Origin of the sequence: Phyllobacterium myrsinacearum (assembly GCF_014138285.1) — a bacterium.
GTDB lineage: Bacteria > Pseudomonadota > Alphaproteobacteria > Rhizobiales > Rhizobiaceae > Phyllobacterium > Phyllobacterium myrsinacearum_A.
The window spans coordinates 456,590-513,325 of the sequence record NZ_JACGXN010000002.1 but is presented as its reverse complement, the minus strand read 5'-3'; the positions used below and the strand labels follow the sequence as shown (position 1 = coordinate 513,325).

Annotated in this window: 54 protein-coding genes, 1 other RNA gene and 1 riboswitch (2 of these 56 only partly in view); of the genes, 34 read left to right on the top strand and 21 right to left on the bottom strand. The window is 57.3% G+C overall.

Annotation, left to right across the window (positions count from 1 at the left end):
* Positions 1–756: the 5' portion of a GntR family transcriptional regulator gene (locus FHW16_RS12050; protein ID WP_182549420.1), read on the bottom strand. It extends 33 nt beyond the left edge of the window; only the first 756 of its 789 coding nucleotides appear in the window; it begins with the start codon at positions 754–756; its stop codon lies off the left edge, out of view.
* Positions 749–1,642, bottom strand: coding sequence for an N-acetylglucosamine kinase (locus FHW16_RS12045; RefSeq protein ID WP_210278098.1), 894 nt, complete (start codon positions 1,640–1,642; stop codon positions 749–751). The genes FHW16_RS12050 and FHW16_RS12045 overlap by 8 nt, the downstream gene beginning before the upstream one ends.
* Before the next feature lie 192 nt (positions 1,643–1,834).
* On the opposite strand from FHW16_RS12045, the gene FHW16_RS12040 reads away from it, so the two are divergent.
* From FHW16_RS12040 to FHW16_RS12015, 6 genes are all read left to right on the top strand, one after another.
* Positions 1,835–2,746 carry an N-acetylmuramic acid 6-phosphate etherase gene (locus tag FHW16_RS12040; RefSeq protein ID WP_182549418.1) on the top strand — a complete coding sequence of 304 codons (912 nt, stop codon included), beginning with the start codon at positions 1,835–1,837 and terminating at the stop codon, positions 2,744–2,746.
* A gap of 34 nt (positions 2,747–2,780) precedes the next feature.
* Positions 2,781–4,040 (top strand): ABC transporter substrate-binding protein, encoded by a 1,260-nt coding sequence (locus FHW16_RS12035; RefSeq protein ID WP_182549417.1) that lies wholly within the window; start codon positions 2,781–2,783, stop codon positions 4,038–4,040.
* A 146-nt stretch (positions 4,041–4,186) separates the two neighbouring features.
* Positions 4,187–5,137: a carbohydrate ABC transporter permease gene (locus tag FHW16_RS12030; protein ID WP_182549416.1), complete on the top strand. Its 951-nt coding sequence runs from the start codon at positions 4,187–4,189 to the stop codon at positions 5,135–5,137.
* Between the two features lie 17 nt (positions 5,138–5,154).
* Positions 5,155–5,994 carry a carbohydrate ABC transporter permease gene (locus FHW16_RS12025; protein ID WP_182549415.1) on the top strand — a complete coding sequence of 280 codons (840 nt, stop codon included), beginning with the start codon at positions 5,155–5,157 and terminating at the stop codon, positions 5,992–5,994.
* Positions 5,991–7,058: a Gfo/Idh/MocA family protein gene (locus tag FHW16_RS12020; RefSeq protein WP_182549414.1), complete on the top strand. Its 1,068-nt coding sequence runs from the start codon at positions 5,991–5,993 to the stop codon at positions 7,056–7,058. Before FHW16_RS12025 ends, FHW16_RS12020 begins: the two co-directional genes overlap by 4 nt.
* A 28-nt stretch (positions 7,059–7,086) precedes the next feature.
* Positions 7,087–8,088 (top strand): ABC transporter ATP-binding protein, encoded by a 1,002-nt coding sequence (locus FHW16_RS12015; protein WP_182549413.1) that lies wholly within the window; start codon positions 7,087–7,089, stop codon positions 8,086–8,088.
* 2 nt (positions 8,089–8,090) lie between these two features.
* Here FHW16_RS12015 and FHW16_RS12010 read toward each other — a convergent pair whose 3' ends face one another.
* Together FHW16_RS12010 and FHW16_RS12005 are read right to left on the bottom strand one after the other, a co-directional pair.
* Positions 8,091–8,486: a hypothetical protein gene (locus FHW16_RS12010; protein ID WP_246711724.1), complete on the bottom strand. Its 396-nt coding sequence runs from the start codon at positions 8,484–8,486 to the stop codon at positions 8,091–8,093.
* Positions 8,479–8,727, bottom strand: coding sequence for a type II toxin-antitoxin system prevent-host-death family antitoxin (locus FHW16_RS12005; RefSeq protein WP_182549412.1), 249 nt, complete (start codon positions 8,725–8,727; stop codon positions 8,479–8,481). Before FHW16_RS12005 ends, FHW16_RS12010 begins: the two co-directional genes overlap by 8 nt.
* Before the next feature lie 170 nt (positions 8,728–8,897).
* Here FHW16_RS12005 and mgrA point away from each other — a divergent pair, with 170 nt between their 5' ends.
* Entirely contained in the window at positions 8,898–9,959 is a 1,062-nt protein-coding gene (gene mgrA / locus FHW16_RS12000; RefSeq protein ID WP_182549411.1) for an L-glyceraldehyde 3-phosphate reductase, read from the top strand.
* 154 nt (positions 9,960–10,113) lie between these two features.
* Positions 10,114–11,433, top strand: coding sequence for a UDP-glucose dehydrogenase family protein (locus FHW16_RS11995; protein ID WP_182549410.1), 1,320 nt, complete (start codon positions 10,114–10,116; stop codon positions 11,431–11,433).
* 45 nt (positions 11,434–11,478) lie between these two features.
* Here FHW16_RS11995 and FHW16_RS11990 read toward each other — a convergent pair whose 3' ends face one another.
* From FHW16_RS11990 to FHW16_RS11965, 6 genes are all read right to left on the bottom strand, one after another.
* The gene (locus tag FHW16_RS11990; protein ID WP_182549409.1) at positions 11,479–13,164 is read right to left on the bottom strand and encodes an ArnT family glycosyltransferase; all 1,686 of its coding nucleotides are present in this window, start codon (positions 13,162–13,164) and stop codon (positions 11,479–11,481) included.
* A 25-nt stretch (positions 13,165–13,189) separates the two neighbouring features.
* Positions 13,190–13,510: a lipid-A-disaccharide synthase N-terminal domain-containing protein gene (locus FHW16_RS11985; RefSeq protein ID WP_105732161.1), complete on the bottom strand. Its 321-nt coding sequence runs from the start codon at positions 13,508–13,510 to the stop codon at positions 13,190–13,192.
* Entirely contained in the window at positions 13,503–14,249 is a 747-nt protein-coding gene (locus tag FHW16_RS11980) for a glycosyltransferase family 2 protein (protein WP_432652021.1), read from the bottom strand. The genes FHW16_RS11985 and FHW16_RS11980 overlap by 8 nt, the downstream gene beginning before the upstream one ends.
* Before the next feature lie 125 nt (positions 14,250–14,374).
* Positions 14,375–16,024 (bottom strand): thiamine pyrophosphate-binding protein, encoded by a 1,650-nt coding sequence (locus tag FHW16_RS11975; RefSeq protein WP_182549407.1) that lies wholly within the window; start codon positions 16,022–16,024, stop codon positions 14,375–14,377.
* Positions 16,008–17,195, bottom strand: coding sequence for a CaiB/BaiF CoA transferase family protein (locus FHW16_RS11970; protein ID WP_182549406.1), 1,188 nt, complete (start codon positions 17,193–17,195; stop codon positions 16,008–16,010). Before FHW16_RS11970 ends, FHW16_RS11975 begins: the two co-directional genes overlap by 17 nt.
* 5 nt (positions 17,196–17,200) lie before the next feature.
* Complete coding sequence (locus tag FHW16_RS11965) at positions 17,201–18,169, bottom strand: alpha/beta fold hydrolase (protein ID WP_182549405.1); 969 nt, start codon at positions 18,167–18,169, stop codon at positions 17,201–17,203.
* A 724-nt stretch (positions 18,170–18,893) separates the two neighbouring features.
* On the opposite strand from FHW16_RS11965, the gene ettA reads away from it, so the two are divergent.
* The 3 genes from ettA (at position 18,894) to bluB (ending at position 22,292) form a co-directional block, all read left to right on the top strand.
* Positions 18,894–20,543: an energy-dependent translational throttle protein EttA gene (gene ettA / locus FHW16_RS11960; RefSeq protein WP_182549404.1), complete on the top strand. Its 1,650-nt coding sequence runs from the start codon at positions 18,894–18,896 to the stop codon at positions 20,541–20,543.
* 118 nt (positions 20,544–20,661) lie between these two features.
* Entirely contained in the window at positions 20,662–21,270 is a 609-nt protein-coding gene (locus FHW16_RS11955) for an MOSC domain-containing protein (protein WP_182549403.1), read from the top strand.
* Between the two features lie 26 nt (positions 21,271–21,296).
* Positions 21,297–21,472, top strand: a riboswitch (cobalamin riboswitch).
* Positions 21,473–21,539: 67 nt separating this feature from the next.
* A complete protein-coding gene (gene bluB / locus FHW16_RS11950; RefSeq protein ID WP_182549402.1) occupies positions 21,540–22,292 on the top strand; it encodes a 5,6-dimethylbenzimidazole synthase in 753 nt (250 codons plus the stop codon).
* On the opposite strand, the gene FHW16_RS11945 is transcribed toward bluB, so the two are convergent.
* Positions 22,225–22,542: a DUF2293 domain-containing protein gene (locus tag FHW16_RS11945; protein WP_182549401.1), complete on the bottom strand. Its 318-nt coding sequence runs from the start codon at positions 22,540–22,542 to the stop codon at positions 22,225–22,227. The two genes, bluB and FHW16_RS11945, sit on opposite strands and share 68 nt — an antisense overlap.
* Before the next feature lie 142 nt (positions 22,543–22,684).
* On the opposite strand from FHW16_RS11945, the gene FHW16_RS11940 reads away from it, so the two are divergent.
* On the top strand, positions 22,685–23,692 hold the full coding sequence (locus FHW16_RS11940) for an ArsR/SmtB family transcription factor (protein WP_182549400.1): 1,008 nt from the start codon (positions 22,685–22,687) through the stop codon (positions 23,690–23,692).
* Positions 23,692–24,615: a methylenetetrahydrofolate reductase [NAD(P)H] gene (gene metF, locus FHW16_RS11935; RefSeq protein ID WP_182549399.1), complete on the top strand. Its 924-nt coding sequence runs from the start codon at positions 23,692–23,694 to the stop codon at positions 24,613–24,615. Before FHW16_RS11940 ends, metF begins: the two co-directional genes overlap by 1 nt.
* A gap of 483 nt (positions 24,616–25,098) precedes the next feature.
* On the opposite strand, the gene FHW16_RS11930 is transcribed toward metF, so the two are convergent.
* A complete protein-coding gene (locus FHW16_RS11930) occupies positions 25,099–26,016 on the bottom strand; it encodes a DMT family transporter (protein WP_182549514.1) in 918 nt (305 codons plus the stop codon).
* A gap of 179 nt (positions 26,017–26,195) precedes the next feature.
* On the opposite strand from FHW16_RS11930, the gene FHW16_RS11925 reads away from it, so the two are divergent.
* The 3 genes from FHW16_RS11925 (at position 26,196) to FHW16_RS29080 (ending at position 28,974) form a co-directional block, all read left to right on the top strand.
* The gene (locus tag FHW16_RS11925; RefSeq protein WP_182549398.1) at positions 26,196–27,422 is read left to right on the top strand and encodes an alanine racemase; all 1,227 of its coding nucleotides are present in this window, start codon (positions 26,196–26,198) and stop codon (positions 27,420–27,422) included.
* A 114-nt stretch (positions 27,423–27,536) separates the two neighbouring features.
* Positions 27,537–28,277 (top strand): sulfatase family protein, encoded by a 741-nt coding sequence (locus FHW16_RS29085; protein WP_281410111.1) that lies wholly within the window; start codon positions 27,537–27,539, stop codon positions 28,275–28,277.
* Positions 28,278–28,332: 55 nt separating this feature from the next.
* Positions 28,333–28,974, top strand: a complete 642-nt coding sequence (locus FHW16_RS29080) for a sulfatase family protein (protein WP_281410110.1) — start codon at positions 28,333–28,335, stop codon at positions 28,972–28,974.
* Positions 28,975–29,023: 49 nt separating this feature from the next.
* On the opposite strand, the gene FHW16_RS11915 is transcribed toward FHW16_RS29080, so the two are convergent.
* Together FHW16_RS11915 and FHW16_RS11910 are read right to left on the bottom strand one after the other, a co-directional pair.
* Positions 29,024–30,238 carry a lytic murein transglycosylase gene (locus FHW16_RS11915; protein ID WP_182549397.1) on the bottom strand — a complete coding sequence of 405 codons (1,215 nt, stop codon included), beginning with the start codon at positions 30,236–30,238 and terminating at the stop codon, positions 29,024–29,026.
* 127 nt (positions 30,239–30,365) lie between these two features.
* Positions 30,366–31,184 (bottom strand): glycoside hydrolase family 25 protein, encoded by an 819-nt coding sequence (locus tag FHW16_RS11910; RefSeq protein ID WP_182549396.1) that lies wholly within the window; start codon positions 31,182–31,184, stop codon positions 30,366–30,368.
* A gap of 245 nt (positions 31,185–31,429) precedes the next feature.
* Here FHW16_RS11910 and FHW16_RS11905 point away from each other — a divergent pair, with 245 nt between their 5' ends.
* Positions 31,430–32,452, top strand: coding sequence for a hypothetical protein (locus FHW16_RS11905; protein WP_182549395.1), 1,023 nt, complete (start codon positions 31,430–31,432; stop codon positions 32,450–32,452).
* A gap of 17 nt (positions 32,453–32,469) precedes the next feature.
* Here the strand turns inward: FHW16_RS11905 and FHW16_RS11900 are convergent, their stop codons facing one another.
* Positions 32,470–33,366 carry a LysR family transcriptional regulator gene (locus FHW16_RS11900; RefSeq protein WP_182549394.1) on the bottom strand — a complete coding sequence of 299 codons (897 nt, stop codon included), beginning with the start codon at positions 33,364–33,366 and terminating at the stop codon, positions 32,470–32,472.
* Positions 33,367–33,518: 152 nt separating this feature from the next.
* On the opposite strand from FHW16_RS11900, the gene FHW16_RS11895 reads away from it, so the two are divergent.
* Positions 33,519–34,397, top strand: coding sequence for an arginase family protein (locus FHW16_RS11895; protein WP_182549393.1), 879 nt, complete (start codon positions 33,519–33,521; stop codon positions 34,395–34,397).
* Between the two features lie 45 nt (positions 34,398–34,442).
* Here the strand turns inward: FHW16_RS11895 and FHW16_RS11890 are convergent, their stop codons facing one another.
* The 6 genes from FHW16_RS11890 to FHW16_RS11865 all read right to left on the bottom strand — a co-directional run bounded on the left by FHW16_RS11890 (position 34,443) and on the right by FHW16_RS11865 (position 40,296).
* The gene (locus FHW16_RS11890) at positions 34,443–35,099 is read right to left on the bottom strand and encodes a class I SAM-dependent methyltransferase (protein ID WP_182549392.1); all 657 of its coding nucleotides are present in this window, start codon (positions 35,097–35,099) and stop codon (positions 34,443–34,445) included.
* A 5-nt stretch (positions 35,100–35,104) separates the two neighbouring features.
* On the bottom strand, positions 35,105–36,358 hold the full coding sequence (locus FHW16_RS11885) for a DUF3419 family protein (protein ID WP_182549391.1): 1,254 nt from the start codon (positions 36,356–36,358) through the stop codon (positions 35,105–35,107).
* Positions 36,359–36,505: 147 nt separating this feature from the next.
* Complete coding sequence (locus FHW16_RS11880; RefSeq protein ID WP_182549390.1) at positions 36,506–37,543, bottom strand: HlyD family secretion protein; 1,038 nt, start codon at positions 37,541–37,543, stop codon at positions 36,506–36,508.
* A gap of 4 nt (positions 37,544–37,547) precedes the next feature.
* A complete protein-coding gene (locus FHW16_RS11875) occupies positions 37,548–39,131 on the bottom strand; it encodes an MFS transporter (RefSeq protein ID WP_246711738.1) in 1,584 nt (527 codons plus the stop codon).
* A gap of 107 nt (positions 39,132–39,238) precedes the next feature.
* The gene (locus FHW16_RS11870; protein ID WP_246711723.1) at positions 39,239–39,679 is read right to left on the bottom strand and encodes a MarR family winged helix-turn-helix transcriptional regulator; all 441 of its coding nucleotides are present in this window, start codon (positions 39,677–39,679) and stop codon (positions 39,239–39,241) included.
* 110 nt (positions 39,680–39,789) lie between these two features.
* Complete coding sequence (locus FHW16_RS11865) at positions 39,790–40,296, bottom strand: GNAT family N-acetyltransferase (RefSeq protein ID WP_182549387.1); 507 nt, start codon at positions 40,294–40,296, stop codon at positions 39,790–39,792.
* A 214-nt stretch (positions 40,297–40,510) separates the two neighbouring features.
* On the opposite strand from FHW16_RS11865, the gene FHW16_RS11860 reads away from it, so the two are divergent.
* From FHW16_RS11860 to murC, 16 genes are all read left to right on the top strand, one after another.
* The gene (locus FHW16_RS11860) at positions 40,511–40,885 is read left to right on the top strand and encodes a hypothetical protein (RefSeq protein ID WP_182549386.1); all 375 of its coding nucleotides are present in this window, start codon (positions 40,511–40,513) and stop codon (positions 40,883–40,885) included.
* Positions 40,886–41,041: 156 nt separating this feature from the next.
* On the top strand, positions 41,042–41,761 hold the full coding sequence (locus tag FHW16_RS11855) for a J domain-containing protein (protein WP_182549385.1): 720 nt from the start codon (positions 41,042–41,044) through the stop codon (positions 41,759–41,761).
* Positions 41,748–42,512 (top strand): N-acetylmuramoyl-L-alanine amidase, encoded by a 765-nt coding sequence (locus tag FHW16_RS11850; protein WP_182549384.1) that lies wholly within the window; start codon positions 41,748–41,750, stop codon positions 42,510–42,512. Before FHW16_RS11855 ends, FHW16_RS11850 begins: the two co-directional genes overlap by 14 nt.
* A gap of 211 nt (positions 42,513–42,723) precedes the next feature.
* Positions 42,724–43,446, top strand: a complete 723-nt coding sequence (locus FHW16_RS11845) for a lytic transglycosylase domain-containing protein (RefSeq protein ID WP_182549383.1) — start codon at positions 42,724–42,726, stop codon at positions 43,444–43,446.
* A 93-nt stretch (positions 43,447–43,539) separates the two neighbouring features.
* An RNA gene (gene rnpB / locus FHW16_RS11840) (RNase P RNA component class A) lies at positions 43,540–43,971 on the top strand.
* 428 nt (positions 43,972–44,399) lie between these two features.
* The gene (gene mraZ, locus FHW16_RS11835; RefSeq protein ID WP_182549382.1) at positions 44,400–44,864 is read left to right on the top strand and encodes a division/cell wall cluster transcriptional repressor MraZ; all 465 of its coding nucleotides are present in this window, start codon (positions 44,400–44,402) and stop codon (positions 44,862–44,864) included.
* Complete coding sequence (gene rsmH / locus FHW16_RS11830; protein ID WP_182549381.1) at positions 44,864–45,871, top strand: 16S rRNA (cytosine(1402)-N(4))-methyltransferase RsmH; 1,008 nt, start codon at positions 44,864–44,866, stop codon at positions 45,869–45,871. The genes mraZ and rsmH overlap by 1 nt, the downstream gene beginning before the upstream one ends.
* 3 nt (positions 45,872–45,874) lie before the next feature.
* The gene (ftsL, locus tag FHW16_RS11825; protein ID WP_182549380.1) at positions 45,875–46,315 is read left to right on the top strand and encodes a cell division protein FtsL; all 441 of its coding nucleotides are present in this window, start codon (positions 45,875–45,877) and stop codon (positions 46,313–46,315) included.
* Between the two features lies 1 nt (position 46,316).
* Entirely contained in the window at positions 46,317–48,041 is a 1,725-nt protein-coding gene (locus FHW16_RS11820; RefSeq protein WP_182549379.1) for a peptidoglycan D,D-transpeptidase FtsI family protein, read from the top strand.
* A 13-nt stretch (positions 48,042–48,054) separates the two neighbouring features.
* Entirely contained in the window at positions 48,055–49,524 is a 1,470-nt protein-coding gene (locus FHW16_RS11815) for a UDP-N-acetylmuramoyl-L-alanyl-D-glutamate--2,6-diaminopimelate ligase (RefSeq protein WP_182549378.1), read from the top strand.
* Complete coding sequence (locus FHW16_RS11810; RefSeq protein ID WP_182549377.1) at positions 49,521–50,954, top strand: UDP-N-acetylmuramoylalanyl-D-glutamyl-2,6-diaminopimelate--D-alanyl-D-alanine ligase; 1,434 nt, start codon at positions 49,521–49,523, stop codon at positions 50,952–50,954. Before FHW16_RS11815 ends, FHW16_RS11810 begins: the two co-directional genes overlap by 4 nt.
* 25 nt (positions 50,955–50,979) lie before the next feature.
* Entirely contained in the window at positions 50,980–52,062 is a 1,083-nt protein-coding gene (gene mraY / locus FHW16_RS11805; RefSeq protein WP_182549376.1) for a phospho-N-acetylmuramoyl-pentapeptide-transferase, read from the top strand.
* A gap of 10 nt (positions 52,063–52,072) precedes the next feature.
* The gene (gene murD / locus FHW16_RS11800; RefSeq protein WP_182549375.1) at positions 52,073–53,473 is read left to right on the top strand and encodes a UDP-N-acetylmuramoyl-L-alanine--D-glutamate ligase; all 1,401 of its coding nucleotides are present in this window, start codon (positions 52,073–52,075) and stop codon (positions 53,471–53,473) included.
* Positions 53,473–54,630 (top strand): putative lipid II flippase FtsW, encoded by a 1,158-nt coding sequence (gene ftsW, locus FHW16_RS11795; RefSeq protein WP_182549374.1) that lies wholly within the window; start codon positions 53,473–53,475, stop codon positions 54,628–54,630. Before murD ends, ftsW begins: the two co-directional genes overlap by 1 nt.
* A gap of 6 nt (positions 54,631–54,636) precedes the next feature.
* Entirely contained in the window at positions 54,637–55,746 is a 1,110-nt protein-coding gene (murG, locus tag FHW16_RS11790) for an undecaprenyldiphospho-muramoylpentapeptide beta-N-acetylglucosaminyltransferase (protein WP_182549373.1), read from the top strand.
* A 51-nt stretch (positions 55,747–55,797) separates the two neighbouring features.
* Positions 55,798–56,736: the 5' portion of a UDP-N-acetylmuramate--L-alanine ligase gene (murC, locus tag FHW16_RS11785; RefSeq protein WP_182549372.1), read on the top strand. The gene runs 462 nt beyond the window's last position; the window shows 939 of its 1,401 coding nt (coding positions 1–939); its start codon is at positions 55,798–55,800; the stop codon falls past the right edge of the window.

The following is a 56,736-nucleotide window of genomic DNA, read 5'->3' as shown; positions in this document are numbered from 1 at the left end:
GCCGAGCTTCAACTCCGCGACAAATTCATAGGCGTCCGCCCGGTAGATCGACCGGGTGAACTCGATCACTTTTCCTGATTCAAGGTATGATATGCGCTCGATGTTGAGGCTGGCAGAACCGGCTGGTACCTCAAGCAACTTGGCGTCAGCTTCTTTCAGGATCGCCGCTGAGATGCGCTGGATGGCACGCGCCGGGCGGTTGCCGCCCTCCGCAAGCACGGCGTAGAGGGATAATGTCACCAGTTCCGGATTGGGCAGGACATGGATGGACAGTGCCGCACGCTCGATTGCCATGGGCGTGTCATTGGCAACACGCAGACGGCTGATGCGGGCAACCTTTTCGCCGGAAGACAGGCCGAGTGTCACCATTTCTTCGGGCGAGGGCGGATAGATGCCGCGATCGAGCCATGTGGAGCGGACAATCATGCCGCGCCGGGCCATGTCTTCGGTGAATGATGTCAGGTGCGACAAGGACTGTTCGACCCGTTCGGAGCGGGGCGCGACGAACGTGCCTGATCCATGCCGCTGAACGAGCAGGCCGGTGGTCACCAGTCCCTGAACCGCCTTGCGCACGGTAACGCGCGAAATATCGGCAATGGTGGCAAGTTCCCGCTCCGGCGGCAGGGCGTCTCCCGGTTGCAACATGCCGTCGCGGACGGCCGTCTCGATCAGCCTTTGCAGCTTCACATAGAGTGGACCTCCGCTGGCAGAGCCATCGTTCAGGGAAGGCAGGATGCCGATCAAACCGTCAGCCATGCACGGCCTCCTTGCCGGCCGCGGCGAAATTCTTCACGGCCAGTTGTACAGCACCTGTCAGCGCATCATTCAACGGTTTCTGCAATTTTGCCTTGTAGGGGGCGGAAAGCCGCTCTCCGAACAATGCACCAAGCCCGCCGATAAGCGAAAGGCGCTCCGGTCCGGCAGGCATCATCGCATCCAGCCCCTCTTCTATCTGCATCACCGCTTTCCGCAGGATCGCCAGCGCCACGGCGTCATTGCGGGCAGCGTATTCAAAGACGAGCGGTGCGAGCGCGCCAAAATCGCTGGGACGTGCCGAATGGGCAAACTCGACGATCTTATAAGGGTTGCTCTCAAAGCGTGCCATGACGGCGTCCGTCAGCGGAGATGAGGCATGAAAACGGTCATGGGCCAGCAATGTCTCTTCCAGAAGATCGCGGCCAATTCTGGCGCCGCCAGCGAGATCGCCCACCTTGAAGCCCCAGCCGCCGGCAAAGCGGATCTCATCGCCTGCGCGTGAAACAAAGAGGGAGCCTGTTCCGATGATGACCACGGTTCCGTCATTGTCGCCGAGCGCACCCTGAAGCGCGATCACACCGTCGGATGCAACCAGAGAATGCTGAAAGGGCAGGGTCATCTGCAGCTTCTGGCCATTGCCACCAACGATTGCACCAGCGAGTCCAAGAACGGCCGAAGCCGAGGGAATCGCCGCTATATCGATCTTGGCTTCGGCAAAAGCAGCATGTGTCGCATCAAGAATGTTCAGACGAGCGGTCTCCATGTCGGTCATGATATTGGCCGAACCGCTCTTGCCGGTGCCCAGAACGCGGCCGCTCATATCAGCCACGGCCGCTCTGCAGCCTGTCCCACCACCATCAATTCCCAGGAGATATGTCACACTCATTGTCCTCCGAAAATTAGAATACCAATAAAATACCAATAGCCAAGCGTTAATTCCATGTTTTTTCCACTTTTGATTAACATATTGATTTCAAATGGATATTAGTATTGCATGAAAATCAGTTCTGGATTTTTTTAAGAACTGCTGGACAAGTGGTATTTTTTTGGCATTAATTATCGCAACGAGGAGAGGCGAGTGGTGGTAACCCGTACCGAGCAACGCAACGATAAAGCATCTGGACTGGACGAGCGATCGCCAGAGGATGTTTTGCGTTTGCTGCACGAGGCGCAGATCGAGGCTGCGGCTTCGGTGGCGCGGGCGACGGATTCCATTGCCAAGGCAGCACTGCTTGCCGCCAAAACGCTGTCCGCTGGCGGGCGCATTGCGTATGCTGCCGCAGGGAGTTCCGGGCTGATGGCACTTGCCGATGCCCTTGAACTGCCAGGTACCTATGGCATTGCGCCGGACCGGGTCGTCATTCTGCTGGCGGGCGGTATCGAGAGCCTCAATCGTCTGGCAGGCAGTTATGAAGACGATGTAGAACAGGCCGCACGCGATATCGCCGCAGCCGGCCTTGGCCGCGGCGACTGCCTGATCTCGATCTCGGCCAGTGGCACCACACCCTATGCGCTTGCGGCCATTGATGAAGCCAAACGGCGTGGGCTGAAGATCATCGCTATTGCCAACAATCCGGATGTGCCGCTTTTCACCCAGGCTGATGTGGCCATTGTGCTGGAAACGCCGCCGGAGATCGTTGCGGGGTCAACACGCATGGGGGCAGGGACCGCGCAGAAGATTGCGCTCAATCTCCTGTCGACGCTCATGGCCGTGCATCTCGGTCACGTGCATGATGGTTACATGGTCAACCTCGTTGCGGACAATGAAAAGCTGCGCGAGCGCGCCGCACTCATCGTTTCGGCTATCGGCGCCTGCGACATCGCAGACGCGAAGCAGCATCTGGCATCATCTGGCGGTTCGGTGAAATCGGCGATCCTGCTGGCAGCCGGTGCAGCCAATGCAAAACAGGCATCACACATTCTCGAAGGCAATCAACAGAGGCTACGCCCGTCGCTTTCGAAACTGAAAGAGGACCTCGGTTCTCGTTAACGGCACTGCTCAAAGGGTGCAACAGGAGACTAAAATGGGAAGCACGACTTTAAAAACACTGCTTATGGCAACGAGCGTCCTGGCTTCGGCCGGTTTCGCGCACGCCGCCGACACCACGCTGACAGTTGAAAGCTGGCGTACCGATGATCTTGCCATCTGGCAGGAAAAGCTCATTCCGGCCTTCGAAGCGAAGAACCCCGGAATCAAGGTCAAGTTCGCACCGACGCCGCCAACCGAGTATGATGCCGCTCTCGGCGCCCGCTTCGATGCAGGCAGCGCCGGCGATATCATCACTTGCCGTCCTTTCGACAAGTCGCTGGAGCAGTTCAAGCGCGGCAACCTGTCGAGCCTGAAGAGCCTTCCGGGCATCGAGAACTTCTCTCCTGTTGCCAAGGCAGCATGGAGCACCGATGACGGTTCCGACACGTTCTGCGTGCCGATGGCCTCGGTTATCCATGGCTTCATCTACAACAAGGATGCCTTCGACAAGCTGGGCATCGCTGTCCCAACGACCGAAGCTGAATTCTTTGCCGCGCTCGACAAGATCAAGAAGGACGGCACCTACATTCCGCTCGCCATGGGCACGAAGGATCTCTGGGAAGCCGCAACCATGGGCTACCAGAACATCGGTCCGAACTATTGGAAGGGTGAAGAGGGTCGTACCGCGCTGATCAAGGGTACGCAGAAGCTTACCGATGCTGACTGGGTTGCGCCTTACAAGACGCTTGCCAAGTGGAAGGATTATCTTGGCGACGGTTTCGAAGCCCAGACTTATCCTGATAGCCAGAACTTGTTCACGCTTGGCCGTGCCGCGATCTATCCTGCCGGTTCGTGGGAAATCTCGCTGTTCAACACGCAGGCCCAGTTCAAGATGGGCGCGTTCCTGCCACCGGTCCAGAAGGCTGGCGATACCTGCTACATCTCCGATCATGCCGATCTTGGCGCAGCGATGAATGCAAAGAGCAAGAATCCGGAAGCTGCCAAGAAGTTCCTGAGCTGGGTTGCTTCGCCTGAATTCGCCGACATCTACGCCAATGCGCTGCCAGGCTTCTTCAGCCTGTCGTCGACACCGGTAAAGATGAAGGATCCGCTGGCGCAGGAATTCGTATCATGGCGCGAAAAGTGCAAGCCGACGATCCGCTCGACCTACCAGATCCTGTCGCGTGGCACGCCAAACCTGGAAAACGAAACCTGGGTTGAATCGGCCAACGTGATCAACGGGACCGATACGCCTGAAGTTGCAGCCAAGAAGCTGCAGGATGGTCTCGACAGCTGGTACAAGCCTGCGAAATAAGCAATCGGATGCCGGGGCGGTTCGCGCCGCCCCGGCATTTCGCTTTTCAGAAGTGGCAGTCATTGCCCCTCCATTCGTTTGACGAACGGCAGTCACGGACCGGTTTTCCATGACCAACAAATCAATAAGCAGGGGTTTGCGATTTAATGAGCACGGCCGACTATACCCAGTCTGACACGGGTCAGGACAAACGCACACGGCGCTGGCACATTCTTGTGTTCCTGCTGCCGGCGGTGATCGTCTATACGGCAGTCATGATCCTGCCGCTGATCGAGACACTGCGCCTCTCCCTGTTCAACGTGGTGGATGGCCAGAGCACGTTTGTCGGCTTCGGCAATTTCCAGACCCTGTTTGGTGAACCGCGCTGGTCGGCCAGCTTCTGGAACGCGCTGCGCAACAATTTCGTCTTCTTCCTGATCCATATGTTGGTGCAGAACCCGATCGGCGTAGCGCTGGCAGCGCTCCTGTCCATACCGAAGCTGCGGTTTGCCGCATTCTACCGCACCGCGCTGTTCCTGCCGACATTGTTGTCCTTCGTGATTGTCGGTTTCATCTGGAAGCTGATCCTGTCGCCGATCTGGGGCGTATCGCCCTATCTCCTTGATCTGGTTGGCCTGAAATCGCTGTTTGCACCCTGGCTGGGCAAACCGGATACGGCGCTCATCACCGTTTCGCTTATCTCGGTCTGGCAGAATGTCGGCATTCCGACCATGCTGATCTATGCATCGATGCTGAGCATTCCCGAAGAGGTTCTGGAAGCGGCCGAATGCGATGGCATTACCGGATGGAGCCAGTTCTGGAAAATCAAGCTGCCGCTGATCCTGCCATCCATCGGTATCATTTCCATTCTGACATTTGTCGGCAATTTCAACGCTTTCGACCTTGTCTACACGGTGCAGGGGGCGCTCGCCGGTCCTGACGGGTCTACCGATATTCTTGGAACGTTGCTCTACCGCACCTTCTTCGGCTTCCAGCTGCAGATCGGCGACAAATCCATGGGCGCGACGATTGCCACGGTGATGTTCCTCATCATCCTGACGGGTGTCTGCATCTATCTCTTTGCCATCCAGCGGCGCATGCGCCGGTACCAGTTCTAGGATCGGAAAGTTCAATCATGGCAAAAGCCCGCACATCACTTCTCCGCTCCGGTTTCGTTCACGTCGCACTGATCATCTATACGGTGATCGCACTGTTCCCGGTGTTCCTGACTGTGATCAACTCATTCAAGGATCGCGCCTCGATTTTCCGCAATCCGCTCGGTCTGCCTGATGCAAAGAGTTTCAGCCTTGTCGGCTACGAATCGGTGCTCAAGCAGGGTGATTTCACCCTGTATTTCCAGAACAGCCTCATCGTCACATCCGTGTCGATCTTCTTCGTGCTGCTGTTCGGCGCCATGGCAGCCTTTGCGTTGTCGGAATACCGCTTCCGCGGCAATTCCCTGATGGGTCTTTATCTTGCCCTTGGTATCATGATCCCGATCCGTCTGGGCACCGTGGCCATCCTGCAGGGTATGGTTGCGACGGGCCTCGTCAACACCCTGACCGCGCTGATCCTCGTCTATACGGCGCAGGGCCTGCCGCTTGCCGTCTTCATCCTGACCGAGTTCATGCGCACCGTGTCCGACGATCTGAAAAACGCGGGCCGTATTGACGGGTTGACGGAATATTCGATCTTTTTCCGGCTGGTGCTGCCGCTGGTAAAGCCCGCCATGGCAACGGTTGCCGTGTTCACCATGATCCCGATCTGGAATGATCTGTGGTTCCCGCTGATCCTTGCGCCAAGCGATGCCACCAAGACCGTGACGCTCGGTTCGCAGGTGTTCATCGGCCAGTTCGTCACCAACTGGAATGCGGTTCTTGCGGCGCTGACCCTCGCCATCCTGCCGGTGCTCGTCCTTTACTTCCTGTTCTCGCGGCAATTGATCCGCGGCATTACCTCGGGAGCCGTTAAATGAGCGCGCATACACAAAAGCCCGTGCGGGTTCTGGTTGCCGGGCTTGGCAATATGGGTCGGAGCCACGCGCTTGCCTATCACAACAATCCCGGCTTCGAGATTGTCGGGCTGGTCAACCGCTCGGTCGTCCCACTGGCAGAAGAGCTGCAGGGCTATACGATCCATCCGTCGTTCGAAAAGGCGCTCGCTGAACTCAAGCCGGAACTGGTGTCGATCAACACCTATTCCGACAGCCATGCGGATTATGCGGTTGCCGCCATGGCGGCCGGAGCCGATGTCTTTGTCGAAAAGCCATTGGCGACAACCGTCGCCGATGCAGAGAGGGTGGTAGCTGCAGCCAAGCAGTATGGCCGCAAGCTGGTGATCGGTTACATCCTGCGGCACCACCCCTCATGGGTGCGGCTGATCGAGGAAGCCCGTAAGCTTGGCGGCCCCTATGTCTTCCGGATGAACCTCAACCAGCAATCGAGCGGTCCGACCTGGGAAACCCACAAGGCACTGATGCAGACGACATCGCCCATTGTCGATTGCGGCGTGCATTATCTCGACGTCATGCTGCAGATCACCGATGCCAAGCCGGTTCAGGTACGCGGCATGGGCGTGCGGCTCTCCGATGAGATCGATGCGAAGATGTATAATTATGGCCATTTGCAGGTTCTGTTCGATGACAATTCGGTTGGCTGGTACGAGGCTGGCTGGGGTCCGATGATCTCGGAAACGGCTTTCTTCGTGAAGGACGTCATGTCGCCCAATGGCTGCGTGTCCATCGTGATGGACCAGAATGCCAAGTCGGATGATATCGACTCCCATACCAAGACATCCACCATTCGCTTGCATTCGGCCAAGACAGGCGCAGACGGGCGCTTTGCCAAGCAGGACGAACTCCTCAACATGGCGGGCGAACCCGGTCATCAGGAGCTTTGCGATCTGGAGCAGGCCTTTGTGCTCAAAGCCATCCGCGAGGATCTCGACCTTGGCCGACATATGCAGGATGCGGTGCGATCGCTCAGCGTCTGCCTCGCGGCGGATGAAAGCGTGCGCTCGGGCAAGCCTGTAGACCTTTAATTAAAGATTTGAAGACGGGAACAAGACATTGGGTTCTTTGAAGATACAGAATATTCGCAAGTCTTTCGGCCATGTGGACGTGCTGAAAGGCATTGATCTTGAGGTCAAGGACGGCGAATTTGTGATTTTTGTCGGTCCGTCCGGTTGCGGCAAGTCGACCTTGCTGCGTATCATTGCCGGGCTTGAGGAGGCAACATCAGGCGAAATCCTGATCGACGGCAAGAAGGTCAACAATACTCCGCCGGCAAAACGCGGCATCGCCATGGTGTTCCAGACCTATGCACTCTATCCGCATCTGTCGGTGCGCGATAATATGGGCCTTGGCCTGAAGCAGGCCGGAAAACCCGCCGAGGAAATCAAGGAGCGCACGAAGATCGCCTCGGCGATGCTCTCGCTCGATGATTATCTGGAGCGCCGCCCGGCGGAACTTTCCGGCGGCCAGCGCCAGCGCGTGGCCATCGGCCGTGCGATCGTGCGCGAGCCGCAGCTCTTCCTGTTTGATGAACCTCTGTCGAACCTCGATGCTGCCCTGCGCGTCAACACACGGCTGGAGATCGCCCGCCTGCACCGGCAGTTGAAGGCCACGATGATCTACGTGACCCATGATCAGGTGGAAGCGATGACGCTTGCCGACAAGATCGTTGTCATGAACAAGGGCCGGATCGAGCAAGTCGGCTCGCCGATGGAGCTCTATAATTCACCGCAGACGCTGTTTGTTGCCGGTTTCATCGGCTCGCCGCAGATGAACCTGATCGACGGTGCCAAGCTTGGTGATCCCGCGGCAAAGGCGGTGGGTATCCGTCCCGAGCATATTCAGGTCAGCAACACATCCGGCAGCTGGAAGGGATCGGTCATCCACGTCGAACACCTTGGCGCCGACACCATCATCTACCTGCAAACGGACTTCAGTCCGCTGACGGTCCGGCTCTTTGGCGAACATCAGTACGAGGTCGATCAGGTTCTCTACGCGACACCGGATGCCGGGCGTACCTACCGATTTGACGACAAGGATCAGATCATCAAGGCTTGATGCTATGTCCGCAGAACGGCCCGAACGCGTCGTTCTGCGGATACCTGTTTTATGAGAATGGCGATCTTTCGAAGAAAGGCTTCGCTGAAGGCACCCAATGGAGTTGTCGAGACAAAGTCACAGGCTTTGTCGGAATCGACATAATTGTATTCGTCCAGAATAAGCCATGATGGAAAATCGGGCCCGGCCCGACGCATTCGATTTCGCTGACGGCGGCAGAGACACGCGACCTCATAGGCTTTTGCGATGTGAGTGGAAACAGAAACAAGCTGGCTGGACTTGCGGTTGTTCCTGACGAGAAGACAGACAGGCCGTGCTTTTCTTCCGGATTCTTCGCCGATGTCGGCCTGACGCGCCCAAAGATAATGGTATTCGAGCACGTCACCTGGCTTAAGCATCATCTTCACCGGATATTATAGTGTTGAGACCCTCCAATAGTGCATTGTGAACATCGTCCGGCGCGTCTTCCAACTTATACGCGGTTGTGCTCGACTGCCCCATCAGCTGATGGTATTTTTCGGCAGTTATAATAACGAGCTTTTCCTTGCCGCGCTTGGTGAGCGCTACAGGTTCTAGCAGGGCTGTATCGAGAATTTCGCCGGACTGGCGATTAACCTCCGAAAACGTATATTGTTTCATGATGGCTCCAACGTCTAAACTACCTATATTACGTATTGTACGTAATATAGCAATCTGACTTCACCATTTCATGTCATGACATCAATATGACTTTCGTTCATAGTCCGCCGCGCTGAGACGGGAATCGTCTGGCTCAGTGCCGAGACAAGATGACAGGGAAGAGATTGATCATGAAATGGACTGCAGACTCCAAACGCTATGACACGATGAAGTACAACCGCTGTGGCAAAAGCGGCCTCAAACTGCCGGCGATTTCTTTGGGGTTATGGCATAATTTCGGACACGATACGCCGCATCAGACCAAGCAGGCGATTTGCCGTCAGGCTTTTGATCTTGGTATCACCCATTTCGATCTCGCCAATAATTACGGCCCGCCGCCCGGTTCTGCCGAAGAAGCATTCGGCGAGATCCTGCGCAATGATTTCAAGGGTTACCGCGACGAACTGATCATTTCCTCCAAGGCCGGTTATGGCATGTGGCCCGGTCCTTACGGCGAGTGGGGCAGCCGGAAATACATGATCGCCAGTTGCGACCAGAGCCTGAAGCGGCTCGGGCTCGACTATGTCGATATATTCTATTCGCACCGTTTTGACCCGGATACGCCGCTGGAAGAGACCATGATGGCGCTCGATCACATCGTTCGCTCCGGACGTGCGCAATATGTCGGCATCTCGTCCTATAACTCGCATCGCACCCGCGAAGCGGCCGCCATACTGGAAGAACTCGGTACGCCGTGCCTCATCCACCAGCCGAGCTATTCGATGATCAATCGTTGGATCGAGGAAGACGGCCTTGTCGATACGCTGGAAGAACTCGGTATCGGCTCCATCGTGTTTTCGCCGCTGTCGCAGGGCATGCTGACGGACAAGTATCTCAAGGGCGTGCCGGACGAAAGCCGCGCTGCGCAGGGGAAGTCGCTCAATCCGGCGTTTCTTAGTGAACAGAACCTGTCCAATATCCGGGCATTGGACGGGATTGCCAGGAAGCGCGGCCAGACGCTGGCGCAGATGGCGCTCGCCTGGGTCCTGCGTCGCGGACGGATCACTACGGCGCTCATCGGGGCAAGCAAGCCGCAGCAGGTCATCGATTGCGTCAAGTCTCTGGAAAATCTTGATTTTACCGATGCGGAGCTTGCCGAAATCGATACCTATGCAAATGATGCGAACATCAATCTCTGGGCGGCATCGGCCGAGCGTAGGGGACCTGAACGTACCCCGGCGAAACAGGCTTGAACACGCGTTGAAAGGCTTTAGATAAGAAACATCGAAAACGCCGGCTGCAACCTCGTGGCTGGCGTTTTTGAATTGGATAGAACCTGCAATTGGCAGCGCCGCGTGAATATGCGACATGTCTGCGCGAAATTGATGTGATGAATGGGATAGTTTGATGAAGATTGCGATGATCGGGACTGGCTATGTCGGTCTGGTTTCTGGTGTTTGCTTTGCCGAATTCGGTTTTCAGGTCACCTGTGTTGACAAGAACCCTGCTATCATCGAGCGCCTGCAGGCCGGTGAAGTGACGATCTACGAACCCGGCCTGGACGAACTTTTGACCCGCAATGCCCGTGACGGGCGCCTCATATTTACAACAGAGCTGGCGTCGACTGTTGCTGATGCGGATGTGATTTTCATCGCTGTCGGCACGCCTTCGCGGCGCGGCGACGGGGAAGCTGACCTGCAGTATATCTACGCCGCTGCCGACGAGATCGCCGCTGCCATGAAACCGGGCGCTGTTATCGTGATCAAGTCCACGGTTGTCGTCGGCACAAATGCCGACGTGCGCGCTCATATTGCCAAGGCTCGGCCGGATGTTCCGTTCTCCATGGTATCCAACCCGGAATTCCTGCGTGAAGGCTCGGCCGTCGAAGATTTTCTGCGGCCAGACCGTGTTGTCGTCGGCGTGCATGACGAGCGGGGCTCGAATGCGATGAAGCGCGTCTATCGTCCGCTTTACCTGCGTGAAACGCCGATGATCGTGACAACGCTCGAAAATGCCGAGATCATTAAATACGCCGCCAATGCTTTTCTGGCGATGAAGGTCACATTCATCAACGAGGTTGCGGACCTCTGTGAAAAGACCGGCGGCAATGTGCAGGACGTGGCCCGTGCCATCGGCATGGACAATCGCATTGGCTCGAAATTCCTGCATGCCGGTCCCGGCTTCGGTGGTTCATGCTTCCCCAAGGATACCCGTGCCTATGCGGCGACCGGGCGCAAGATGAATGCACCGCAAACCCTGATCGAGCAGGTGGTCATGGTCAATGAGCAGCGCAAGCGCTCCATGGCGGAACGGGTTATTCAGGCGGCAGCCAAAAGCGGCGCAAAAACAGTTGCGGCGCTGGGCATCGCCTTCAAGCCAAACACCGACGATATTCGCGAGTCGCCGTCGCTGGATATCATTCCCGCCCTGCAAAAGGCAGGCCTGACGGTGCGTGCGCATGATCCCGAGGCACGTTCCGCTGCCGAGCCTGCTCTGCCGGGTGTCGTCTGGTGCAAATCCGCCTATGAGGCCATTGAAGGGGCGGAGATCACCGTGCTTCTGACCGAATGGAATGCGTATCGCGCGCTTGATCTGAAGAAGGTTGCCAGCCTGATGAAGGGCAATCTGCTGTTTGATCTGCGCAATGTCTATGGCGAGCAGGATATCGACGGAACCGGGCTGGAATACCATTCCATCGGTCGCCCGCGTCTGGGGCAGAGTGCTTAAAATAACATTTGCATGTCTATTGTGCGTGGTTCTGCAATCCGACGCCTACTGAACAGCCTTATACAGTGTCACGGTTGTCTTGCGGCCCTTGCTGTAGTTGATCCCCGATGCAGTTCCGACAATGACCACAGACTTATCACCCTGCGGCAGGTTCTGATAGAAGTCGGCCTGATTGCGTTCGTCAACAGCCGCAATTGCGCAGGATGGATTGGCGAGCAGATGTTTTGCCGCGCCGGCGCCATCGGTCAAAACTGTCTTTGTACCGGCCAAAAAGACCAGGCTTGGTTCAGCATATCCGGCTGAAGCGAGGATACTATCCGGGCAGGGCTTGGCCTGGTTGAAGGCATTGTTTATCGCCGGGCTCATCCAGATTGGCGTAATCGCTGGCACAACGCCCCAGGTAAGCAATGCCAATGTGGCAATGCCGAAGGCCGCCGCTGCCTGAACGGCACGCTTGAGATTGTCCTTCAGCACAAGGCCGCTGGCAAAGACACCGGCCGCCGCTGCTGTAAAAAAGGCGATAATACCGGGAATGGAAAATGTGTCGGCCATGACCCACGGCAAAACTGTGCCAGCGCCCATCAGGCCCAGTGTCGCAATCCCAAGGCCAAGAAGAGTCAGCCGTTCAAGCCAGATCTGCCAGCGTCCGCGGTAGGGCTCGGTGGCAATCCCCGTATCGACCGCCCAGGCCATCATCAGCAGAAGGGCCGGATAGGCAGGCAGGATATAGTGGGGAAGCTTGGTCGGGATCATTTCCGTCACCAGCCAGTAGGGAATGTACCACGCTGTCAGGAACGCCAGACGCGGATCGGTACGGAAACGGCTCAGGGCCTGCAGACCGCCGCGTATGGCCATGACCCCGAAAGGCCAGATGAAAACAACGAAAATCAGCGCGAAATAGCCGGGCGGTGCGCCGTGGCTTTCCTGTCCATCGCCCACCTTGGACAAAAGATCATTGCCAACGGATTCGCTGAAGAAAGCGCCGCCGCTCTTCAGGGTGATCATGATCAGCCACGGCAGGACAATGACCAGCAGAATAGGGAGACCCGCCAAGGGCTTCAGGCGCTTCAACCATTGCCAGTCGCGATAGAAAAGACTGAGTGTAACGGCAGTAAGAACGCTGACAAAGGGCGTGATCGGCCCCTTGATCAAGATGCCTATGGCCGTCGCAACCCAGAAGATAAGGGCAGGAGCCCATTTTGCCGGGGCATTGTCGCGGCTGGCCATCCATATTGATGCCAGCGCAGCCTGAGCAAACACAACGGTGGCGAGCAGGGTTGCATCGGTTTTTGCCACGCGCGCTTCAAAGCCGAGCATGACGATTGCCGCAAGCGCAAGGCCGGCAAGCAGTCCGGCGCTCTGGCCGAACAGGAATGCACCAAGCGCCGCCGTGGCGAGAACTGCCAGCGTTGCGCCGCCTACCGAGACGAGCCGGTAGGCCCACACCGGTGCCTTGTGATCATAGCCGGTAACCTTCAGCATGGCACTCTGGAGCCAGTAAATGCCAACAGGTTTCTTGTAACGGGAGGCATCCTGAAAGCGGATGTCGACGTAATCGCCGGTTTCCGCCATCTGATGCGTGGCCTGGATATAGCGGGACTCGTCGCGATCAAGCGGCGGGATCGAAGCGATACCCGGCACGAACGATACAAGACAGACAAAGATGAGCAGCAGGTAGTGGCTGAAACGGAGTTTCGCGGTGCCCGCAGAAGCAGGGTCAGAATGGGTCATGATCGTGCCTTGCGGTGCCTCCGGCTCAGCTATCCTGCGTCATTGCCTTTTTTTCATTGGCGATCAGCCACAGATTGCGGATGTAGACGACGAGGCCCAATCCCTGACCGGCGATGAACACCGGATCCTTTCGGACAATCGCGTAGATGAAAAGCAGTACGCCGCCAAACAGAGAGAAGAACCAGAACGTCACCGGGACGACACTGCGCTTGGCTTTTTCCGAGGCAATCCACTGCACGACGAAACGCATGGTGAAACAGCCCTGTGCAAAGAAGCCGAGGACGATCCAGGCATCGAACTGGGCAACGAAGACCGAGTGCAGCCAATTGGTAATTGCGTCAGCCATGGCTGATCTCCGTAATAGTTGGAACGGTCTTGCGGCGCTTTCTCAGCCACCACACACCATAAAGATCGAGAATACCGCGCAAGCCGCGATCGAGAATGCCGTAATTGGATTTGCCGTGACGGCGCTCGCGGTCCACCACATCCACATGCACGACGCCGTAACCCTCGCGGATCACCAGTGCAGGCAGATAACGGTGCCAGCCATCAAAAAACGGCAGCTCACGGAACAATTGGGTATGCAGCGCCTTCAAACCACAGCCGGAATCGCGCGTGTTGTCCTTCAGGATCGCGCCGCGCAGGTTGTTGGCGAGTTTTGAGGAAATCTGCTTCAGTTTGGTATCGGTGCGCTTCAGGCGCTGACCGGCGGCAATGCCCACAGCAGGACCCGCTTCAAGTAACGCATCGGCAAGCCTTGGCAGATAGGCTGGATCATTCTGGCCGTCGCCATCCATCGTGACGACGATTTCGCCCTTGGCGGCAAAAACCCCGGAGCGCACTGCTGCGCTCTGGCCCGCAGATTTGTCGTGCCGGATATGGCGCAGCGGCTTGCCGGTGCGGATCCGTTCACCCAGTGCATCGCCGGTTCCGTCGGTCGAGCCGTCATCCACGACCACCACTTCGTAGTTGCGGCCCTCCATGGCTGCATCCACTTCGTCGAGAAGGAAGGCCAGGTTTGCGGCCTCGTTTCGGCATGGGATTACGATTGTGATTGCCGGGTTGCTCAAGGTGCAGGCTTTCATATTGTCTGGTCAGGCGCGCTCCATAGAGCATCGGACGGTAAATAGGAAGCCGTCCTATTTACCGTCCGATGCTCTAACACCGAAAGAGCCGCCTTTCCATCCTCAATTCATTCAATGGGGAATGATCAACGCTTATTGCGAATGTCCGTCAAGCTCTTCGCTGGTGTGATTGCTTCCGGATCGAGTCGGATTTCGATGATCGATGGTTTGCCGCTCTGAACCGCGCGTTGCCATGCCCCCTCAAAATCAACCGTCGCTTCGACGGTTTCGCCGTGTCCGCCATAGGCGCGGGCGAGCATGGCAAAATCGGGATTTGTCAGATCGGTTGCCGATACACGACCGGGATATTCCCGCTCCTGATGCATGCGAATGGTGCCGTAGATATTGTTGTTGATGACGAGCACGATGATAGGCAGCTGGTATTTGACCGCCGTTGCGAAATCCTGGCCGTTCATCAGAAAGCAGCCATCGCCCGCAAAACAGACAACTGTTCGCTCCGGATAAAGCTGTTTCGCCGCCACCGCCGCGGGTAGACCATAGCCCATGGAGCCTGATGTTGGCGCGGCCTGCGTGCCGAAGCGCCGGAAGCGATGGAAACGGTGCAGCCATGTGGCGTAGTTACCCGCACCATTGGTCATGATCGCATCTTCCGGCAGCGCGCTTTCAAGATAGGCAATGATCGGACCCATGGCGACGTTTCCGGGTCCGGTCTGGGGCGGGGTCGACCATGTGAGATAGGAGGTATGGGCAACCTCCGTTTCTCCGGGCCAGTTGATGTGCGAGGGCGGTGCCAGATGTTCCACTGCCTCGGCAAAGGCGTCTGGTGCGGCGTTGATGGCAAGTGCGGGGCGATAGACGCGGCCGAGTTCATTGGCATCGGGATGCACATGGATCAGCGTCTGTTTGGGGTAAGGGCTGTCCATCAGCGTATAGCCTGACGATGGCATTTCGCCGAAGCGTCCGCCGACCAGAAGCAGGACGTCGGCCTCTTTAACGCGCGTTGCGAGCGCCGGATTGATGCCGATGCCGACGTCGCCTGCGTAGTTCGGATGGAGATGATCGAACAGCATCTGGCGGCGGAACGAACAGCCGACCGGCAGATGCCACTTCTCGGCAAAGCGGGTGATGGAGCGAACCGCCGCTTCGTCCCAGCGTGAGCCGCCGAGAATCATGAAGGGCTTCTTGGCGCCCTGCAGAAGGTCGGCGAGTTTCTCGATGCTGGCAGGGGACGGGCCCGTTTCGACCGGCTGCCATCCCTGTGCGGCTACTGCCTCCACCTTGTCCGTCAGCATGTCCTCAGGCAAAGCCAGCACGACAGGCCCGGGGCGGCCCGATGTGGCGACGGAGAAGGCACGGGTGACGAATTCCGGAATGCGGCGAGCATCGTCGATTTCGGCAACCCATTTCACCGTATCGGCAAAGAACCGGCGGTATTCCACTTCCTGGAAGGCTTCACGTTCGCGCGCATCGCGCTGCACCTGTCCGATGAACAAGATCAGCGGCGTCGAATCCTGCATGGCGATGTGGATGCCGGGGGAGGCATTGGTTGCGCCGGGGCCGCGTGTGACAAAGCAGATGCCGGGCTTGCCGGTCAGTTTGCCCCAGGCTTCGGCCATCATCGCCGCCCCGCCTTCGGCCCGGCAGACCGTGACGCCCACGTCGGCATCCACAAGCGCGTCGAGCACGGCAAGATAGCTTTCGCCGGGAACGCAGAACAGGCGTTCCGCGCCATTGGCCTTGAGGGCTTCTACGATCAATTCACCGCCGGTTTTCATCGGATGCGTCCTTCAATTCCTGGAGAATGTCTGCACTGTGTTCGCCGAGGCGTGGCGAGGGCTTGTTGTAGGTCAGGGGTGTCTTCGACATGATGATCGGCGTGCGCACCGAAGGAATACTGCTGCCATGGTCATCGTCAAGGTCGAGGCGCAATTGCCGGGAGACGATCTGCGGATCGTCGAACATTTCACCGATCCGGTTGATCGGCCCGGCGGGCACCGCATTCTGCGCGCAGGCGGCAAGCAGATCGGCGCGTGTACGTTTCTGCGTTTCCGCCCGGATGATCGCCGTCAATGCGCCGCGGTTTTCCAGCCGTGCCCGGTTAGTGAGAAAACGCGGATCGGCACTGAGGCCGTCCAGCCCTACGATGGCACAGAAACGGGCAAATTGCCCGTCATTGCCGACCGCAAGAATCAGGTGGCCGTCGGAGGTGGGCACGACTTCGTAGGGGGAAATATTGGGATGCGCATTGCCCATCCGGTTGGGACTTTTGCCGGTGGCGAGATAATTCATCGCCTGATTGGCCATGACAGCGGACTGCACATCGAAGAGCGCCATATCCACCAGCTGGCCTTCACCGGTTTTTGCCGCATGGGCCAATGCCGCCTGAATGGCAATAACCGAGTAAAGCCCGGTGAAGACGTCAGCAACGGCAAGGCCTACCTTCTGCGGTTCACGGTCCGGTTCACCGGTGACGGACATCAGCCCGGACATGCCCTGGATGATGAAATCATAGCCAGCCTGACTGGCATAGGGACCTGTTTGGCCAAATCCGGTGATGGAGCAATAGACGAGGCGGGGATTGTCGGCACTCAAGGTTTCATAATCGAGACCATATTTCTTCAGGCCGCCAACCTTGAAATTTTCCAGAACAACATCCGCCGTCCGGCACAGCGCCCGTACCGTTTCCTGGCCTTCGGGGGAGGTAAAGTCGACCGTGATTGAACGCTTGCCGCGATTGCAGGAATGAAAATAGGCGGCGGAAAGGTTCTCTCCCTCTTTGCTGGTGATAAAGGGCGGGCCCCAGCCACGGGTTTCATCGCCGCCTGCAGGATTTTCGACCTTGATCACATCGGCGCCGAGATCGGCCAGAATCTGTCCGGCCCATGGTCCGGCGAGGACGCGGGCGAGTTCAATGACACGCACGCCTTTGAGGGGAGCTTCGGTCATGGCGGTTAAAGTGGCTCCAAATTCAGTGTTGGTTTTTGGGCTTGTTTCTGAACGACTCGAAGCGCCCAATCGGTGAAGTCACTCATGATCACGTCGCGGTTGATTTCATTCAAGCCTTCATGGCGGGTGTCAGCATAAACTTTGGTCGTTACCTCGGTGAACCCCAGTCTTTGCATCCGTTTGCCAAGATCTGTTACGGCGCTGCCCTTGGCTGTGGCCGGATCTTCCCCGCCACCAACCAGATTGAATGGCAGGTCGCGCCGCACCCCTGCCAGTGCCGTGTCGTCGGCTCCGGCAAAAGTGAAACCGAAGACATCGCGCCACATGCTGACCGAGGCATCCCATCCGCAGAGGGGATCGGCGACATAGGCATCGACTTCATCAGGATCACGCGACAGCCAGTCAAAGGGTGTGCGGGCGTCCTTGATGCCGCGTTCCCAAGTCTGAAAGGTCAGTTTGGGTAAAAGCATGCTCGGGACGTCGGAGCCAAGGAACATGCGCTCGGCCCGCAGAATGCCTTGCGCCAGCCGCCCGGCGAGCCCGGCAGAAAAGTTGGCGTTCCAGATGGCGGCAGCATCAACTTTCGTCTGAAAGCCCAGCACATAATTGAGACCGATCAAGCCGCCCATGGAGTGGCCGAAGAGGACAAGCGGCAATCCGGGATGGCGAGCACGGGCAGTGGCGTTGATCGCGTCCACATCATCGAGGACCAGATGCATGCCCTCGCGCTCGGCGAAACGGCCAAGCGGGGCACCTTCGGCTTTTGTATAGCCGTGGCCGCGGTGATCATGAGCATAGACGTGAAAGCCATGCTTGTTCAGGTGTTGCGCAAATCTGCTGTAGCGCAGGCTGTGTTCGGCAAGTCCGTGGCTGATCTGTACAATGGCTTTGCCGGGGCTTGTGGCCGGTGAAAAACGCGTGGCAAGTGCGGCACCTGTCGGTGACCGGATCGTTTCGATGTCTGCAAAACTCATTTATGCCTCCCACGATCAATTGAAAGGGTGGCGCGTGATTAGTCAATCCAGAATAAATTCTGCGTAAAATCGGACATCTCTGCGTGTTTTTGCACAATAAATAATCACGTACTGCACCATGCAATTTTATTTTGCAAAACCTCTTGCAAACGACAAAAACTTGCCGCAAAACTTCTTTCCGAAAGAGATTGGATCCTGTGTCTTCTCTCGATTGTCCCCGGCTTTTAAGGCTGACAGAACGCTGGATTGCTGCGTTGAGGGATAATTGTTTGAACCAGAACATCCAGGCGCTTGCCAGTTACATGGCCGTTTCGGGGAGAAGAGGACGCTCCCCAAATGCGGCACCAGAGGGGAAACCGGGTGACGGAAATATCCGCACCCGGTTTCGCTCGTTTTGGGGGTATTTTTTTTATGTTGGAGATGCACCCCCCTCTGCCCTGTCGGGCATCTCCCCCCACAAGGGGGGAGATCACATTGGCATCAATGATCTTGCTTAATTTTCAACTCTTGGAAGATTAGCTGAAACAACAATGAAGGCTGATCTCCCCCCTTGTGGGGGAGATGCCCGACAGGGCAGAGGGGGTAAATGTCAGGCCCTGCGAAATTGTAAAACGCCCGGCAATTCCGAAATAAACGCCGCGCGCATTGCCACCCGCGTCCCTTTCGCCTACATACGGCGCAAATTCATGTCCCAAAAATCCCGAACATCGGAGTGACGCGCGTTATGGCACGCCAATTCATTTATCATATGGCCGGCCTGAACAAGGCATACGGAACCAAGAAGGTTCTCGAAAACATCCACCTTTCCTTCTACCCTGACGCCAAGATCGGTATTCTCGGACCGAACGGCGCGGGTAAGTCGACGATCCTCAAGATCATGGCCGGCATGGACAAGGAATATACCGGCGAAGCCTGGCTGGCTGATGGTGCCACGGTCGGTTACCTCGCGCAGGAACCGCATCTTGATCCCACCAAGGACGTCATGGGCAACGTCATGGACGGTGTCGCGGACAAGAAGGCCGTTCTCGACCGCTACAACGAACTGATGATGAACTATTCCGATGAAACCGCCGATGAAGGCGCCAGGTTGCAGGACATCATCGACGCCAAGAACCTCTGGGATCTGGAATCCCAGGTGGAAATGGCCATGGAAGCGCTGCGCTGCCCGCCCGGTGATTCCGGCGTGGAAAAGTTGTCCGGTGGTGAGCGCCGCCGCGTGGCGCTGTGCCGCCTGCTGCTGTCGCAGCCTGATCTTCTGCTCCTCGACGAGCCGACCAACCACCTTGACGCCGAAACCACTGCCTGGCTGGAAAAGCATCTGCGCGAATATGCCGGTTCCGTCCTGCTCATCACGCACGATCGCTACTTCCTCGACAATGTGACCGGATGGATTCTCGAACTCGATCGCGGCCGCGGCATTCCGTATGAAGGCAATTACTCGGCCTATCTCGGTGCCAAGTCCAAGCGCATGCAGCAGGAAGGTCGTGAGGACGACTCGCGCCAGAAGGCTCTGGAGCGCGAACGCGAGTGGATTTCCGCCAGCCCGAAGGCACGTCAGGCCAAGTCGAAAGCCCGTATCAAGGCCTATGATGCACTGGTCGACGCCGCCAACGAACAGCGTCCCGGTGATGCGCAGATCATCATTCCTGCAGGCGAACGCCTCGGTCAGGTGGTTATCGAAGCCGAAAACCTCACCAAATCGTTCGGTGATCGCGTTCTCATCGAGAACCTGACCTTCAAGCTGCCGCCCGGCGGCATTGTTGGCATCATCGGTCCGAACGGTGCGGGTAAGACCACGCTGTTCAAGATGATCACTGGACAGGAAAAGCCGGATTCCGGCTCTATCCGCGTCGGTGAAACGGTTCATCTCGGTTATGTCGACCAGAGCCGCGACCATCTCGTGGCGGAGAAGAATGTCTGGGAAGAAATCTCCGGCGGCAATGAAATCATCAAGATCGGCAAGAACGAGATGAATTCGCGCGCCTATGTCTCGGCGTTCAACTTCAAGGGCGGCGATCAGCAGCAGAAGGTTGGCAATCTCTCGGGTGGTCAGCGCAACCGCGTGCATCTTGCCAAGATGCTGCAGTCCGGCGGCAATGTTCTGCTCCTCGACGAACCGACCAACGATCTTGATACCGAAACACTTGCGGCGCTCGAAGACGCGCTGGAAAAATACGCTGGTTGCGCTGTTATCATCAGCCACGATCGTATGTTTCTCGACCGGCTGGCAACGCACATCCTCGCATTCGAAGGCGACAGCCACGTCGAATGGTTCGAGGGTAACTTCCAGGACTATGAAAACGACAAGATTCGCCGTCTGGGACCGGACAGCGTCAATCCGAAGCGTCCGAGCTACAAGCCTCTGACACGCTGACACGATCGGGAGGGCGGCAACGCCCTCCCATCACCGATTTTGACGAATCCATCAGTGATATTGGCTGGTTTTAACAATCAATTTTCCTAAGATGCGGCAGATTTCACGGAGTGCCGTCATGACAGACCTTTTCGGAACCAGAACTGACATCCTTCCGGCCCGCAAAATTGCCGGACGGGTGAGCGGCCTGTTCCAGGCACCGAAAGACAGCTTTGTTACCGCTGCAACGGACAGCCTCGACCTCACCTTTGAAGGCATACGCGGCGATTATCATGCGGGCCTGACACGCCGGTCTGGTGGGCGCGAGCCCTGGTATCCGCGCGGCACGGAAATGCGCAACGAGCGGCATATTTCCATTCTTGCCGCCGACGAACTCGAAACCATCGCCAGGATCATGGGGCTTGCGCACATCAAGCCCGAATGGATCGGTGCCAATATGATTGTCGATGGCATTCCGTCGCTCTCCATGCTGCCGCCGCGCACGTTGCTGTTCTTCGAAGGCGGCGTGACGCTGAAGGTCGACGGACAGAATGCGCCGTGCAAGGTTGCCGGACGGTCCATCGCCGACGGGGCGCAGACGGCGGATCACACCACAACCGCACTCGACTTCGTCAAGGCATCGAAGCGTCTGCGCGGCATTGTCGCGTGGGTCGAGGTTCCGGGACTCATCCGTTCAGGCGAGAAAGTCGATGCGCGCCTGCCGGAGCAATGGATTTATCCCGGCTGACGCTTGCGTCTTTCGCCGATTTGTGGCGAATGAAATACAGGTCCGGTGCCTGCTTGCAGGAGAATCGGGAAGCCGGTGAAAATCCGGCACGTGCCCAACGCTGTATAGGGGATGCACCGCGCAGGTTGCCACGGAGAAATCCGGAAGGCGCGTGGTTCAGATGAACCTCAGTCAGAAGACCGGCCGGACCGGATAGCCGAAACCGCACGGACAGCGGGGAGGTGTCTGGGGTCAGATCAATCTGACCCTCGCATTGTTGGGAGCAAACGATGCACGATTCTGCCCATGGTCCAGTGGCCGCCGCCGATTTTTCCGAAGATGAGCGCGCAGCCGTCTATAAAGCCATCTATACCCGCCGTGACGTGCGCGACCAGTTCCTGCCGCGCCCGGTCGATGATGATGTGCTGTTGCGGCTGCTTGATGCCGCCCATCACGCGCCGTCGGTGGGGTTCATGCAGCCATGGAATTTCATTCTCATTCGCGATCAGGCGCGCAAAGCCGAGGTGCACCGGGCGTTTACCCGCGCCAATGCGGAAGCAAAGACGATGTTTAAAGATGAGCGACAGGCACTCTATGCATCGCTGAAGCTTGAGGGCATCGTGAAAGCGCCGGTCAATCTGTGTATCACCTGCGACCGGACGCGCGGCGGAGACGTTGTGTTGGGACGCACCCATAACCGGCAGATGGATGTCTACAGCACTGTCTGTGCCGTGCAGAACCTGTGGCTGGCGGCGAGGGCGGAAGGCATTGGTGTTGGCTGGGTCAGTATCTACCACGATCAGGATATGCGCCGTATTCTGGCTATCCCCGATCATGTCGAGATCATTGCCTATCTCTGCATCGGCTATATCGATCAGCTTCATGAGCAGCCGGAATTGCAAAAGCGCGGCTGGCGCGAGCGTCTGCCGCTGGAACAGCTCATCTATGAAGATCAATGGGAAGCGCATGCAGACGTTAGCTCGGATCTTCTTCATCAGGGTCCAGCCGCCGCGTTGCCCGCCATTCCGTCAGCTTCCGGTTGATGGCCTCCAGCACAAAGAACCGCGCTGATTCCTTGTCATAACCCTCGTCGCGAAGGGCATCGTAATCCGTGTGCTGATGGCGGACATGCGCGACTGTGGCCAGCCACACGGCAATAGGCGGCGGCAGGGTTTTCATGTGCGGTGCCGTGGCCGCAGCGCGTATGGGTTCAGAATCAGAATAGGGCACCGCTGGCAAAAGCAGCGTCAATGCCTTGCCGATGGCCCGCTGGCGGCTGGTTCCTGAACTCATTGCACTCTCTTCCCACCGATTCGCTCATCGATATACAGCCCTATTTCAGACGCGACAAAATTTGCCGTCAACGGAAAAACAAAACTTGCCAAATCTGTATTTCTCACATAAACATATCTTTATATCTTTTGAGGATAACCTGATGGACAAACGTGATCTCAATCTTGACCTGATGGTCGACACGCTGAAAGCAGCGGCGGAGCCTAGCCGCCTGCGCATTCTGGCGCTGTTGTCCCGGGGGGATTTGACGGTTTCCGATCTCACCTCCATCCTCGGACAGTCGCAGCCGCGCGTGTCCCGTCATCTCAAGCTGCTGTTCGAAGCCAATTTGATCAATCGCTATCAAGAAGGTTCCTGGGCCTATTTCCGTCTCGCTGAATCGTTGGTGGTCGGCGATATCGCCCGGATACTGCTGGATCGCCTTGATATGTCGGATCCTTTGCTGGAGCGCGATATCGAAAGGCTCGGCTCGGTAAAGCTGCAGCGTCGCGAGCGGGCCGCCGCCTATTTCAGTGCCAATGCCACCAGCTGGGACGCTATTCGTTCGCTGCATGTGCCAGATGGCGCTGTGGAAGCCGCACTGACCAAGATCGTCGGGCGTACGCCGTTTCAGGCTATGCTTGATGTCGGCACCGGGACTGGCCGTCTTCTCGAACTGTTTGCACCGCTTTATGTGCGCGGCGTCGGTATTGATATCAATCGCGATATGTTGACGATTGCCCGCTCCAATCTGGACCGGTCGGGCATTGGCAATGCGCAGGTTCGTCAGGGTGATGTCTATTCTCTTCCGGTTGACCGCGAGTCCTTCGATCTGGTGACCATTCATCAGGTGCTGCACTTCCTGGATAATCCTGCCGAGGCAATCCGTGAAGCAGCACGCGCCTTGCGTGCCGGCGGACGTATGCTGATTGTCGACTTCGCGCCACACGAGCTTGAATTCCTGCGGGACAGTCATGCCCACCTGCGGCTTGGCTTTACCGACAACCAGATGCGTGACTGGCTGACAGAGGCCGGGCTGGCGCTGGAAGACAGCATCGAGCTTGAACCAAAAGACAAAGACAAACTGACTGTCAAACTGTGGCTGGCACGCGACCCGCGCTTGCTGATCGCTGATCCCGCTTTAACCTCCCGCGTAACGGAGAGTGTCTGATGAGCTTTTTCCGCCAATCCCGCCGTGCTGACCTTGGAACCAATATCAAGGTTTCCTTTGAATTCTTTCCGCCCAAGACGGAGGTGATGGAAGAGCGCCTTTGGGAAACCGTGACGCGACTCGCGCCGCTCAATCCCGAATTCGTGTCGGTCACCTATGGTGCCGGCGGTTCGACCCGCGAACGCACGGCCCGTACGATCAAGCGCATTCTGACAGAAACGGATGTGAACGCGGCGGCGCACCTGACCTGTGTCGATGCGACAAAGGAAGAGGTCGATACTGTCGTGCGCGAATTCGCAGCGATGGGCGTCAAGCGCTTCGTCGCACTGCGCGGCGATCCGGCTGGGGGCGTCGGTGCTCACTATAAGCCGACACCGGGCGGTTATGAAAACGGCGCCGATCTGGTTGCCGGGCTGAAGGCTTTTGCGGATTTCGACATTTCTGTTTCCGCCTATCCGGAAAAGCATCCGGAAAGCCCGGACTTTGCCACCGATATCGACATGCTCAAGCGCAAGGTCGACAATGGTGCGACGCGGGCCATCACGCAGTTCTTCTTCGAGAACGATCTCTATGAGCGTTATGTCGAAAAGGTCCGCCGTGCGGGCATCTATATTCCCATCCTGCCGGGCATCCTGCCGATCCACAATTTCACACAGGTGACCAATTTCTGCTCGAAGGCTGGGACGCATATTCCGGCATGGCTGACCGAACGGTTTGACGGGCTGGAAAACGATCCGCAGACTCATGCGCTGGTCTCGTCGGCCGTGGCTGCCGAACAGGTTCTTGATCTGGTCGAGCGCGGCGTGCAGGACTTCCATTTCTACACGATGAACCGTGCGGACCTTGCCTTTGCGATCTGCCACCTGATCGGCATCCGCCCAGCCAGCGGGACGCTGGAACCCGCACTGGCCGGTGCCGCCTGACAGGCTGCACGATTGCTTCAACAGAAAATGGCCCGGTTGTTATAACCGGGCCATCTTGTTTATTTCACCTTTTAACGGTCAGAGACCATCTCCACGGCGCTCTTATTCTCAATCAGGGTATGAGTCCTACGACCATTGCACCGATAAATGCGAACGCTGCACAGATCATCAGGACGTTCATCGAACGAGTAAGTCCCATAGTTTGTCTCCTGCAGTTAACCTCGTCAGCATAGCGGAAAATTGCCACAGAAAAAGCGGAAATATTACCGTCTGATGACAAGATCAGTAGAAATTTTTTGCTCTATAACCGTAAGTTTCTGAAATGAAACGCATTTACGTGAATAAAAAACCTTGAATTCGCGACGAAATAACCGGTAATTTGGTTTATTTTTGCATTGCACCAAAATCCGTTGCGTGTGATTTTTAACCGGTTTATGACGCAATTACGCCGCAATCCAGCCCGGAAATATCAAGTCGAATCTGCTAGGATTTGTTGAAAACTCTATCTTTTTTACCGTTTTGCAAAGCGGCGAGCAGTCTGCCATCAATGGTCAGCAGACCAAGGGCGATGAGTGCCATGCCGGCAAAATCCTTGAAACCCAATTCCTCCCCGAGAAAAATTGTTCCAAGCAGGATCGCACTGACCGGAACGACCAGCGTAACAAGCGAAGCATTGGTTGCACCGCCAGCGCGGACTATCGAAAAGAACAGGATATAGGCGAAGGCCGTGGACAGAAGCCCAAGGCTGAAGACTGCGGCCCATACGCTGCCATCCGGTGTGGCAAAATCCGGAACGCCACTGGAAAGAAGAACCACGGGGATCATGATGAGAGTCGAGGCGGTCATCTGGCCTGTCGCGGTCACAGCAGGCGGGATTCCCTTGAAGCGCTTGGCGAGAATGCTGGCGAAGGCATAGGATAGCGTAGCCGCAAGCACGGCGATTTCCGCCCAGAGCGGTCCGCCCAGCCCGGAGAGCACGCCGGGTCCGATCATGACAACGGTGCCGACGATGCCGAGCAGGATACCGGCGATCTTGTTGGCGGAGATCTTTTCATCAACTGTCAGGAACGTGGCGATGATTACCGTCCAGATTGGCGTCGTGGCGTTGAGAATGGATTCCAGACCGGCACCCAGCGCCGTCTGGCCGATAAAAAGCAAGGAGAAGGGGATCACATTGTTCAAAAGCCCCAGCCCGGCGAAGCCAAGCGCATGCTGGCGATAATCCCAGAACCGGACGCCGCGGCTGAGAAGGTAGAGATGAAGAGCAAATGCTGCGATGGCGACGCGGAACAGCACGAGGGTAAGCGGAGGAATCACGTGCACCGCGATTTTGGCGAAGAAAAACGACCCGCCCCATATGGCGCCAAGCAGCAGCAACTGGAGCCAGACGAAACCGTTCATAGCGAGCGGATTGGGCTGTCTTGTCTGGTTTACGGCCACAGGTAGTCCCCCCGATTCTGGTCTGCCCGCATATTTCTAGGCGTGGGCCGACAAATTGCTACCCGTTTCTTGCAAAAAGAAATCGACTTTCGTCCGTCATCTGCTCTTGCTAAGACTTCTGCATGGAGCAGAACATCAAGATGCAACGATTCGCCTCGGCCCGTGATGCAGCGCTTACCCTGCGGCCCGATCAACCTGTCTATTGCTTCCGGCCGGATGTCCTGGTCGCTGATGCGCACCAGTTCATGACGATGTTCCCCGGTGAAACCGCCTATGCGGTGAAGACCAATGGCGAAAATCTCGTTCTGGAAACGCTGGCGCGCAATGGCATCAACACATTCGATGTGGCGTCACCGGGTGAGTTTGCAGCGGTGCGGAAAGTCGCTCCCAATGCGCATATGCTCTACATGCATCCTATCAAGGCCCAGTCGGACATCCGGCTAGCGCTGGAAACCTATGGCATTCGCATTCTCGCGGTTGATCATGAAGACGAGATCGCCAAGGTCACACGCATCGTCCGCGCGCTGGATATCGATCCGGGCAGCGTCACGCTCTATGTGCGCCTGCAGACCAAAGGCCATGCGGCTTACGAGCTTTCCAAGAAATTCGGTGCAACGCCTGCCCATGCGGTCGAACTCCTGCAGCGCCTGCACAAGATTGGCTACAAGGTCGGGATATGTTTCCATGTGGGCAGCCAGATCGAAGATCCTGATACCTATGAGCGTGCCCTGCGGTCCGCCGACTGGGTGCGTAACCGTGCGGGCGTCCCGCTTGCGGGGCTGGACGTCGGTGGCGGCTTCCCGGCGGAATACGGCCACGATCCAAAGCGCAAGCATGTGGAGATGCCTTCACTCGGGCAGTTGATGTCGCGCCTGCGCGGCGACATCAAGGAATGGGGTTTTGGCGATCTGCCATTGGTGGCCGAACCTGGCCGCGTGATCGTGGCGCGCGCCTTTTCTCTGATCGTGCGCGTGCTCCTGCGCAAGGGCAGGCGGCTTTACATCAATGATGGGATCTGGGCTTCATTGTCCGACTCTTGGACCGGTAAAATCACGCTTCCGGCGCGGTTCATTCCGGACCCCGCGATCAAGCACCGCAGCGGCAACGTCAAGGAAATCGTGCCGTTTCGCGTCTGCGGTGCCACCTGCGATTCCGTCGATATATTGTCACGACCGTTCTGGCTGCCCGAAACAGTCGCAACTGGTGATTGGATTGAAATCGGCAATATCGGCGCCTATTCCCTGTCACTGCGCACCCGCTTCAACGGTTTCTATCCCGATACCTTCGTCGAGGTGGAAACGCCGTTCGATGAGGGCGAGCGGCCGGAGGGCTTTGCTTCACTGGAGACCATGTCACCATCTGGATGAGCCAATTATGAGTATAATTTTCTAAAATCAAAGTACGCAAGACGAGGTATTGCCTCGACGCTTTTAGGCTGAATGCTCATATTTACCCTTGTATTTTCATGGGGTATTTAAAGAATGTATCGTAAGGTTGTTACAAGGCGAACCCTATTACAGGGCGCCGCAATTGGCACAGTTTTGGCGGCGGCAGGTAGTCAGAATTCGGGTGCAAATTCGATTAGGAAGCCCAATATTCTGTTTATTCTCGCCGATGATCTCGGTTATGCGGATTTATCCAGTTATGGGCATCCTACGATCAAGACACCCCATATCGATTCACTTGGTGAAAATGGAATCCGGTTCCTTCAGGCCTATTCAAATTCCGCTGTCTGTTCCGCGACGCGAACGGCGCTTATCACCGGGCGTTACCAATACCGTTTGCCGCTTGGGTTGGAAGAACCATTGGCGGGTGCGGATGTAGGACTGCCGCCCGAGCATCCAACCTTACCTTCCTTGTTAAGGAAGGCTGGTTATCAAACCACGTTGATCGGTAAATGGCATATGGGAAGCCTGCCGAAATTTGGACCTCTTCAAAGTGGTTACGAGCATTTTTATGGGTTTCGCGGAGGTGTGGTCGATTACTATTCCCATGATTCCAATAAGAAAAAGGATTTTTGGGATGATGATATTGCTATCGACAAGGTTGGCTACCTTACTGATCTGCTTGGCGACAGAGCGGTGGAAACGATCACCAGCAATGCCAAAGCCGATAAGCCGTTTTTGATCAGCCTGCATTTCAGCGCGCCACATTGGCCGTGGGAAGTGCCAGGAGAGGAAGGGAAAAAAAGAGTCGGAACGTATCGAGAAATTGTCGCTTAATTTGTCGACATTCGATGCTGGTACGCAGGAAACATACCGGCGGATTGTAGAACATTTGGATTACCAGATCGGTCGTGTTCTACAGGCGCTGAAAGATAATGGAGTTGCAGACGATACGATAGTTATCTTCACCAGTGATAATGGCGGCGAGCGTTTTTCCAATACATGGCCTTTCTCCGGTAAGAAAACTGAGCTGCTTGAAGGCGGCCTGCGCATTCCTGCCCTCATTCGCTGGACCGGGAAAATTGCAGCGGGTGTAACAACCGATCAGGTAGCGATCAGTATGGATTGGTTCCCCACCTTGCTGGAGGCGGCCGGAGCAACGGCGGATCCGGCCTTTCCGCCGGACGGCATATCGCTGCTACCAGTTCTGACAGGCGCAAGCCCGGTAAAGAAGCGCAAACTGTTCTGGCGCTACAAGGGAAACAAGCAGCGAGCGGCGCGGATCGGCGATGACAAGTACTTGAAAATTCTTGATAATACTTTTCTTTTCAATGTGGTTGATGATCCGTTGGAGCGGGCAAATTTGAAAACCCGTGACAGCGATAAGTACAAGGAAATTCTTGGCGAATGGAAGGCTTGGAACGCGAGCATGTTACCCGAAACCGATGCCAGCTATACGTATGGATTCTCCGGTGATCAGTTTGCGGACCATATCGGCACAAAACCTCCTACCAAAGACAGGGACATCGATTAAGATTGACGATTTCTGGTCGATGCTCCTGCGGCTGGCTTAAAAACACTTTTTATAGCTTATTCAGCAGCTCCGGCGTCGGCCAGGAGTCGGCAGGCAGGCCAAGGCGCATCTGCTCTTCGCGAACCGCATCACGGGTTAGAACACCGAACACGCCGTCAATCTTCGGGCCCATGTCATGGCCGCGGGCTGCAAGCTTGTTCTGCAATTCCTTCATCTGGTCGGGTGTCAGGCCAGTCTCCGGTGTCGTCGGCTCCAGCGGGCCGGCACCGGCCAGACGTGTGGCGAAGTAAGCTGCCGTTGTCGCGTAGATGATGGATTTATTCCATTCGACGAACACGTCGAAATTGGCGTAAGACAGGAATGCCGGACCCTTGCGGCCCATGGGCAGCAGCAGTGAGGCATCGCCGTCATCGGGACCGAGCGGACCCTTCATGCCCATTACGCCCCACTCGGACCATTTGGAATGCGGCAGGCGGTTGGTGCGCAGGGCATTTTCCCATGGCAGTTCCTGTGTCAGCTTGATTTCCTCAAGCCAGGGCTCCCCCTTGCGCCAGCCGAGGTCGTGCAGGACGCGGGCGGCAGTCATGATCGCATCCGGCGCGCTGTTCTTGAGGTCGACCTTGCCGTCACCGTCACCATCGACACCGCGTTCCAGATAATCGGTCGGCAGCATCTGCATCTGGCCGATTTCGCCGGCCCATGCGCCCGTTGTCTTGGAATCGACCACGCCCTTGTCGAAAAGTTTCAGCAACGCGATCAATTGCGGGCGGAACAGCTCGGGACGGCGGCAGTCAAAGGAAAGAGTCAGCAGCGAGTTGAGTGTGTCGAAATCACCCTGGACGGCACCGAAATCCGTTTCAAGACCCCAGAAGGCGGCAATGACCGGGCCGGGCACGCCATATTCGGACTCTGCCTTGGCAAAGGTGTCGGCGTATTTCTTCAGGTTGGCGGCGCCTTGCTTGAGGCGGTAGTCCGAGACCATGCGGGTCGAGAAAGTCAGGAAGGTCTGGCTGAATACGCCCTGTGCGCGGTCACGCTGCAGAACCTTATCGTCCATGGATGCCTTGAGAAGCTCGTTGAGACCCGTCTCGGTTACGCCAGCTGCCTTTGCCTCGTTGATGAGGCCATTGAACCATGGTTCCAGTTCGCCGCCGCAGGCAGGCTTCACTGCTGCGGGTTGCTGCGGGTCCACCTGGTCCAGCGCATGGGCGGCGCCTGTCGCAGAAAGAAATGCGGCGGCAAGGGCAATCGATAGCTTATTCATCAGGGAAATCTCGTTCACAACAGGGGGCGCCAGCAGGCGCGCGAGCTAGAGCAAATTAACCCTGCTAATGCACGATTATGACCCCGTCGTGAAGTCACAGAATTGCGAGAAAATCCAGAAAGTGACTTTATCGCACCTTGTTGCGTGCCAGCCACTGTTTCCAGGCGGCTTCGTTGCCTGCGAACACGTTGATATCCGCATCGCCGCGAATTCCCGGAATCGAGCCTGTGCCGGTGTACTGCCAGAACGTCCACGGGTGTGTACCGTATTTCTCATCGGGATGACCGGCGACGGAGCGCAACCAGAATGGATATCCGGCCAATTGCCTGAGATCATTGTCATCGAAGAAGTCGACGGTGGTGTAGATAACGGGCCGCTTGCCATAGTGGCGCTCCAGCATATCCATGAAGACGCGCATTTCGCTGCGTACAACCGCAGCGTTGGGACGCAGCTTGCAGGTCGGCGATGCTGCATTCCATTCCATATCGAGAACCGGCGGCAAGGCACCGGGATCGTTAGGAACGTTCCGGATGAACCATTGCGCCTGTTCCTTGGCGGTGCGGCAGAAATAATAGAAGTGGTAGGCGCCGCGCGGAATGCCGGCCGCACGTGCGGCCTGCCAGTTTTCGGCGAGACGGTCATCGACCCGGTCCGCGCCTTCCGTTGCCTTGATGAAAACAAAGGATATGCGGCTGCTGCGGACTGTCGCCCAGTCGATCGTCGACTGGTATTTGGAAACATCGGTGCCATGGATCGGGTAGCGCCAGGGTGTCTTTCCGGTCCAGTCATGCGGATTACGATCGCCGAAACGCGGTGCATTCACATTACCCGAGGGAGCCGCGATCTGCTGCGCGGGTGAGGGGCGCTTGGAATCGGAAAAATCGTAGTCGACCGTCGTGCAGCCGGTAAGAAGAAGGATCAGTAAACCAGCAGCAAGTCGCTTCATGAAAGACGGTCCGTATTCAAATCGTGATAGGGCATTCCATACACGCTCAGTCATGCGTCATTATGCTTAACAGATCATGACCGGCGCACATTATGGTTGATCTTCGTCGCCTTGCCTTTGTCACTATTTTTCAATGTGATATCTGTATGAGGGTAGCGGGACGTGGTAGGTCACATCTTCGTGTTTGCCATGATAGGCGGCAAAGCTGTTGGCAACACGGCCATTTGACCCATCCGGGAAAGAATATGATCAGGAAAATCGGCTGGGTTGTACTTGTGATTTGCGTCATTGGGCTCGCCAATGTGACGCTCGCTGCCTGGGTGACCATCGACCGGCCGGAACTTGGTATCGGCACCAGCCACGCGGAGAATTGCGTCCGTCCGACGGTACCGAGCTTCTGGAGAAACTATCGCGGCTTTCCGAGCTACAATAATGAGCTCATCTCGGATTATTTCGGCGTCTATGCCGCCTACGCATCGAATGTCTACAAGCCGGGTGCCCGGCATCATTTCGATCTGAAAACGGAATATTTCGGTTGGGAACCCTTTGGTGAGCCCATCGCCAAGGCAGGCGGCTTCTACGCGGAAGTTTATCGCCGCCGCAGTTCCGACCGCATGTCGTACATGATCGTATTTCGGGGCAGTGACGGTCTGGCAAGCATTCCGGGGGTTATCAGCAAACTCAGCTATTTCACGCAGATCATCAATCCGTGGGATCAGTACCGGACGGCGCGCAAGGAATTCGCCAAGGTCAGGGCTGAAGCCCAGAAGAGTTCGGACGGGTTGCCAATCGACTACATCGCGGTGGGTCATGAACTGGGTGGTGGACTTGCGCGCCACATGGCTGCTGCGTTTCCGTGCACGGCCGCTATTGTCTTCAACTCCACTTTTGTTTCGAATAATTTTCGCCTGACCGAGCCCTATGAGGGGCAGGTGGTCGATCTTTTCGCCGAGAACGATTTGCTGTCCCGGCTCGCTATTTTGCCAAACCCGCGCTCGTTCTTCCGGATATCACGTGTGCACCAGTGGTATCGCGTTCGCAATACAGGTCCGATGGACGGCAAGCGCGGCATGTTCAAGACCGCGACCGCGATGGCGCGCATCCCGGTCATCTGTCTTTTGCGCAGTGATTGCGAGCTCTTGCAAAGTGAGAGCGGCGATGAGCTGGAATCCAATCCGCAGAGCGGGCGTTCAGCAGAGAATATTTCCAAGCTCTACTGCATGGCCGCGCCCAGTAACGTTGTCTCCAAGGGAGACCTGTGCAAATAGGCACGGGCTGCAAGGCATCAGTCTGTTTTTCTGAAGCGCTCCAGGAGCCACTCAACAAAGACTTTCAATCTGGCACTCTGATGCCTGCCGGGAGGATAAACCACGTGGAACGGCAGGGGCGGGTGGCTCCATTCGCTCAGGATCTCGACGAGTTGCCCTGATCGCAGGTAAGGCAGGATGAAGGGTCTCAGGTTTTGTCCCACACCCAGACCGGCCAGTATCATGGCGATCTGACCATTGTCCTCATTGGTCGAAAACTGCAGATCGCTGACGAGGTGTTTGTGATCGGATTTCAGGAATATCATGGGTTTCACCTTGCCATCGGCATGGGAGAAAAAACCGACCTTGCTGTGTTCGCCATCGAGCTGTTGCGGTGTCGCCGGCGTTCCCATCCGCGCGAGGTAGGATGGTGACGCGCATGTCACGAACTCGGCGTCGAACAGGTGTCTTGCCACCAGAGAGAGGTCGCCGATTTCCCCGGCCCTGATGGCGCAGTCGACACCTTCTCCGATGATGTTCGCCGTACGGTTGCTCGTACCCAGCGCGATGGAGATATGCGGATATTTTTCATGAAAATCCGGCAGATGAGGTATCAGAATATTCTGCGCGAACGTGGTGGTGGATTCGATGCGCAGGTGTCCCCTCGGCGTCAGCTTCTTGCCCCGTACGGCGCTGTCAGCCTCGTCCACCTCCGCCACGAGACGCACTGCATAGCGGTAATATTCTTCGCCCTCCGGCGTCACGGAAATGTGCCGCGTGGTTCTGTGCATCAGCCGGATTCCGAGATGCTTTTCAAGGTCGGTTACGAGTTTGCTGACTGTCGAACGGGGCACCAGAAGCTGGTTGGCAGCGCCCCGGAAAGAACCGGATTCCACAACCCTCACAAAGGCGCGCATCGCAAGCAGCTGATTCATCGTGTTTCTCCACGTGCGGGCTATTGTCCATACTGATGGACAGATATGTCACGGATGAGCCATTTTGTTTCCAATATCAATCATCTATTTCCTGCCTGTGAGAGGGAGGACATGATCCAAACTCCAGTGTCCTGACAGGAAAGAGTGAGACAATGCCAGTTGATCCGAAGAAAGTTCTGCGCCTGAATCTGCCGCAATGGCAGGGCGGAGATCATCCCGATTACAGAATAGGTGCGCGCGTTCTTGCCGCGATTGCCCCGAAGGCTCTGGGGCCGGAGGAAACGGTCGCGGTCGCCGCTACCGCCAGCGACCAGCGTCACGTCGAGCAAGGCATTGTGTCCCGCCAGCCGCTTCTGGATAACCTTGCGGCGGCCAGGTCGGCAATCGCGCGGCACAATCCTGAAGCCATCGTGACACTGGGCGGTGATTGTCTCGTCAGTCTCGCGCCTATTGCCTATCTCAGCGAGCGATACGGTGATGATCTGGCTGTTCTGTGGGTGGACGCCCATCCGGACGTGATGACGGCCAAGGAATTCCGGAACGCCCATGCGCATGTGCTTGGCATGTTGATGGGGATCGGCGACGCCGATTTTGTCGCCGCCGTTTCAAAACCGGTGAAAGGCGCCAAAGTCCTTTACGTTGGTCTGACCGAAACCACACCCTACGAAACGGATTTCATTCCGGCGCATGGCATGACACGTCTCAGCCCGGAAGATCTGGCCGGCTCGGCGGAGCCAGTGCTGGCGTGGCTGCGTGCTTCTGGTGCGAAGAAAGTAGCGGTGCATTTTGATCTGGATGTGCTCGATCCCACGCTTTACGATTTCCTGCTTTCCCAGGATCCCACCGCGGGACCGGATGCCTTTGCCGGTGTTGCGAAGGGCCGGATGCGGTTCGAGGATGTCGCAAAGATTCTCGGGGTCGTGGATGCCGTAGCCGATATTGTCGGGCTGACGATTGCCGAATACATGCCGTGGAATGCGATCTGGTTGTCGAAGTCACTGCAAACCCTGCCGCTCCTCGGAAAACGCTAGGCCTTGGCTTGCAGGCGGGGTCATAACGGCCCCGCCGGTCTCATCCTAGCTCTGGCGGCGGATGATCGAAATCCAGGCAAAACCACGATAGAGTCGTTTCGCTTCTACATGCGAGCCCGTTCCGGCAGCGATGGCTTCGGCCACATCAAAGAGGTCGTTGCGCGGGGTGACGTGATACCACTCCAGCCATTTGTATAGGGCTGTTTTTGCCGCGCCGGGCAGATCCCTCAGATCGCCGAAATCGACAATGTGCAATTCACCGCCAACGCCGAGATGATTGACGGCTTCGCGCATGACATTCTCCCATTGCGGGATCATCGACACGGCGTAGGAGATGAAAATCCGGTCAAACTGCGCGCGCCCGAACGGGGCAGAAGGGTCAAACTTTGCCGCATCCGCATAGGCAAGCTGGGTGCGCTCTCCAAGAGCTGCGGTCACGATCTTCTGGCGGGCCGTTGCCAGCATTTCATTGGAAATGTCGATGCCATAGAGTTTTGTCGTAGGGTAAGCCTCGCCTGCCATGACGAGATTGCGGCCCGTACCGCAGCCGATTTCCAGTATGCTGCCATTGGCGGGCGGCGTGAGGCCGGCGATCATCGGGTCACGGCCAAGCAGATAATATTTGCGCGTGGCATCGTAGAAATGGCGCTGGTGGCGGTAGACGCGATCCATCAGCGGTCCATGTTCGATTTTGGCAAACATTGAAATCAATCCTTGAGCAGATAGAGATGGAAGCCGCCGTAAATGGACGACCGGTCACGCGCATGCAGATCCCGTGACTGTTCTTCCCGGTAGTCCCAGCGCTCCAGCAGGGCGTCATCAATACGACCCGGAAGAATGGTGGGTTCGGCAGCCGTGCGGAAAATGACGCGCGCACCGGGAGCAGCCGTGCGGGTGATCTCGTGCCAGAGCTCGTCCAGTTGCCTGTCGTTCATCCAGTCCTGCGCATCGAGGAGAATATAACGGTCAACCGACCCGGCGGGCTTGGCCGCAAGGAACTCCGTCAACGATGCATTGACGACGCTCATGCGTTCGGCGCGGTCGCGCACGTTCTCGAAATTGTTGCGGGAGAGATAGGGAGGCAACGGCCCGGTTTCGGCATTGTCGCTGTAACCGCGCCCGAAGGCCTGCCAGGCGAAATAGTTTTCCGACAGCGGGAAGCCGCAGGCCAGTTTCTCCAGACGGCGGCGCAGCACCAGCGCCATGTTGCCATCGCCTGCCGTTGCCAGCGCGTCGTATTGCTGTGGCGGGATACCGAGGCCAAACAACGAGGATTTGCGCTTTGTTGCCCAGCGTACCATGCGCTTGTCGAAAAGCGGGGCGAGGGCACGATCAAAATAGGCACGTTGCTCTTCGATCGTCGCAGCCTTGAGGATGTCGCGCGGATCAATGCCGTAGAGTCTGGCGACGCGGTGACCCATCCCGATGAACAGGCCGAGCAGACCATGGCGGTAGAGATCACGCGAGAAAATGGTGATGCGGCGGCGGCCCGACAGCATGCGCTTTTCCCAATAGGCGCGGCTGGTGGTATCCAGATGCGGCTGGATGAAACGTTCATAGACGGCGAGGTTCGCCTTGTCATCGGCCGTTCCGTAGAAGCGATAGAATGCATCGTAATTTGGCAGGCGGGTAACCGCAGCGAGCTTCAGTCGGTTGAAGGCCACGTGGGCTGTGTTCAGATCGACGGCCTCGACGCTGGCGGGATCGGCGGTGAGGTACGACATGGCGTTGCAGCCGCCTGACGCAATGGTGACAATCCGGTGGCCGGAATGGATTTGCAGCGCCTCCATGTCGACCTCGGGGTCTTCCCATATCTGCGGGTAGACAAGGCCCTTGAAGACATGGGCAAACAGCCGCTCGGAAAGTCCGGCTTTTGACAGGAGCCTGTTCTGGCGAACGGCATTCTGAACTTTTTCATGCCGCGGCGCGGAAGCGCTGTTGGGCTGTTTCGCAAACGGCATCGGATCGAATCCCCTTCGTTGGAAATTCCTCTCCGCCTAACATTTCGATGTAACAAAGCCGTGACGGTTTTGAATCAAGTCCTTGCCGGATTGATTCAGGTTATACGGCTAAACCTCTGTGACTTCGGAAAAAAACATGGCGCGAACCTATTTTCCCAGCTCGGTTCGCACCACGACGGACATGCCGGGTGCCAGGTACTGGGTGAGCTCCTGACCGGGATCGACCGAGATGCGTACCGAAATGCGCTGGGCAACCTTGGTGAAATTGCCGGTCGCATTGTCGGGCTTGAGTACACTGAATTCCGAACCGGCGGCCGGGGCAAACCGCTCGACGTGCCCCTTCAGGCGCCTGCGGTTCAGCGCGTCTACCGTGAACGTAACCGGCTGGCCGATCGTGATGTTGCTGAGCTGCGTTTCCTTGAAGTTGGCAATGATCCAGACATCCGGTGGTACAACGGCCATCAGCTGTGTTCCGGCAGTCACATACTGTCCAAGCTTTGCGCCCACTTCGCCAATCGTGCCGTCACGCGGCGCGACGATTTTTGTGTTGGTCATGTCAATATCGGCAAGATTGACCGCAGCCACGGCCCCTGCGACGGTGGCTTCAAGCGAGCCGCGACTAACCTTGATGGTCTCCAGATCCTGCCTTGATACTTCCAGTGCAGCCTGGGCCTGCGTCACTGATGATTGCGCCTGTTCAAGTGCAGTTTCTGCCTGATCGGAGTCGCTCTTTGTCATGACACCTTTGATAGCCAGCGGTTCGATGCGGGCCCAGTTGGCCTGTGTGCGCCGCAGACCCGAATTGGCACTGTCGAGCTGAGCCTGACTTGAACCTATGCGCGCTTCCGCTGCCCGTTCCTGCTGGGTCGAGTTGTTGAGGGCAGCCTGCTGGCTCGCCAGTGTCGCCTTTGCCTGTTCGAGCTTCTGCGCATAGATCCGGTCATCAATCCGCACCAGCAGCTGTCCCTCCTTGACCTGCTGGTAGTCCTGCACCGGCACTTCGACGACATAGCCGCTAAGCTGCGGGCTGATGAGCGTCACATAGCCTTTGACATAGGCGTTCTCGGTGATCTCGACGTCGCTGTGGAAAGGGGGCAGCCGCCAGGCATAGAGCACCAGCACCAGGCCGAGAATGCCCAAGAGGATTGCGATCAGGGTGGCGGTGTTGCGGAGCAAACTGGACATGATTTTATGAACTTGGTTGAGCCATTTCGCCGGTCACGCGCGGAAGGATGAACCTTCCGGCGGCATAGCGAAAACTGACATGGGTGAGAAGGGCGACAAGGGCGAAAAACGAGATACCGGCTATCAGGAAGAATGCGTCATTATAGGCAAGGATATTGGCTTCACGGGTGGTCTGCTGGGACAGAAGCGCGACACCTTCCGCATTGAGCAAGACCTTGTCGGTAATCACACGGCCATAGCCGCCGGCGAGTTGCGCAACACGTTGGGCAACGAGTGGGTCGGACAGGACAATATGTTCTGCAAGCACGTTGGAATGGAATTTCTCCCGGATCGTGATGAAACTGCCGAAGACGGCGGTTCCAAGCAGACCGCCAAGACTTTGCGTCGCCAGAAATACAACGAAGAAATTGAGGATATAGACCGGCCCGCGTTTCAGCGCCGATGTCAGACCGGCGGACATGGCCGGCGGCAGGAAGATCACGGTTGCCGCAGCGATCAGGGCCTGGCTGACATACATGTTCTCAGGGCGGGTCAGATTCGTTGCCTGGCTGTCCATATAGGAGCCGATGATCAGGAAGACCAGCGCCACCACATGGATCGCAGGCCCGCGTTCCGGCGTCATCACGGCAGCGCAACAGAGACCCGCGACGACCATCGACACCATCATCACCGCATAGAGAGTGGCTATCTGTTCGTTGAGCAAGCCCAGATTCTGGAAGAAGTTCGTGGCAACGGTAGCTTGCTCGGAAACGATCAACCGAAACAAGAGGATGGTTCCTGCCAGATGCAGTATCTCCTTGCTTACGATCCAGCGAATATCAAGCAGCGGCTTTGCCCGGTTCAGATCAATGACAACCGCGAGGGTTACCGTGACCACTGCGACGGCAAGGAGAATGCCGAGCCAGGGTACTTCGGTCCACCAATAGAGGCGTCCAGTCACGAGGAAGACGGCCGTGCAGCCAAAACCGACGGCGATGAGCAGATAGCTCACAATATCCAGTTTTTCGATGACCTTGGCACGGGGTGGAGGCGTCAGCGGTAGAAGATAGATGATCGCAAAGGCAATGAAGGCCAGTGAAACCTCAAACATGTAAAGGCCACGCCATTGGCCGAACTCCAGCAGTGATGGCGACAGAAACCGCGCAAGCGGCGATGCGAGAGATATATTGGTCAGCACAAGACAAACTGCGACGGTCAGTTTGCGCGCAGGCGGAAATGCCTCGAGCATGTAAAGAAAGGCAAGGGTCGACATAGGCGAGGCCGCTATACCGCTGAAAAAGCGGATGATGATGGCCGATTGCAGGTCGGTGACGAAAAGATGCATGAGCGAGATCAGGACGAACCCGGCAATGCTGAGTTCGGCAAAGTTTCGTAGGCCATACTGGCTGCGGATTTTCACCAGTGCAACGGAGAGGCTGACATTGGGCGCCATATAGGCGGCAATCAGCCACGTCGTCTCGGTGTTGGTTGCGCCGAGATAACCCTGAATCTGCGAGACATTGGTGGCAATGAGGTTCATTCCCAACCCTTGGGTCAGGGAGATGAGGGTAGAGGCGGCGATGTAGACGGCCGACCAGTATGGGCTCATGGGTAGTGGCGGAACAGGCGGAGGTGTATCTGACAGCACCGCTTCCTCCGGTGGTTCCGGTTGCAGCTTCAGCGGGTCGTACCCGACAAATTCTGCCTCGGGGATCATCAGGCCTGATCCTTGTCCATGTCACTGATATTGCGGTTGATGGCACGGATCAGATCAAGCCCGGCACCGAGGGCCTTGTCGTCCACGCCCTTGAGAAACTCTGCCCGCAATTCCTGCGCCAGATGATTGACCTCACTGGCAAGACTTGCGCCGAGAGGCGTCATGACAATCTGTTTGGCACGGCGGTCGCCATCCACAGAGCGCCGTTCGATAAAACCCTGTTTTTCCAGACCGTCGAGAAGCCGCACCATGGTCGGCGTTTCGATTTCGAGCTCTTCGGCCAGATCCTTCTGGCTCAGAATCTCCATGCGGTCGAGCAACATCATTGTCCGGGCCCGTGCAAAGGTCAGCCCGCGTTGTTTGACCCGCGCATCGAACAGCGTGCGGATCTTGCGGGTAACCTTCGAGAGCTCGTCGATATAGGTGTCACGGGGCATCATTTTGTACATATCGTAGCCATGTAATAAGTAGTGAGCTAATCATAACATGGTGGTATAGACCCAATGCACGCAATTTTCAAGACGGGGCGGTGATCTTCGGATGGCCGCGTTCAGCGCAGATCAAGCCGCAGCAACTCGTCGTCATAGGATTGGCCATTGATGCGCAAGGCGTCTTTTTCAAAGCCGAAGACCGTGAATCCCAAACTGAGATAGAGCGCACGTGCCGGCAGGTTCGCTGCCATGACGGTCGCGTGCAGCGTATCAACGTGATTGCGGGCGTGATCGATGACCGCCAATGTCAGCTGCCGGCCGAGGTGGTGTCCTCGCCAGTTTGAATGAACGAAAACGCCCCACAAGAGACCCTTGTGTTTCTGTTTGACCTTGGCCGTTGTCACAAAACCTGCTGTGCCGACCAGTTCCGCTCCTGCGAAAGCACCGAAAACCGCGTTGGGTCTTGCCGCAAGCATCTGTTCGATATCCGCAGCTTCACGGCCAATCTCATCCTCGTAGCTCGAACCAAAGCTTTCCGGTGAGCTCTTCAGGCCATGGAGACGCAGCTCCTGAAAGGACTCGGCGTCTTGCACGGTGAGAACGCGAATCAGTAGGGAAATGGACATTTGAAGGACTCTTCGCAGAATTTCATGTGCGGAAGGGAATTTTGCAGAACAAGGCGCCCGTTGCAACCGTTGAGAAAAGCCCGAGTTTACTGGTGGTTTGTTAAAGTTAAGTTGAAAAGTTAACCCAACTGTAAAACAAGACCCAACTTTGCCTTATTTCAGGTAAGATAGAAGATGAGGGACGCATTTAGGTTGAAACGGAGAGGGTATACTCATGAATAGCAAACTTCTTATTTCGCTTGGTATGGTTTCACTTCTTGCACTGACAGCGTGCGGCAAGGAAGAGGAAAAAAAGGCCCCGGCAACAACTGAGCAACCTGCTCCAGCACCGGCTACACCAGCACCTGCAACACCATCCACAACACAGACCCCGGCTGCTCCGGCAACGCCAATGAATGCGCAGGATACGTTGCAAAAGCTGAAAGAGCAGGCAGCAACCATGACGGCTGAGCAGAAGCAGGCCGCTGTCGCAACCGCTCGCAAGGCTGCCGAAGATGCTGCCAAGGCTGCCGGCCAGACTGCGGACCAGATCAAGGCCGCTGCGGATGCTGCTGAAAAGGTTATCAAGGACGCCCTCGGCGTACAGTAAGAGCAATACTCCCTAATAAAAAATGGCCGGCTTCGCGCCGGCCATTTTGCTTTTCCGGCCGAATTATCGGCAGGTGCGTCAACCGGTCCCGTCAAACTCGATCTGCCGTGCCAGATCGCTCTCGCAATTGCGAAAGAATTTGAATAAAACAGTGTCATGTCGATTTGGCGCCGTATCAGCGACTTCATTACCACCACTGCAATCGATGCTTTCTCCAGCATCATCGAAGCCGTGCGCACTGCGTTTGAGGGAGATCCTGAAACCCGCAGGCGCGTTGCATTCTCGATTGCGATGATTGCGCTTTCGGCCAAGATGGCCAAGGCAGACGGTGTGGTAACCGAAGTCGAGGTCAAGGCGTTTCACGAAATCTTTCATGTTCCCCCTCGCTATCAGGATCAGGTCGCCCGCCTCTACAATCTCGCCAAGCAGGATGTAGCGGGTTACGAGACCTATGCGGCGCAACTGGCCTCGCTGTGCGGTTCCGGTCAGCCGAACTGCAAGATGCTGGAAGATATTCTCGACGGCCTGTTCCACATAGCCAAGGCAGATGGCGCACTGCATGACAAGGAACTGATCTTTCTGGGAACAGTCGCCGAGATCTTTGCACTCGATGAAGACCAGTTTGACAGCATTCTTGCCCGGCATGCCGGGCGCGGGCAGGCCGACCCCTTTGTGGTTCTCGGCCTCATGCGCGGCGTCAGTTTCGAAGATGCCCGCAAGCGCTATCGGGCGCTGGTGCGTGAAAACCACCCGGACATGCTGATTGCCCGTGGCGTGCCGGAAGAATTCGTTGCGATAGCCAATCAGCGCATCGCAGCCATCAATGCGGCCTGGGAAAAAGTCGAAAAAGATCTGAAGGCATATGAACGCGTTTAAACCGGACCATTTACGCGCGGAAGTGCATCCTTCACCAAACATTGGACCCCGCAAGGATGGCAAGCATCCGTCGTATCTCGTCCTGCATTATACCGGCATGGCAACGGGGGAAGCTGCGGAAAGCTGGCTGACCAATCCGGAAAGCGAAGTTTCCGCACATTACGTCGTGCACGAGGATGGGCGTATTGTGCAGCTTGTGCCCGAGAGCGCGCGCGCGTGGCATGCGGGGCAAAGCTACTGGAAGGGCGAGACGGATATCAATTCCTGCTCCATCGGCATTGAAATCGTCAATGGCGGGCCTTTGCTCGATTTCCCTGATTATGCAGAACCGCAGATCGATGCGGTTATTGACCTATGCAAGGGAATTGCCTCGCGGCACAAGATGCGCCCGGAGAACGTGCTTGCCCATTCGGATATTGCGCCGGCGCGCAAGATTGATCCCGGTGAGAAATTCCCGTGGTCCGTTCTTTATAATTCCGGTGTGGGCCACTGGGTGCCGCCGTCACCAATCCGTGGCGGCCGGTTCTTTTCTCTTGGCGATCAGGGGCAGCCGGTAGAAGCATTGCAGAGCATGTTGGCTCTTTATGGCTATGACGTGCCGATCGACAGTGTGTTCGGAAAGTCGACAGAATTAGGCATTTTAGCGTTCCAGCGCCATTTTCGCCCCGAAAAAGTTGACGGAGTCGCCGACATGTCAACCATCGAGACCCTGCATCGGGTACTTTCTGCACTCCCCGCACTTCATGCTTAACGTACTGTAAAAAAACGCTTTCTTTATTATTTATTGTGCACTGCAACCTATATATTTCAATGTGTTACACATTGTTATTTGGTCGACCCATATTCGGCTGCATTGGACCGTCACATCCTTAGCCATTGTTCCGGTGGTGCCCTTTTTGATTTTTGGCGCGGAACGGGTCCGGTGATGCGCTCGCATCGCCCAAGTGTTTAGACGGAAAACGATGACAAAAAAGATTGGTATGATTCTCGCCCTTGTTGGGGCGACGGCCTTGTTTGGCTCAAATTCAGCATTCAGCAGTCCGGCGGAGCCGACAAACCTGATGGATTACCTTAAGGCCAAGCGGGCAGACGCCGAAAAGGACAAAACAAGCGGGAAATCCGCCAAGTCTGCAGAGACAAAGGGCAAGGGCAAAAAGGTTGCCGTGAAAGAACGGGCCAGCAAGAAGAACCTGGCTTCATCCAAGCGCCCGATTGTTGAAACCAAGGCGCGTATCAAGGTGCGTGTTCGCAACAGGAACCTTGCCAACGTCGATACGATGACGACGGGCAGCATACCGTCCGCCATGGGATCGATGAAGTACACGACCATCATCAATTCTTATGCCGCTTCCTATGGTGTACCGGCTTCCCTGGCCAATGCCGTGGTTCGGGTTGAGAGCAATTACCGCGCCGACATGACTGGCAGTGCTGGCGAGATCGGTCTCATGCAGATCAAGCTCGAAACGGCGCGTGGCCTTGGTTACACCGGTACCCGGCAGGCGCTCTATAACCCCGAAACCAATATCCAATGGGGCATGAAATATCTTGCCGGAGCACACAAGCTCGGCAACGGCACGACCTGCGGTACGATCCTGCGTTACAATGCGGGTCACGGCGCGACGCGCATGAATCCGGTCTCGGCCAACTACTGTGCCAAGGTGAAGATGGAAATGGCCTCCAACTAAAACTGTTGGAGAACTGTTTAAAAGATGAGGCCGGATAACCAATCCGGCCTTTTTCATTTGCGTTTTCGTTGCGAAACCCTTTTATACGCTTCGTCAGCTGGCCGGGCAGCCGCGCGTGTCAAAAGCCGAAAGGCGGCACGTGAGGAAAGTCCGGGCTCCAGGGAAACACGGTGCCGGATAACGTCCGGCGGGGGCGACCCTAGGGAAAGTGCCACAGAAAGGAAACCGCCCCGTCTTTCGTTGCGCCGGATCAAGTTCGGTTGGACGCAAGGGATGACGGGGTAAGGGTGAAAGGGTGGGGTAAGAGCCCACCGCGTTGCTGGTAACAGGAACGGCAAGGTAAACCCCACCGGGAGCAAAACCGAATAGGGACGGCGTGCCAGGCGTGAGTCTGGCGATTGGTTTCCGGTCAGTCGTCCGGGTAGGTTGCAGGAGGCGGATGGCAACATCCGTCCAAGATGAATGGCTGCCGCGTCGGACGCAAGTCCGGCCATACAGAACCCGGCTTACAGGCCAGCTGACACTTCATTCTCTTTCTGTCGCGGCATGCACACGTTTTCGTGTGCGTGGCTGGTGGTTCGTGGTTCGACAAGCTCACCATGAGGGGAGTGAGCCTCACTCCCCTCATGGTGAGCTTGTCGAACCACGTTTCCTAACCGTTCATTAAGCTTAATGAGCCATAAATTCAGAATCGCCGGAAGTGCGCCTGATTGAAGGCTTGCTCCCACCATGTGTTCTCTAATCCCATTGACGCCCATAGTGCCCCATGATATCCATTGGTTTCATCAGTAGCGTTCAGTCGACACGGTGTTTCCCGACATTGGATTTGGCATGCCAGGGCTTGCATTCGGCCCATTTGGCCAATGCTTCCATGGCTATTGATGGGGCTCCAAGGGGTGGAGCAGGGGTAGAAATGAAACAGGCCTTCGTGGCGGAAACGGCGGTGTTGCGTTTTGAACCGGTTCCTCGGACATGTGACGAACAAGATCGATGCGAAGGGACGGGTTTCCGTGCCGGCGCATTTTCGTTCGATCATTCAGCAGGCCGGCCACACGGAACTGTACGCGCTGCGCTCACTGCATCTTCCTGCCCTCGATGCGGGCGGGCCGGATCTGCTGACGCGCTTCGACACGCGGCTGGCGAGCGAGGATCCCTTCGCCGAAATGGCAGACGATATGTCTTTCTACCTGCATGCGGACGGGGGCTTCCTGAAGCTGGACGCGGATGGCCGGATCACGGTGACGGATTTCCTGCGCGAGCATACGGGCATCACGACAGATGTGACCTTTGCGGGGGCGAACACGCATTTTCAGATGTGGCAGCCGGAGCAGTTCGAAACGCATCGGGCAAAGGTTCGTCAACGCCTGACGGAGCGGTGGCGTCTGGAAAATCAGGACAATCGGACAGGGAACAGGTGATGACAGTTTCGGGCGTTCAGGACGATGCGCGCCACATACCGGTCCTGCTCGATGAAGTCATTGCCGCGCTGAAACCCGGTCCCGGTCAATTGATCATTGATGGCACATTCGGTGCGGGCGGCTACACCAGGCGTATTCTTGACACCGGCGCGTCCGTGACGGCCATCGACCGTGACCCCTCCGCCATTGAAGCCGGACGCGCGCTGGAAAAGGCGCATGCGGGCCGGCTGATGCTGGTACAGGGCACGTTTTCCACACTGGATCAGGTTGCATTGCTGGGGGCTCCCGACGGCATCGTGCTCGACATTGGTGTTTCGTCCATGCAGATCGATGAAGCCGAGCGCGGTTTTTCGTTCCAGAAGGACGGCCCGCTTGACATGCGCATGTCCAGTTCGGGTCCAAGCGCGGCCGACGTGGTCAATCGCCTCAAAACCGGCGATCTCGCCCGTATCTTCAATTTCCTCGGTGAAGAGCGCCATGCTGGGCGCATTGCGCGCATGATCGAAAAGCGCCGCGCCACCGAACCGTTTCACCGTACCCGCGACCTCGCCAATGCCATCGAAGCGCTGGTGGGACGCAACCCGAAGATACCGATCCATCCGGCAACCCGCGTGTTTCAGGCGCTGCGCATCTTCGTCAATGACGAACTCGGTGAACTCGTGCGTGCACTGCATGCGGCCGAACGGGCGCTCAAGCCGGGCGGGCGTCTGGTTGTTGTGACATTTCATTCGCTTGAGGACCGCATCGTCAAACGCTTCTTCAATGATCGTGCCGGTTCGAGCGGCGGCTCCCGTCATCTGCCGCAGGTGCAGGTGCGTCTGCCCAGCTTCACGCCCATCGGAAAAGGCGTCGTGGCGCCCGGCGATACCGAAACCGTGCGCAATCCGCGGGCACGCTCGGCCAAGCTGCGTGCCGCAATCCGCACAGAAAACCCGCCGCTTGCCGAAGATCACGCGATCTACGGCCTGCCGAATCTTCCGCATTTTCATGAAACGGCGAGGAGCTGATCCATGCTGCGCACCTTCGACATCATATTGATCGGGCTGATGATCGCAGCTGCCGGCATAACGTATAAAATCAAGCACGACGCTGAAAAGCAGATGACCGAAGTGCACAAGATCGAGCGCATGATCGCCGATGAGAAAGACACCATTGATCTTTTGAAAGCGGACTGGAGCCTGCTCACGCAGCCGAGCCGCCTGCAGAAACTGGTCGCCTCCTTTCAGGGGCAGTTGAACCTGCAGCCGGTCGAAGCACAGCAGATCGCCAACCTCAACGAAGTTCCCAAGGCCAAGCCCGCAGCCGAAAAGATCGATGACGTCGCCAACCTCATTACCGAAGCCGATGCGGGCGCTGTGGTCAAGAAGACCGATACGATCAAGACCGGTAGCGTAAGCAAGCCCGCCAGTGCGGCTGTCCCTGGTGCAAAACCGAAGGGAGCTGCGCATTAACATGGGTATCTGGATCAAGCGGAAGAATGCACAACTGGAAAACGGAATCGCTCCGGCCTTCGAACTGGATGCGAAGAAGAAAAAGTCAGGCAACCGCGCACGCAACCGCGTGATGATGGCCATGATGTGCTTCGTCGGCATTTATGGCGTGATCGGCGGACGTCTGATTTTCTACGGCATGCAGGAGGATACGACCGGCTACAATGGCCCGACGGGTACCGTGCTTGCCTCGCGCCCGGACATCCTCGACCGCAATGGCGAAGTGCTGGCGACGGATATCAAGACCGCATCGCTTTATGCCGAACCGCGCAAGGTTATCGATCCCGATGAAGCCTACGAACTGCTTTCAACCGTTCTGCCGGATCTCAATTTCGAACAGACCTACAGCCGCCTGAAAAGCGGCGCCGGTTTTGCATGGCTGAAGCGTGGGCTTACCCCGCAGCAGAAGAGCCAGATCATGGCACTCGGCATTCCGGGTATCGGTTTCCGGACCGAGAAGTCGCGCTTCTATCCCGGCGGTCCCACAGCCTCCCATATCCTTGGCCTCGTCAACATCGACAATCAGGGTATTGCCGGTATGGAAAAATACATCGACTCGCAGGGTCTGTCTGATCTGCGCGATGTCGGTCTCGCCGACAGCCGTTCGCTGGAGCCGGTGCGCCTGTCGATAGATCTGCGCGTCCAGCACGTCGTGCGCGATGTCGTCGTGACCGCGATGCAGAAATATCGCGCAATAGCAGCAGGTGCTGTTGTGCTCAACGTCAACACCGGCGAAGTGATGGCCATGGCATCGGCACCGGATTTTGATCCGAACAATCCGTTCAATGCGCTCGACAAGGACCATCTCAACCGCATGTCGGCCGGTCTCTACGAGATGGGATCGACAATCAAGAGTTTCACGACGGCCATGTCGCTTGACCACGGTGCGACGCTGAACACCACCTATGACGCCACCCGTCCGATCACCATCGGCCGCCAGACTATCCACGATTTCCACGGCAAGGCGCGCGTGCTGACGCTACCGGAAGTTTTTGTTTTCTCGTCCAACATCGGTTCGGCCCGTGAGGCCGATGCGGTGGGTATCGAGAACCACCGGGCATTCCTGACACGTCTCGGCCTGCTGGATCCGATGAAGACGGAACTGCCTGAGGTGGCCAAGCCATATTCGCCAAAAGTGTGGAAGAAGGTGAATTCGATCACGATCTCCTTCGGGCACGGCATGGCGACAACACCGCTGCAGACGGCAGTTGGCGCTGCGGCACTGGTGAATGGCGGCAAGCTGATCGAACCGACGTTCATGCCTCGCACGCTGGAACAGGCGCAGGCGATGGCCGAACAGGTGATCAAGCCGAAAACCAGCGATGACATGCGCTATCTCTACAAACTCAACGGCGACACCGGTTCGGGCCGCAACGCCAATGTCAAAGGCTATCGTGTCGGCGGCAAGACGGGTACGGCTGACAAGGTGGTCAATGGCCGGTACGCCAAGGATCTCCGGTTCAATGCCTTCGTGGCGGCGTTCCCGATCGAAAAGCCGGAATATGTCGTGCTGACGATTATCGACGAACCAAAGCCTGCCGAGGGGCAGAGCAGCGGTATCGCAGCGTACAATGCGGCGCCTATGGTGGCTGAAATTATCCGCAGATCAGCATCATTTCTGGGTGTAAAGCCCGATTTCGGCCAACAAGTCGCGCCATTGCAGGTTTCCTACGACAGTGATGAGTAAAGCAGATTCGGTCATGAAACTGAAAGAATTGAACGGCATACCTGCCCTGGCAATCTCCGAATTCGGGGAAACGACGATCAATGGCCTGACTTCGGACTCGCGCCAGGTCAAACCGGGATTCCTCTTCGCCGCGCTGAAAGGCTCGAAGGCAGATGGCAGTGCCTATGCGGCCGACGCCGCAAAACGCGGTGCCGCGATCATCGTTGCCGCAAGCGATTCCAAGCTGAGCAATGTGTCCGCGCCAATCATCTATGTGGATGATCCACGCCGCGCGCTTGCCCTGGCAGCCGCAAGCTTTTACCGGGTACAGCCCGATGTCATGGTGGCCATTACCGGCACCAGCGGCAAGACATCCGTGGCATCCTTTACCCGCCAGATCTGGGCGAACGCCGGGTTCGCATCGGCCAGCATCGGTACGACAGGCGTGGTTTCACCGACCCGTAATGATTATGGCTCGCTGACAACACCCGATCCAGTTGAACTGCACAAGCTGCTCAGCGAACTGGTTGAAGAAGGTGTGACCCACGCTGCCATGGAAGCTTCGTCCCACGGGCTCGACCAGCGCCGCCTTGACGGTGTGAAGCTGTCGGCAGGCGCTTTCACCAATCTTGGCCGCGACCACATGGACTACCATCCGACGGTCGAGGAATATCACGCCGCCAAACTGCGGCTTTTCACGGAATTGCTGCCGAAGGGGGCGCCCGCCGTCATTTTTGCAGATGATCCCTTTTCCAAGCCTACGATTGCCGCTGCCATCGAGGCTGGTTGCAAGGTTCTGACGGTAGGTCGGAAAGGCGAATTCATCACGCTCAAGCGTGTCGAGCACGAGCGTTTCCGCCAGCACGTGGAAGTGCAGATTGCCGGCGAGATTTTTGAGATCACCCTGCCGCTCGCAGGGGATTTTCAGGTGGCCAACGGTCTTGTTGCTGCCGGGCTTGCGATTGCGACCGGTGTACCCGCTGCAGCCGCCATGCGCGGCCTTGAGCGGCTGAAAGGTGCACCGGGCCGGCTCGATCTTGTCGGAGCTACGGAAGAGGGCGCGCCAGCCTATGTCGATTATGCCCACAAACCTGATGCACTCGAAAATGTTCTGACCTCAGTCCGTCCATTCACGACAGGCCGGGTCATCGTGGTTTTCGGTTGTGGCGGCGACCGCGACAAGGGCAAGCGCCCGATGATGGGCGAAATCGCCACGCGTCTTGCCGACGTGGTTATCGTAACCGACGACAATCCGCGCTCGGAGGTAGCCGCCACCATTCGCGCCGAAATTCTTGCCGCTGCGCCGGGCGCGCGGGAGATCGGCGACCGGCATGAAGCCATTCGCGTGGCCGTAGGGATGATGAAATCCGGCGATACGCTGATTGTTGCGGGCAAAGGCCATGAAGAGGGCCAGACAGTCGGCGATGTGGTGCTGCCGTTCTCCGATCACACGGAGGTATCCCAGGCCCTGAAGGATCGCCTGTTGCGGGAGCACAATCTATGAGTTTGCTCTGGACCTCGGAGGCAATGATCGAGGCCATGAACGGCAGACCGGTCGGTACGCTGCCTGAAGGCATTACAGGTATTTCCATCGACACGCGGACCCTGCGCAAGGGAGAAGCGTTTTTCGCTATCAAGGGCGATGCGCTCGACGGTCATGACTACGCGACAGCTGCGGTGGCCGCTGGTGCGGCTCTGCTCGTTGTTGCCGAGGTGAAGCTCCCGGCGCTGGGCAAGCTGAAAACGCCGATGATCGTCGTGGACGACGTGCTTGCGGCGATGACGCGGCTCGGACTTGCGGCGCGTGAACGCTCCCACGCCCAGATCATTGCGGTGACGGGTTCCGTTGGTAAGACAACCACCAAGGAAGCGCTGCGGCATGTCCTGTCCGATTCCGGCAAGGTGCATGCCTCTGTTGCCTCATTCAACAATCACTGGGGCGTGCCGCTGACCCTTGCGCGCATGCCTGAAGATACTGATTACGGCGTCTTTGAAATCGGCATGAACCATGCGGATGAAATCCGGCCTTTGGTAAAAATGGTACGCCCGCATGTGGCGATCGTCACGCTGATTGCCCCGGCTCATCTCGGCCATTTCAGGAATCTTCAGGAAATCGCAACGGCGAAAGCCGAGATTTTTGAAGGGCTTGTGCCCGGCGGCTACGCTTTGCTCAATCGCGATGACAAGCATTACAAACTTCTGGAAACGCTCGCACACAATGCGGGTGTCGAGCATATCAAGAGCTTCGGTGAAAATGCCCGGGCGGATTATCGCCTGCGCGCACTCAAGCTGCACGATGCATGCTCCTGCATGACGGCGCGGCTTGCCGGATCGGAAGTTGTGGTCAAAATTGGCGCTCCGGGCCGGCATATCGTGCAGAATGTTCTGGCTGTGCTGGGCGCAGCGCATCTGACTGGTGCCGACATGGCCAAGGTCACACTGGCGCTGGCGTCACTCCGTCCAGAAAGTGGCCGCGGTGCCCGTCATACCCTTGAAATCGGCCGCGGAACGTTCACGCTGATCGATGAGAGCTACAATGCGAATCCGGCATCAATGCATGCGGCCATCGAACTTCTCGCTGCCGCCGTGCCCGCGGGTAAGGGGCGGCGTATCGCGGTTCTCGGCGACATGCTGGAACTCGGTAAGCAGGCACCGAAGCTTCATGCGGAGCTGGCTCCGGTCGTCGTGGCCAATCATATCAACATGGTTTTCCTAGGCGGACCCGAAATGGCGACGCTTAAAGCAGCCTTGCCGGTTGAATTTCATGCCGAATACAGGCAGAGCGTCGACGAATTGCAGTCAAATCTGCTGAAAACGATCAGGGCCGGTGATGTGATCATGATCAAATCATCGAAGGGAACCGGGTTTGCCCAGATCGTCAAGGCAATCCTGCAGAAGTACAACACCGTGGAGCCCGTCGGTCCTGCCGAATGAGCTTACGGGGATGGGGACATAGCATATGCTTTATTATCTGGCCGGTCTGGCGGAACATATCCAATTTCTGAACGTGTTCCGCTACATCACGTTCAGGACCGGCGGCGCGCTGATCACCTCGGCGCTCATCGTGTTTCTGTTTGGCCCCCGCATTATCGACTCGCTGCGCGTCCGTCAGGGACGAGGCCAGCCGATCCGCGCCGATGGTCCGCAGACCCACTTCAAGAAAGCCGGTACGCCGACCATGGGCGGCCTGATGATCATGACCGGTATCCTGATCTCCTCGCTGCTCTGGGCCAACTGGTCGAATGTCTATGTCTGGGTGGTCCTGCTGGTTGCCGTGTGTTTCGGGGCCATCGGCTTTTATGACGATTATCTCAAAGTCAGCAAACAGTCGTTCAAGGGCTTCTCCGCGCGGGCGCGCCTCGGTATCGAATTTCTTGTCGCTGCCCTTGCCGGTCTTGCCATCATGTGGGCGGGGCAGGAGCCTTTCTCCTCGTCACTGACATTCCCGTTTGCCAAGCAGTTGATCCTCAACCTCGGCATCTTCTTTATTCCCTTTGCAGCTTTTGTCATGGTTGGCGCAGGCAATGCCGTCAATTTCACCGATGGTCTCGATGGTCTTGCAACTGTTCCGGTGATGATCGCCGCCGCCTCATTCGGTGTGATTGCCTATCTCTCCGGGAATGCGATCTTTGCCGATTACCTGCAGATCCATTTCACACCGGGTACAGGTGAGCTGGCCGTTGTTCTCGGTGCCGTTATCGGCGCTGGTCTTGGTTTTCTCTGGTTCAATGCCCCGCCTGCTGCCATTTTCATGGGCGATACCGGTTCGCTGGCGCTGGGTGGTCTTATCGGTGCCGTTGCCGTTGCAACGAAACACGAAATCGTTCTGGCCATTATCGGCGGCGTGTTTGTCATGGAAGCCATGTCGGTGATCATTCAGGTTACATCGTTCAAGCTCACCGGCAAGCGCGTATTCCTGATGGCGCCAATTCACCACCATTTCGAAAAGAAGGGCTGGACCGAGAGCCAGGTCGTGATCCGTTTCTGGATCATTGCCGTCATTCTCGCGCTGATCGGCCTTTCCACACTCAAGCTCAGATAAGGCCACCTGCATGATCGCTGCCCACTCCATGAAGGACAAAACCGTCGCGCTCTTCGGGCTCGGCGGTTCGGGCATTGCGACGGCAAAGGCGATTGTTGCAGGCGGGGCCAAGGTCATTGCCTGGGATGACAATCCGGATAGTGTTGCGCGGGCGCAGAGCGCCGGTATCGGAACCGGTGATCTGCGGCTGGTAGACTGGAAGCAGTTCTCGTCGTTCGTCCTGTCGCCCGGCGTACCGTTGACCCATCCGCGCCCGCACTGGACCGTGGATCTCGCCCGGGCCGCAGGCGTTGAAATCATCGGTGACGTCGAACTCTTCGTGCGCGAGCGCAATCTGGCGCAAAAGAACAGTCCGTTTATCGCCATCACCGGTACCAATGGCAAATCGACGACCACGGCGCTGATTGCGTATATCATCAAGACATCCGGCCGCGACATGCAGCTTGGCGGTAACATCGGCACGGCCGTGATGACGCTGGAACCACCGGCGGATGGCCGCCACTATGTCGTTGAATGCTCATCTTACCAGATCGACCTCGCACCTTCGATCAATCCGACCGCCGGTATCCTGCTCAACCTCACACCGGATCATCTCGACCGGCATGGCACGATGCAGCACTATGCCGAGATCAAGGAACGTCTGGTGGCTGGAAGCGATACGGCTGTCGTCGGTATTGATGACAGCTTCTGTGCCGCCATTGCCGACCGGCTGGAGCGTGCGGGCAAGCCGGTCATCCGCATCTCCAAACGCCTGCCCATCCAGAACGGTTATTTTGCCGAAGAGGCGACGCTCTATCTGGCCGAAGACGGCACGAGAACCGCCGTCGCATCGCTGCAGGGCATCGGTTCACTGCGCGGCGAGCACAATGCCCAGAACGCACTGGCGGCCTTTGCCGCCTGCCGCTCCGTTGGTCTGTCGGTGGATGAGATCAACGCCGGCCTGAAAACCTTTCCGGGACTGGCACATCGCATGGAACAGGTGGCACGACAGGGCAAAACGCTGTTCGTCAATGATTCCAAGGCAACCAATGCGGAGGCGGCAGCGCCCGCGCTATCATCCTTCCCGCGCATCTACTGGATTGCCGGTGGCTTGCCCAAGGAAGGCGGTATTGCCTCGCTGTCAGGCTTTTTCCCGCGTATTGCCAAAGCCTATCTGATCGGCGAGGCGGCACCGCAATTCGCTGCAACGCTGGGCGAGGCGGCACCCTATGAAATTTCGGGCACGATCAGCGCTGCGGTGGAACACGCTGCGCGGGATGCGGCCAAGGACGGATCGCAGGAAGCTGTGGTCCTGCTGTCACCTGCCTGTGCCAGTTTCGACCAGTTTCAGAATTTTGAAAAACGCGGCGAGGCATTTCGCTCCGCCGTATTGGCGCTTGCGGGCGCATCACCTATCCAGGGAGCGAATTGATGGTAAGCCGCATTGACCGTGGACCCGTAGCCGACTGGTGGTGGACGATTGACCGTTTCCTGCTGGCAGCCTGTCTCAGCCTGATGGGACTTGGCATCCTTCTTTCGTTTGCCGCAAGCCCTGCCGTTGCCGAGCGCATCGGCCTTGAAAGCTTCTACTTCGTCAAGCATCAATCCATGTTCATGGTACCAGCGGTGGTGGTCATGTTCGCCGTGTCGTTCATGGCACCGCGCACCATCCGGCGCTTTGCCATTATCCTGCTCGGTCTTTCCATGGTGGCGATGGTCGGTGCCCTGTTCTTCGGCATCGAGGTCAAGGGTGCGCGGCGTTGGGTTTCACTGGCGGGTATTTCCATCCAGCCATCCGAATTCATGAAACCGGCTTTCGTGATCGTCTGTGCGTGGCTCTTTTCCGAGAACGAACGCCGCAAGGATATTCCGGGCAATTTCTTTTCCATGGTGCTGTTCGGCGTTGTTGCGGCGCTGTTGGTGGCGCAGCCTGACCTTGGCCAGACCATTCTGACTGCAATCACGTGGGGCGCCATGTTCTTCATGGCTGGTGTCCCATGGCTGTGGATCATCAGTCTTGGCGTTCTCGGTGTTGCCGGGTTCTTCGGCGCCTATACGGTTTTTCCACACGTTGCAGGCCGTATCGACCGTTTCATGACCGGTGAGGGTGACACGTTCCAGGTGGATGCAGGACGCGAAGCGATCATCCGCGGCGGCTGGCTCGGGCAAGGGCCCGGCGAAGGCACGATCAAGCGTATCATTCCCGACAGCCATACGGACTTCATCTTCTCGGTGACAGCCGAGGAATACGGTATTGCGCTCTGCCTGCTGATTGTTCTGATCTTTGCCTTTATCGTGGTTCGTGGCCTGTCGATCGCGCTGAAGGAGCGGGACGATTTCACCCGGCTTGCCGTATCCGGCCTCGTCATCCTGTTCGGCTTCCAGTCGATCATCAATATGTCGGTGAATCTGCATCTGATGCCTGCAAAGGGCATGACGCTGCCCTTCATTTCCTACGGTGGTTCGTCACTCATATCGGTGGCGATCTCGACAGGATTGCTGCTGGCTCTGACAAGGCGCAGACCGGAGGGGAGGCGCTCGGCAACGCTGGCGAATTCGAAAACACCGTCGCTCGTCAACGCAGTCTGATCGCCGATGTCAAAGGGTATTATTGTTTTATGTGCCGGCGGCACGGGTGGTCATCTGTTTCCGGCGGAAGCTCTGGCGCATGAACTGATTGCGCGCGGATGGGATATTCATCTGGTGACCGACGATCGTGCGGAGCGATTCGCGGGAAGTTTTCCGGCCAAGGAAATTCATGTGGTGCGTTCGGCAACCATCGGCGGGCGCAACCCGCTTTCTCTCGCCCGGACCTTCTGGAGGCTCTGGCAGGGCAATCTCGATTCCCGCAAACTGTTCCGTCGCCTGAAACCGAAACTTGTCGCAGGCTTCGGCGGCTATCCGACCCTGCCGCCGCTCTATGCGGCTACGGCACTGAAAATCCCGTCGCTTATTCACGAACAGAACGCTGTCATGGGGCGCGCCAACAGGGCACTGGCTGCTCGCGTCAATGCCATAGCTGGCGGGTTTCTGCCGCAGGGCGAGGGACCCCATGCCGGCAAGATCGTGGTGACGGGCAATCCCATCCGCCCGGCGGTGCTGGCGGAAGTCGGCAAGCCGTACAAGGCATCGCAGGCGCATCAGCCGTTTCATTTCCTGGTGTTCGGCGGCAGTCAGGGCGCGTCTTACTTTTCAACGGCCATTCCCGCAGCCATCCAGCTTTTGTCGCCGGAGGATCGTGCCCGTCTGGTGCTGACACAGCAGGCACGGGCCGAGGACGAGGCGCAGGTTCGTGCCGCCTATCAGGCGATGGGCGTGAAGGCGGACGTTGCGCCATTCTTCAAGGATATGCCGCGCCGCATCGCAGATGCGCATTTCGTCATGTCGCGTGCAGGCGCGTCGACCGTGTCGGAAATCGCCGCTATCGGCCGCCCGGCCATTCTGGTTCCGTTGCCGCATGCGCTTGATGACGATCAGGCGGCCAATGCAGCTGCATTGAAGGCGGCAGGCGGAGCCGATGTCATCAAGCAGTCGGAGCTTTCGCCGGAGCGGATCGCCGATATCCTGACCAGTGCCATGCACGAACCGACGCGGCTCGCATTTATTGCGGAAAAAGCCCGTTCAACGGGCAAGCCTGATGCTGCAAGGTTGCTTGCTGATGTCACAGAGGCTATTGCATCCGGCCAATCCCTTACGGTGAGATGAGTTCAGCATGATCTCGTCTCCTTCTGAAGTTTTCAAAAAAGGAGTGCGTCCATGAAGATGCCGCTCAACATCGGCCTTGTTCATTTCATCGGTATCGGCGGTATCGGCATGAGCGGCATTGCCGAAGTCCTGCACAATCTTGGTTACAAGGTTCAGGGTTCCGATCAGGCGGACAGCGCCAATGTGCAGCGTCTGCGTGAAAAGGGCATCGAGGTCTTTGTCGGCCACAATGCGGATAATCTCGGTGATGCCGAAGTTATCGTCGTGTCGACGGCGATCAAGAAGAGCAATCCGGAACTCGCCGCCGCGCGCGAAAAGCTGCTGCCCATCGTGCGCCGTGCGGAAATGCTGGCGGAACTCATGCGCTTTCGTCAGGCTGTTGCGATCGGCGGCACCCATGGCAAGACCACGACCACCTCGATGGTGGCAACACTGCTTGATGCGGGCAATCTCGATCCCACGGTCATCAACGGGGGTATCATCAATGCCTACGGCACCAATGCCCGCATGGGTGCCGGTGAATGGATGGTGGTGGAAGCTGATGAGAGCGATGGCACATTCCTGAAGCTGCCTGCTGACATCGCCGTGGTTACCAATATAGATCCGGAACATCTTGATCATTACGGTACGTTCGACCGGGTGCGCGAGGCTTTCCGTCAGTTCGTCGAGAACGTGCCGTTCTACGGCTTTGGCGTCATGTGCCTGGATCATCCGGAAGTGCAGTCACTGGTGTCGCGCATCGAGGATCGCCGGGTCATCACCTATGGTGAAAACCCGCAGGCCGATGTGCGTTTCGTCAATCTCGTGGTCGACGGGCCGACGTCGCAGTTCGATGTGCAGATTTCGAAGCGCAAAACCGGCGAAATCACTGAAATCAAAGGCCTGCGGCTGCCCATGCCCGGCAAGCACAATGTATCAAACGCGACTGCGGCGATTGCCGTGGCGCATGAACTCGGCATTTCGGCTGACGACATCAAGAAGGGCCTGTCT

Excerpts from the sequence above, each read along its gene's own strand:
- FHW16_RS12025 (WP_182549415.1), top strand. The coding sequence starts at position 5,155 with ATGGCAAAAGCCCGCACATCACTTCTCCGCTCCGGTTTCGTTCACGTC.
- FHW16_RS11875 (WP_246711738.1), bottom strand. The coding sequence starts at position 39,131 with ATGAGCCCATACTGGTCGGCCGTCTACATCGCCGCCTCTACCCTCATC.
- FHW16_RS11895 (WP_182549393.1), top strand. The coding sequence starts at position 33,519 with ATGCCAGTTGATCCGAAGAAAGTTCTGCGCCTGAATCTGCCGCAATGG.
- FHW16_RS11980 (WP_432652021.1), bottom strand. The coding sequence starts at position 14,249 with ATGAAAGCCTGCACCTTGAGCAACCCGGCAATCACAATCGTAATCCCA.
- rsmH (WP_182549381.1), top strand. The coding sequence starts at position 44,864 with ATGACAGTTTCGGGCGTTCAGGACGATGCGCGCCACATACCGGTCCTG.
- ftsW (WP_182549374.1), top strand. The coding sequence starts at position 53,473 with ATGGTAAGCCGCATTGACCGTGGACCCGTAGCCGACTGGTGGTGGACG.
- FHW16_RS11975 (WP_182549407.1), bottom strand. The coding sequence starts at position 16,024 with ATGAAAACCGGCGGTGAATTGATCGTAGAAGCCCTCAAGGCCAATGGC.
- FHW16_RS11910 (WP_182549396.1), bottom strand. The coding sequence starts at position 31,184 with ATGAAGCGACTTGCTGCTGGTTTACTGATCCTTCTTCTTACCGGCTGC.
- bluB (WP_182549402.1), top strand. The coding sequence starts at position 21,540 with ATGCACGATTCTGCCCATGGTCCAGTGGCCGCCGCCGATTTTTCCGAA.
- FHW16_RS11970 (WP_182549406.1), bottom strand. The coding sequence starts at position 17,195 with ATGACCGAAGCTCCCCTCAAAGGCGTGCGTGTCATTGAACTCGCCCGC.
- FHW16_RS11965 (WP_182549405.1), bottom strand. The coding sequence starts at position 18,169 with ATGAGTTTTGCAGACATCGAAACGATCCGGTCACCGACAGGTGCCGCA.
- FHW16_RS12020 (WP_182549414.1), top strand. The coding sequence starts at position 5,991 with ATGAGCGCGCATACACAAAAGCCCGTGCGGGTTCTGGTTGCCGGGCTT.
- FHW16_RS11905 (WP_182549395.1), top strand. The coding sequence starts at position 31,430 with ATGATCAGGAAAATCGGCTGGGTTGTACTTGTGATTTGCGTCATTGGG.
- FHW16_RS11855 (WP_182549385.1), top strand. The coding sequence starts at position 41,042 with ATGTCGATTTGGCGCCGTATCAGCGACTTCATTACCACCACTGCAATC.
- FHW16_RS11930 (WP_182549514.1), bottom strand. The coding sequence starts at position 26,016 with ATGAACGGTTTCGTCTGGCTCCAGTTGCTGCTGCTTGGCGCCATATGG.
- FHW16_RS11860 (WP_182549386.1), top strand. The coding sequence starts at position 40,511 with ATGAATAGCAAACTTCTTATTTCGCTTGGTATGGTTTCACTTCTTGCA.
- FHW16_RS11915 (WP_182549397.1), bottom strand. The coding sequence starts at position 30,238 with ATGAATAAGCTATCGATTGCCCTTGCCGCCGCATTTCTTTCTGCGACA.
- FHW16_RS12005 (WP_182549412.1), bottom strand. The coding sequence starts at position 8,727 with ATGAAACAATATACGTTTTCGGAGGTTAATCGCCAGTCCGGCGAAATT.
- FHW16_RS11925 (WP_182549398.1), top strand. The coding sequence starts at position 26,196 with ATGCAACGATTCGCCTCGGCCCGTGATGCAGCGCTTACCCTGCGGCCC.
- mraY (WP_182549376.1), top strand. The coding sequence starts at position 50,980 with ATGCTTTATTATCTGGCCGGTCTGGCGGAACATATCCAATTTCTGAAC.
- FHW16_RS11955 (WP_182549403.1), top strand. The coding sequence starts at position 20,662 with ATGACAGACCTTTTCGGAACCAGAACTGACATCCTTCCGGCCCGCAAA.
- FHW16_RS11945 (WP_182549401.1), bottom strand. The coding sequence starts at position 22,542 with ATGAGTTCAGGAACCAGCCGCCAGCGGGCCATCGGCAAGGCATTGACG.
- FHW16_RS11885 (WP_182549391.1), bottom strand. The coding sequence starts at position 36,358 with ATGCCGTTTGCGAAACAGCCCAACAGCGCTTCCGCGCCGCGGCATGAA.
- FHW16_RS11890 (WP_182549392.1), bottom strand. The coding sequence starts at position 35,099 with ATGTTTGCCAAAATCGAACATGGACCGCTGATGGATCGCGTCTACCGC.
- FHW16_RS11900 (WP_182549394.1), bottom strand. The coding sequence starts at position 33,366 with ATGAATCAGCTGCTTGCGATGCGCGCCTTTGTGAGGGTTGTGGAATCC.
- FHW16_RS11940 (WP_182549400.1), top strand. The coding sequence starts at position 22,685 with ATGGACAAACGTGATCTCAATCTTGACCTGATGGTCGACACGCTGAAA.
- FHW16_RS12045 (WP_210278098.1), bottom strand. The coding sequence starts at position 1,642 with ATGAGTGTGACATATCTCCTGGGAATTGATGGTGGTGGGACAGGCTGC.
- FHW16_RS11810 (WP_182549377.1), top strand. The coding sequence starts at position 49,521 with ATGAGTTTGCTCTGGACCTCGGAGGCAATGATCGAGGCCATGAACGGC.
- metF (WP_182549399.1), top strand. The coding sequence starts at position 23,692 with ATGAGCTTTTTCCGCCAATCCCGCCGTGCTGACCTTGGAACCAATATC.
- murG (WP_182549373.1), top strand. The coding sequence starts at position 54,637 with ATGTCAAAGGGTATTATTGTTTTATGTGCCGGCGGCACGGGTGGTCAT.
- FHW16_RS11865 (WP_182549387.1), bottom strand. The coding sequence starts at position 40,296 with ATGTCCATTTCCCTACTGATTCGCGTTCTCACCGTGCAAGACGCCGAG.
- FHW16_RS12035 (WP_182549417.1), top strand. The coding sequence starts at position 2,781 with ATGGGAAGCACGACTTTAAAAACACTGCTTATGGCAACGAGCGTCCTG.
- FHW16_RS11850 (WP_182549384.1), top strand. The coding sequence starts at position 41,748 with ATGAACGCGTTTAAACCGGACCATTTACGCGCGGAAGTGCATCCTTCA.
- FHW16_RS12010 (WP_246711724.1), bottom strand. The coding sequence starts at position 8,486 with ATGCTTAAGCCAGGTGACGTGCTCGAATACCATTATCTTTGGGCGCGT.
- murD (WP_182549375.1), top strand. The coding sequence starts at position 52,073 with ATGATCGCTGCCCACTCCATGAAGGACAAAACCGTCGCGCTCTTCGGG.
- ftsL (WP_182549380.1), top strand. The coding sequence starts at position 45,875 with ATGCTGCGCACCTTCGACATCATATTGATCGGGCTGATGATCGCAGCT.
- FHW16_RS11820 (WP_182549379.1), top strand. The coding sequence starts at position 46,317 with ATGGGTATCTGGATCAAGCGGAAGAATGCACAACTGGAAAACGGAATC.
- FHW16_RS12030 (WP_182549416.1), top strand. The coding sequence starts at position 4,187 with ATGAGCACGGCCGACTATACCCAGTCTGACACGGGTCAGGACAAACGC.
- FHW16_RS11995 (WP_182549410.1), top strand. The coding sequence starts at position 10,114 with ATGAAGATTGCGATGATCGGGACTGGCTATGTCGGTCTGGTTTCTGGT.
- FHW16_RS11845 (WP_182549383.1), top strand. The coding sequence starts at position 42,724 with ATGACAAAAAAGATTGGTATGATTCTCGCCCTTGTTGGGGCGACGGCC.
- FHW16_RS11815 (WP_182549378.1), top strand. The coding sequence starts at position 48,055 with ATGAAACTGAAAGAATTGAACGGCATACCTGCCCTGGCAATCTCCGAA.
- FHW16_RS11990 (WP_182549409.1), bottom strand. The coding sequence starts at position 13,164 with ATGACCCATTCTGACCCTGCTTCTGCGGGCACCGCGAAACTCCGTTTC.
- FHW16_RS29085 (WP_281410111.1), top strand. The coding sequence starts at position 27,537 with ATGTATCGTAAGGTTGTTACAAGGCGAACCCTATTACAGGGCGCCGCA.
- FHW16_RS11870 (WP_246711723.1), bottom strand. The coding sequence starts at position 39,679 with ATGATGCCCCGTGACACCTATATCGACGAGCTCTCGAAGGTTACCCGC.
- FHW16_RS11985 (WP_105732161.1), bottom strand. The coding sequence starts at position 13,510 with ATGGCTGACGCAATTACCAATTGGCTGCACTCGGTCTTCGTTGCCCAG.
- mgrA (WP_182549411.1), top strand. The coding sequence starts at position 8,898 with ATGAAATGGACTGCAGACTCCAAACGCTATGACACGATGAAGTACAAC.
- FHW16_RS11880 (WP_182549390.1), bottom strand. The coding sequence starts at position 37,543 with ATGTCCAGTTTGCTCCGCAACACCGCCACCCTGATCGCAATCCTCTTG.
- ettA (WP_182549404.1), top strand. The coding sequence starts at position 18,894 with ATGGCACGCCAATTCATTTATCATATGGCCGGCCTGAACAAGGCATAC.